At 64.0% G+C, this 57671-nt stretch carries 52 protein-coding genes and 1 pseudogene (2 of these 53 only partly in view); 14 read left to right on the plus strand and 39 right to left on the minus strand.

Going from position 1 to position 57671, the window contains the following annotated elements; all coding sequences use genetic code 11:
• Window positions 1–284, plus strand: partial view of a LysR family transcriptional regulator gene (locus ACR65N_RS06560; protein WP_440456282.1) — the end only. The gene continues 616 nt to the left of window position 1, outside the view; 284 of the gene's 900 nt are visible here — the last part of the coding sequence; its start codon lies off the left edge, out of view; its stop codon occupies window positions 282–284.
• A gap of 58 nt (window positions 285–342) precedes the next feature.
• On the opposite strand, the gene ACR65N_RS06565 is transcribed toward ACR65N_RS06560, so the two are convergent.
• From ACR65N_RS06565 to ACR65N_RS06580, 4 genes are all read right to left on the minus strand, one after another.
• Window positions 343–2343: a protein-L-isoaspartate(D-aspartate) O-methyltransferase gene (locus tag ACR65N_RS06565; RefSeq protein ID WP_440456283.1), complete on the minus strand. Its 2001-nt coding sequence runs from the start codon at window positions 2341–2343 to the stop codon at window positions 343–345.
• 66 nt (window positions 2344–2409) lie between these two features.
• Complete coding sequence (locus ACR65N_RS06570) at window positions 2410–2868, minus strand: MgtC/SapB family protein (RefSeq protein WP_440456284.1); 459 nt, start codon at window positions 2866–2868, stop codon at window positions 2410–2412.
• A gap of 72 nt (window positions 2869–2940) precedes the next feature.
• Window positions 2941–3450, minus strand: a complete 510-nt coding sequence (locus tag ACR65N_RS06575; RefSeq protein WP_440456780.1) for a GNAT family N-acetyltransferase — start codon at window positions 3448–3450, stop codon at window positions 2941–2943.
• Between the two features lie 130 nt (window positions 3451–3580).
• A complete protein-coding gene (locus ACR65N_RS06580) occupies window positions 3581–3973 on the minus strand; it encodes an ester cyclase (protein ID WP_440456285.1) in 393 nt (130 codons plus the stop codon).
• A 240-nt stretch (window positions 3974–4213) separates the two neighbouring features.
• On the opposite strand from ACR65N_RS06580, the gene ACR65N_RS06585 reads away from it, so the two are divergent.
• From ACR65N_RS06585 to ACR65N_RS06595, 3 genes and pseudogenes are all read left to right on the plus strand, one after another.
• Window positions 4214–5236: an SDR family oxidoreductase gene (locus tag ACR65N_RS06585; protein WP_440456286.1), complete on the plus strand. Its 1023-nt coding sequence runs from the start codon at window positions 4214–4216 to the stop codon at window positions 5234–5236.
• A 42-nt stretch (window positions 5237–5278) separates the two neighbouring features.
• A pseudogene (locus ACR65N_RS06590) lies at window positions 5279–5536 on the plus strand (ABC transporter permease); the annotation flags it as partial.
• A 7-nt stretch (window positions 5537–5543) separates the two neighbouring features.
• Entirely contained in the window at window positions 5544–6350 is an 807-nt protein-coding gene (locus tag ACR65N_RS06595) for an HAD-IIA family hydrolase (RefSeq protein WP_440456287.1), read from the plus strand.
• Between the two features lie 34 nt (window positions 6351–6384).
• Here ACR65N_RS06595 and ACR65N_RS06600 read toward each other — a convergent pair whose 3' ends face one another.
• From ACR65N_RS06600 to ACR65N_RS06610, 3 genes are all read right to left on the minus strand, one after another.
• Window positions 6385–8244: a TPM domain-containing protein gene (locus ACR65N_RS06600; RefSeq protein ID WP_440456288.1), complete on the minus strand. Its 1860-nt coding sequence runs from the start codon at window positions 8242–8244 to the stop codon at window positions 6385–6387.
• Window positions 8245–8275: 31 nt separating this feature from the next.
• The gene (locus ACR65N_RS06605) at window positions 8276–9130 is read right to left on the minus strand and encodes a DUF3667 domain-containing protein (protein ID WP_440456289.1); all 855 of its coding nucleotides are present in this window, start codon (window positions 9128–9130) and stop codon (window positions 8276–8278) included.
• A gap of 238 nt (window positions 9131–9368) precedes the next feature.
• Window positions 9369–10268, minus strand: a complete 900-nt coding sequence (locus tag ACR65N_RS06610) for a LysR family transcriptional regulator (protein ID WP_440456290.1) — start codon at window positions 10266–10268, stop codon at window positions 9369–9371.
• Between the two features lie 101 nt (window positions 10269–10369).
• Here ACR65N_RS06610 and ACR65N_RS06615 point away from each other — a divergent pair, with 101 nt between their 5' ends.
• A complete protein-coding gene (locus ACR65N_RS06615) occupies window positions 10370–11575 on the plus strand; it encodes an MFS transporter (RefSeq protein ID WP_440456291.1) in 1206 nt (401 codons plus the stop codon).
• Window positions 11576–11671: 96 nt separating this feature from the next.
• On the opposite strand, the gene ACR65N_RS06620 is transcribed toward ACR65N_RS06615, so the two are convergent.
• Complete coding sequence (locus ACR65N_RS06620) at window positions 11672–12904, minus strand: aminotransferase class III-fold pyridoxal phosphate-dependent enzyme (RefSeq protein ID WP_440456292.1); 1233 nt, start codon at window positions 12902–12904, stop codon at window positions 11672–11674.
• A 335-nt stretch (window positions 12905–13239) separates the two neighbouring features.
• Here ACR65N_RS06620 and ACR65N_RS06625 point away from each other — a divergent pair, with 335 nt between their 5' ends.
• The gene (locus ACR65N_RS06625; RefSeq protein WP_430306683.1) at window positions 13240–13962 is read left to right on the plus strand and encodes a GntR family transcriptional regulator; all 723 of its coding nucleotides are present in this window, start codon (window positions 13240–13242) and stop codon (window positions 13960–13962) included.
• Between the two features lie 23 nt (window positions 13963–13985).
• Here ACR65N_RS06625 and ACR65N_RS06630 read toward each other — a convergent pair whose 3' ends face one another.
• The 13 genes from ACR65N_RS06630 to ACR65N_RS06690 form a co-directional block, all read right to left on the minus strand.
• Entirely contained in the window at window positions 13986–14984 is a 999-nt protein-coding gene (locus ACR65N_RS06630) for a transketolase family protein (RefSeq protein WP_440456293.1), read from the minus strand.
• Window positions 14981–15847, minus strand: coding sequence for a transketolase (locus tag ACR65N_RS06635; RefSeq protein WP_440456294.1), 867 nt, complete (start codon window positions 15845–15847; stop codon window positions 14981–14983). Before ACR65N_RS06635 ends, ACR65N_RS06630 begins: the two co-directional genes overlap by 4 nt.
• A 62-nt stretch (window positions 15848–15909) precedes the next feature.
• The gene (locus ACR65N_RS06640) at window positions 15910–17577 is read right to left on the minus strand and encodes a N,N-dimethylformamidase beta subunit family domain-containing protein (protein WP_440456295.1); all 1668 of its coding nucleotides are present in this window, start codon (window positions 17575–17577) and stop codon (window positions 15910–15912) included.
• 77 nt (window positions 17578–17654) lie between these two features.
• Window positions 17655–19901: a N,N-dimethylformamidase beta subunit family domain-containing protein gene (locus ACR65N_RS06645; protein WP_440456296.1), complete on the minus strand. Its 2247-nt coding sequence runs from the start codon at window positions 19899–19901 to the stop codon at window positions 17655–17657.
• The gene (locus ACR65N_RS06650; RefSeq protein WP_440456297.1) at window positions 19891–20334 is read right to left on the minus strand and encodes a N,N-dimethylformamidase alpha subunit family protein; all 444 of its coding nucleotides are present in this window, start codon (window positions 20332–20334) and stop codon (window positions 19891–19893) included. Before ACR65N_RS06650 ends, ACR65N_RS06645 begins: the two co-directional genes overlap by 11 nt.
• Window positions 20335–20357: 23 nt before the next feature.
• Entirely contained in the window at window positions 20358–21425 is a 1068-nt protein-coding gene (locus ACR65N_RS06655; RefSeq protein ID WP_440456298.1) for an extracellular solute-binding protein, read from the minus strand.
• Window positions 21426–21469: 44 nt separating this feature from the next.
• On the minus strand, window positions 21470–22261 hold the full coding sequence (locus tag ACR65N_RS06660) for an ABC transporter permease (RefSeq protein ID WP_430306695.1): 792 nt from the start codon (window positions 22259–22261) through the stop codon (window positions 21470–21472).
• Window positions 22258–23088, minus strand: coding sequence for an ABC transporter permease (locus tag ACR65N_RS06665; protein WP_440456781.1), 831 nt, complete (start codon window positions 23086–23088; stop codon window positions 22258–22260). The genes ACR65N_RS06660 and ACR65N_RS06665 overlap by 4 nt, the downstream gene beginning before the upstream one ends.
• 44 nt (window positions 23089–23132) lie before the next feature.
• A complete protein-coding gene (locus ACR65N_RS06670; RefSeq protein WP_440456299.1) occupies window positions 23133–24236 on the minus strand; it encodes an ABC transporter ATP-binding protein in 1104 nt (367 codons plus the stop codon).
• 129 nt (window positions 24237–24365) lie between these two features.
• A complete protein-coding gene (locus tag ACR65N_RS06675; RefSeq protein ID WP_440456300.1) occupies window positions 24366–25154 on the minus strand; it encodes a shikimate dehydrogenase family protein in 789 nt (262 codons plus the stop codon).
• Window positions 25155–25173: 19 nt separating this feature from the next.
• Complete coding sequence (locus tag ACR65N_RS06680) at window positions 25174–25821, minus strand: class II aldolase/adducin family protein (RefSeq protein ID WP_440456301.1); 648 nt, start codon at window positions 25819–25821, stop codon at window positions 25174–25176.
• Complete coding sequence (otnK, locus tag ACR65N_RS06685) at window positions 25818–27125, minus strand: 3-oxo-tetronate kinase (protein WP_440456302.1); 1308 nt, start codon at window positions 27123–27125, stop codon at window positions 25818–25820. Before otnK ends, ACR65N_RS06680 begins: the two co-directional genes overlap by 4 nt.
• 60 nt (window positions 27126–27185) lie before the next feature.
• The gene (locus tag ACR65N_RS06690; protein WP_440456303.1) at window positions 27186–28112 is read right to left on the minus strand and encodes a DMT family transporter; all 927 of its coding nucleotides are present in this window, start codon (window positions 28110–28112) and stop codon (window positions 27186–27188) included.
• 311 nt (window positions 28113–28423) lie between these two features.
• On the opposite strand from ACR65N_RS06690, the gene ACR65N_RS06695 reads away from it, so the two are divergent.
• Complete coding sequence (locus tag ACR65N_RS06695; protein WP_440456304.1) at window positions 28424–29239, plus strand: alpha/beta fold hydrolase; 816 nt, start codon at window positions 28424–28426, stop codon at window positions 29237–29239.
• Between the two features lie 31 nt (window positions 29240–29270).
• On the opposite strand, the gene ACR65N_RS06700 is transcribed toward ACR65N_RS06695, so the two are convergent.
• The 4 genes from ACR65N_RS06700 to ACR65N_RS06715 form a co-directional block, all read right to left on the minus strand.
• A complete protein-coding gene (locus tag ACR65N_RS06700) occupies window positions 29271–30248 on the minus strand; it encodes an ABC transporter permease (RefSeq protein WP_440456305.1) in 978 nt (325 codons plus the stop codon).
• A 10-nt stretch (window positions 30249–30258) separates the two neighbouring features.
• The gene (locus tag ACR65N_RS06705; protein WP_440456306.1) at window positions 30259–31254 is read right to left on the minus strand and encodes an ABC transporter permease; all 996 of its coding nucleotides are present in this window, start codon (window positions 31252–31254) and stop codon (window positions 30259–30261) included.
• 7 nt (window positions 31255–31261) lie between these two features.
• A complete protein-coding gene (locus ACR65N_RS06710) occupies window positions 31262–32755 on the minus strand; it encodes a sugar ABC transporter ATP-binding protein (protein ID WP_440456307.1) in 1494 nt (497 codons plus the stop codon).
• A 70-nt stretch (window positions 32756–32825) separates the two neighbouring features.
• A complete protein-coding gene (locus tag ACR65N_RS06715) occupies window positions 32826–33809 on the minus strand; it encodes an ABC transporter substrate-binding protein (protein WP_440456308.1) in 984 nt (327 codons plus the stop codon).
• A gap of 213 nt (window positions 33810–34022) precedes the next feature.
• Between ACR65N_RS06715 and ACR65N_RS06720 the strand changes: the two genes are divergently transcribed.
• Window positions 34023–35042: a LacI family DNA-binding transcriptional regulator gene (locus ACR65N_RS06720; protein ID WP_440456309.1), complete on the plus strand. Its 1020-nt coding sequence runs from the start codon at window positions 34023–34025 to the stop codon at window positions 35040–35042.
• Between the two features lie 59 nt (window positions 35043–35101).
• Here ACR65N_RS06720 and ACR65N_RS06725 read toward each other — a convergent pair whose 3' ends face one another.
• Window positions 35102–35938: a phytanoyl-CoA dioxygenase family protein gene (locus ACR65N_RS06725; RefSeq protein WP_440456310.1), complete on the minus strand. Its 837-nt coding sequence runs from the start codon at window positions 35936–35938 to the stop codon at window positions 35102–35104.
• A gap of 100 nt (window positions 35939–36038) precedes the next feature.
• Between ACR65N_RS06725 and ACR65N_RS06730 the strand changes: the two genes are divergently transcribed.
• Window positions 36039–37100, plus strand: coding sequence for a LacI family DNA-binding transcriptional regulator (locus ACR65N_RS06730; protein ID WP_440456311.1), 1062 nt, complete (start codon window positions 36039–36041; stop codon window positions 37098–37100).
• Window positions 37101–37136: 36 nt separating this feature from the next.
• Here the strand turns inward: ACR65N_RS06730 and ACR65N_RS06735 are convergent, their stop codons facing one another.
• On the minus strand, window positions 37137–37607 hold the full coding sequence (locus ACR65N_RS06735) for a MarR family winged helix-turn-helix transcriptional regulator (protein ID WP_440456312.1): 471 nt from the start codon (window positions 37605–37607) through the stop codon (window positions 37137–37139).
• A gap of 142 nt (window positions 37608–37749) precedes the next feature.
• On the opposite strand from ACR65N_RS06735, the gene ACR65N_RS06740 reads away from it, so the two are divergent.
• Entirely contained in the window at window positions 37750–38544 is a 795-nt protein-coding gene (locus tag ACR65N_RS06740; RefSeq protein WP_440456313.1) for an alpha/beta fold hydrolase, read from the plus strand.
• A gap of 444 nt (window positions 38545–38988) precedes the next feature.
• A complete protein-coding gene (locus ACR65N_RS06745; RefSeq protein WP_440456314.1) occupies window positions 38989–40149 on the plus strand; it encodes a glycosyltransferase family 87 protein in 1161 nt (386 codons plus the stop codon).
• On the opposite strand, the gene ACR65N_RS06750 is transcribed toward ACR65N_RS06745, so the two are convergent.
• The 8 genes from ACR65N_RS06750 to ACR65N_RS06785 form a co-directional block, all read right to left on the minus strand.
• On the minus strand, window positions 40131–41732 hold the full coding sequence (locus tag ACR65N_RS06750; RefSeq protein WP_440456315.1) for a hypothetical protein: 1602 nt from the start codon (window positions 41730–41732) through the stop codon (window positions 40131–40133). The two genes, ACR65N_RS06745 and ACR65N_RS06750, sit on opposite strands and share 19 nt — an antisense overlap.
• On the minus strand, window positions 41702–43246 hold the full coding sequence (locus ACR65N_RS06755) for a hypothetical protein (protein WP_440456316.1): 1545 nt from the start codon (window positions 43244–43246) through the stop codon (window positions 41702–41704). The genes ACR65N_RS06750 and ACR65N_RS06755 overlap by 31 nt, the downstream gene beginning before the upstream one ends.
• Complete coding sequence (locus ACR65N_RS06760; RefSeq protein WP_440456317.1) at window positions 43243–44862, minus strand: hypothetical protein; 1620 nt, start codon at window positions 44860–44862, stop codon at window positions 43243–43245. The genes ACR65N_RS06755 and ACR65N_RS06760 overlap by 4 nt, the downstream gene beginning before the upstream one ends.
• A complete protein-coding gene (locus ACR65N_RS06765) occupies window positions 44859–45608 on the minus strand; it encodes an SDR family oxidoreductase (RefSeq protein WP_440456318.1) in 750 nt (249 codons plus the stop codon). The genes ACR65N_RS06760 and ACR65N_RS06765 overlap by 4 nt, the downstream gene beginning before the upstream one ends.
• Entirely contained in the window at window positions 45605–46930 is a 1326-nt protein-coding gene (locus tag ACR65N_RS06770; protein WP_440456782.1) for an FAD-binding oxidoreductase, read from the minus strand. Before ACR65N_RS06770 ends, ACR65N_RS06765 begins: the two co-directional genes overlap by 4 nt.
• Before the next feature lie 7 nt (window positions 46931–46937).
• Entirely contained in the window at window positions 46938–47336 is a 399-nt protein-coding gene (locus ACR65N_RS06775; RefSeq protein WP_440456319.1) for a GtrA family protein, read from the minus strand.
• A gap of 55 nt (window positions 47337–47391) precedes the next feature.
• Window positions 47392–48939: a UbiA family prenyltransferase gene (locus tag ACR65N_RS06780; protein WP_440456320.1), complete on the minus strand. Its 1548-nt coding sequence runs from the start codon at window positions 48937–48939 to the stop codon at window positions 47392–47394.
• Window positions 48940–49159: 220 nt separating this feature from the next.
• Window positions 49160–49330, minus strand: a complete 171-nt coding sequence (locus tag ACR65N_RS06785) for a flagellar basal body-associated FliL family protein (RefSeq protein ID WP_430306738.1) — start codon at window positions 49328–49330, stop codon at window positions 49160–49162.
• A 219-nt stretch (window positions 49331–49549) separates the two neighbouring features.
• Here ACR65N_RS06785 and ACR65N_RS06790 point away from each other — a divergent pair, with 219 nt between their 5' ends.
• From ACR65N_RS06790 to ACR65N_RS06800, 3 genes are read left to right on the plus strand one after another with little or no spacing between them, the layout of a single operon-like run.
• Window positions 49550–50953, plus strand: coding sequence for a c-type cytochrome (locus tag ACR65N_RS06790; protein ID WP_440456321.1), 1404 nt, complete (start codon window positions 49550–49552; stop codon window positions 50951–50953).
• Window positions 50947–51438 (plus strand): (2Fe-2S)-binding protein, encoded by a 492-nt coding sequence (locus tag ACR65N_RS06795; RefSeq protein ID WP_430306740.1) that lies wholly within the window; start codon window positions 50947–50949, stop codon window positions 51436–51438. Before ACR65N_RS06790 ends, ACR65N_RS06795 begins: the two co-directional genes overlap by 7 nt.
• Window positions 51438–53708 carry a xanthine dehydrogenase family protein molybdopterin-binding subunit gene (locus tag ACR65N_RS06800; protein ID WP_440456322.1) on the plus strand — a complete coding sequence of 757 codons (2271 nt, stop codon included), beginning with the start codon at window positions 51438–51440 and terminating at the stop codon, window positions 53706–53708. Before ACR65N_RS06795 ends, ACR65N_RS06800 begins: the two co-directional genes overlap by 1 nt.
• A 37-nt stretch (window positions 53709–53745) precedes the next feature.
• Here the strand turns inward: ACR65N_RS06800 and ACR65N_RS06805 are convergent, their stop codons facing one another.
• The 4 genes in view from ACR65N_RS06805 to ACR65N_RS06820 are tightly spaced (at most 5 nt apart) and all read right to left on the minus strand, a layout consistent with a single transcriptional unit that may run on beyond the window.
• On the minus strand, window positions 53746–54642 hold the full coding sequence (locus ACR65N_RS06805; protein ID WP_440456323.1) for a carbohydrate kinase family protein: 897 nt from the start codon (window positions 54640–54642) through the stop codon (window positions 53746–53748).
• A complete protein-coding gene (locus tag ACR65N_RS06810; protein ID WP_440456324.1) occupies window positions 54639–55676 on the minus strand; it encodes an ABC transporter ATP-binding protein in 1038 nt (345 codons plus the stop codon). The genes ACR65N_RS06805 and ACR65N_RS06810 overlap by 4 nt, the downstream gene beginning before the upstream one ends.
• Window positions 55676–57190 carry an argininosuccinate lyase gene (gene argH / locus ACR65N_RS06815; protein ID WP_440456325.1) on the minus strand — a complete coding sequence of 505 codons (1515 nt, stop codon included), beginning with the start codon at window positions 57188–57190 and terminating at the stop codon, window positions 55676–55678. The genes ACR65N_RS06810 and argH overlap by 1 nt, the downstream gene beginning before the upstream one ends.
• Window positions 57191–57195: 5 nt before the next feature.
• A protein-coding gene (locus ACR65N_RS06820) for a carbohydrate ABC transporter permease (protein WP_440456326.1) crosses the window boundary here: on the minus strand, window positions 57196–57671 show its 3' portion. 367 nt of this gene lie beyond the right edge of the window; the window shows 476 of its 843 coding nt (coding positions 368–843); its start codon lies beyond the right edge, outside the window — the gene reads right to left on this strand; it ends in the stop codon at window positions 57196–57198.

Here is a 57671-nt window from a genome sequence, read left to right on the forward strand (position 1 = left end):
TCGAACCGATCCTTTGCCTGTCGTCGCTGCTGATGGTGCGCGATGCCGTCCGCGCCGGCGTCGGCGCGGCGCGGTTGCCGGTGTCGCTCGTGGCGCATGATCTAGCCGACGGGCGGCTGGTCCACTGGGGCGACGCGGATGCGCCGGAGATCGCGCTCTGGACCCTCTACCCGTCCCGGCGCTTGCTCAGTGCACGGGTTTCGGCATTCCTGGATCATCTGAAGCAGAGCTTTCCGCATGGGACGCCGGAGGAGCTCGCAGCCTACGTCGCGGCGTCGGGCTGATCGCCGCTGCTCGGTCGATCAGAGACCGAGGATGGATTTCGGCGGACAGGTCTCGCAGTCAGAGGCCGAAGGGATAGGTGTCGGGACCACCCGGCCTGGCATGTTGCGGGCCGAGCGGGGTCACCGCGCTGGTCCGGTCGAACCAGACATAGGCGTCGAATTGCTGCGGCAGCGACGCCTGCGCATAATGGCTCTGCAGTTCGGTCGACGGTCGATAGATGACCCCGATGAAACGTTCGAGCCTTGGCTCCATGAGCCGCTGACGGAGAGCGTCGTGCACGCCACTGCGCAGGTCCAGCAGGAAGCGTTTCGACCCGCTATCGTGGCAGAGCCGCTCGTAGCTGTCGGCGCGCGACGGCCGCACGTCCTTCACCTGCATGTCTCCGTCCCAATCGGTCGCTGCAGCCACCGTTCCCGTGTGCGTGCCGAAGCCGATCAGCGCGACATCGCCATCGAAGCGCTGGCGGCAAAGCTGTCCGATGTTGATCTCCTCGCGCACGGCGCCCATGTCCGTGTGGCGGGCATCGCCGATATGCGAATTGTGCGCCCAGACGATCGCCTTGGAGTTCGGGCCCTGCGCCTTGAGCAGGTTGTCGAGCGTCTCGAACATATGCGTGTCGCGCAGGTTCCAGCTTTCGGCGCCGCCATAATACATGACCCGGTAATAGCGCTCCGCCGAGGCGATCAGGCGCGCGTTCTGGCTGGCATCCAGGTAGGCCTCCCGGTCCTGGCCGGCATACTCCATCTGCCTTTCCAGCAGTTCCCGGCACTGCCGCACGACCTCCGTCTCGCATTTGGAATAGCCGCCTGTCAGCACGGCGCGCCCATAGGTCGAAGGCTCCCGCTGCCAAGGCGTCAGGCATCCATAACGTTCTCGGGCAACGGCTGCCGCCTGCGGATCGACCTCGTCGAGATAGACCAGCACGGCTGCGATCGAGCCGCTCATGCTGTAGAGGTCGAGCCCGTAGAAACCCGCCTGCGCTTCGGCCGACTTGCCGGCGTTGAAGTTGCCCATCCAGTCGATCAGCGCGGCAGCATCGGTGTTCCGCCACATCCAGGTGGGAAAACGCTGAAAGCCTGGCTCTTGCTTGCGCGGCGACGGCAGATGGCGGACGTAGCGATTGACGGCACTGGCGTCCGGCCAGTCGGCTTCCACTGCGACCACGGTGAATCCGTGATGCTCGATCAGGTGCCGGGTGATGGCGGCCCGGGCGCGATAGAATTCCGAGGTCCCGTGGCTGCACTCCCCCAACAGCACGATGCGATGATCGGCGAAGCGGTCGAAGTGCCTGCCGAAACCGGCATCGTCAGGATCCGGCAACGCGTCGGCGGCATCGGCGATCATCTGCGGCAGCGTCCGCCGATCGGTCGGTCCCGCCCGGTGATCGCTCGCAGCCCGGGTGCCGTCTTCGCTCCATCCCCCGGCGCCGACCAACGGCACGAACATCACCGGCTCGAGGTCTTCCTCCTCGAAGTCCTGATCGGCGAGCCGGGTGATCTTCTTCAGCATCTGCCGGTCCTCCTGTTCGCCGACCGGGATGATCAGGCGTCCGCCGATCGCCAGCTGATCCTTGAGCGCCTGCGGCGTGACGGGCGCTCCCGCTGCGACCAGGATGGCGTCGAATTCAGCGCCGGTTTCCGGCCAGCCGCCTGTTCCATCGCCGTGCCGCACCGTGACGTTGTGGCAGCCAAGCGCGTCGAGCCGTCTTCGCGCGGTGTCCGCCAGCAGTGCGTGGCGTTCGATGGTGCTGACCTTGGCGGCTAGGCGGCTGAGCACCGCGGCCGCATAGCCGGAGCCGGTACCGATCTCCAGCACGTGGTCGCCTGCACCGATCTCCACCGCCTCGATCATCCGCGCCACCATGTATGGCTGCGAGATCGTCTGGCCTTCGGCGATGGCGAGCGGCGTGTCCTCGTAAGCGAATTCCTCCGAGCCTGGCTCGACGAAATTCTCGCGCGGCACCTGCCGCATCGCTTCCAGCACGCGCGGATCGCGTATGCCGCGACGCGCGAGCTGCACCTCCACCATCCGATGCCGGGCATATTCGAAGTCAAACATGATGCCTCCCTGCGCGGTGCAGCATCCGGCCACCGGTAACGGACGCAACTGACCGGCGCCAGCCGCTCATCTCTCATCCCCTCCCGACTTGATGCTCCCCGGGATCAGCCGCTCCAGCACACGCACGATCGTGACAATCGCGGCGCCGAAGCCGACACCGAAGATCAGCAGCATGGTCTGTCCGGCACCGGCAGCGATGCCGACGGCAGCGGCCAGCCAGATGTTTGCGGCCGATGTCAGATTGTGAACATTGCCGCGTGACACGAAGATCGCGCCGGCGGCGATGAAGCCGACAGCCTGCGCCAGCCCCTGAATGACCCGCAACGGATCACTGCCCGGCGCATCGTGCAGCGCGAGATCGTGGTGGATCATCATTGCCGAGACGGTGATCAGGGCCGAACTCAGGGCGACGAGCGCATGTGTCCGGATACCTGCCGCAATGCCGCGAAATTCCCGGTCGAGCCCGAGAAGCAGCCCGGCAAAGCTTGCAAGTCCAAGGCGGAAGACGATTTCCTCCAGCGTCATCTGTGGCCCCTACAACAGAACAGAGGAAACCCAACCGTCACGGCCTGTCCGAGTTCCCTTTGTGGACCTGTTCTAAGCTCCGCGGGAGGTCCCGGCGCGGGTCATCTCGATCATTGTCGGGCGGAATCCGGCGGCCGCAAACAGCCGTTGTCCCGCCTCGTTCCGGTAGGCCGTCGACAGCACAACCTGTTCGGCGCCGCGCGCCGTCAGTTCGGCCACAACGGCATCCAGCAGCCTGCGGCCGACGCCCCGGTTTCTCGCGGACGGATCAACGAAGATGTCGTGGACGACGCCGGCCGGCCCGCGCAGCGACATGTAGTCGTAGCCTTCGAGCCCCGCATAGGTGTAGCCGGTGAGGATGCCGTCGACCTCCGCCACGAGGATGATCACGTCCCTCTGGCGAAGCTGGCCGGACAGCCAGTCGGCATAGGCATCGGCCGTGCCGGTCTTTGCGGGGATGAATCGATCGCGGTCCCATTGATGGTGAAGCGCCATCAGTTGCGCGCCGAATCTCCCAAGCGCTGGAATATCCGAGGGCGTCGCGGTTCTGATGGCAGGGCCGGCGGGCGCTGGTTCTTTCATCACGATTGCATCCTGCAAGTGTTGTGGCAGCTTTCGGTCGGTTGTTGGGTGCCTGCCGCAAGAGACGATCGTCGCGGAGACATGATCTTCATGTGCGGCGCATCTGGTCGGGTGCTTGCGGACGTCGCGTTCAATCCGGGCCAGCCAGTTGTGTTTCGATCGCGGCTTTGTCGAGGACCGACCAGACGGCGACGATCTTCAGCCTGGCGAACTCGTAGAAGACGTTTTCGGTAAACTCTACGCGGCGTCCGTTGACGGGCAGTCCAAGGAATTTTCCCTTCGGCGTGCAGTCGAAGGAGAGGCGTGCGGCGAGACGCGGCGGCTCGCAGACGATCAGGTCTGCCTCGAAGCGCAGGTCCGGGATGTCGCGGTAATCCTTCTCGAGCATTTCCCTGTACCCGGAAAGTCCCAGCGGCCGGCCATTGTGACGCGCCTCGTCGTCAACGAACCGGCCAAGCTCGTCCCAGGCCTGGCGATTGAGACAATCGAGATAGGCGCGGTAGACATCGGCAAGTTCGGCCATCGGTAGCAGTCTTTCCCAAGCTGGAGGGGTCGGTCGCCCGTGTCACCGACCGACAGGGTGTGAGATAGCGCTTGGAGCCGGGCCTCCAAGAGCGAGAGCCGCGCGGTCGCCGGCGACGGACCGGGAAAACTGCGGACGGCTTGCGGTGGGACCTCGCGCAACTTTCCAGGTGGCAAGCGGTTAGCGGCGCGCCAGGCTCTGCGTGCCCGGCAGACCCCCGAAGCCCCGACAGGAGTTTGCATGTCCATCGATCTCGCCCATGCCGTCGTCGTCATCACCGGAGCGTCGAGTGGCATTGGCCAGGCGACCGCGGAAGCCTTTGCCCGCCGCGGCAGCCGGCTTGTGCTTGCTGCCCGGAGCCTGGCGGCACTGGAGAAGGTTGCCGAGACCTGCCGGTCGCTGGGCGCGGATGCGATTGCGGTAGAGACCGACGTCACGGATCCGCAGGCGGTGGTCGCGCTTGCCTCGAAAGCCGAAGAGTTCGGCCGGATCGACGTCTGGGTCAGCAATGTCGGCATCGGCGCCGTCGGCCGCTTTCATGAAACGCCGATCGAGGCGCACGAGCAGGTGGTTCGCGCCAACCTGCTCGGCCACATCAATGATGCGCATGCGGTGGTGCCGATCTTCCTGCGCCAGGGACACGGCGTATTCATCAACATGATCTCGCTCGGAGGCTTTGCGGCAGCACCCTTTGCCGCAGCCTACAGCGCCAGCAAGTTCGGCCTTCGCGGCTTTGCCGAGGCCCTGCGTGCCGAGCTTGCCGACAAGCCGAATATCCACATCTGCGACATCTATCCGGCCTTCGTCGATACGCCGGGGTTACGCCACGGGGCGAACTATGTCGGACGGGAAATCACCGCGCCGCCGCCGGTCATCAACGCGCGTCGCGTTGCACGGGCGATCGTCGAGGTGGCGATTTCGCCCAGGCCAAGCACCACCGTCGGCTCGGTCACGGCGATGACGAGGCTTGCCCATCTCGTGGCGCCGAACTTTGCAGCCAGAACTCTCGGCCGCTTCATGGAGGGCTATTTCGAGCGTGCGCCGCGGGTCGAGGTCAGCAGCGGCAACCTCTACGGACCGCCGGCAAGGGCCGGCGGCATTGACGGCGGCCTCCGATCGGAGGCCTCGCACACCTCGAGAAACGTGGTTCTGGCGCTGACCGCCATCGCGGCACTGGCTGCCGGTGCGGCTGTCGCGTCCGGTTCCCATCGCCGGCGCCGGTCTATAGACGCCCTATCGGACTGGCTGTCGCGCCACCGCTGAGGGACGCGCTATCGGTCAGTAGGTGGATGGCGAAACATGAGCATCCTGGTGGTGCAGGTGACACTGAACTTCCCGGAGATCGTGCTGCTGGAAACCTCGTTGTCCTTTCTCGGCCTTGGTGTTCAGCCGCCCGGAACGAGCCTCGGTTTGACGCTGGGCGAGGGGCGCAACTATATAGCTACCGCCTGGTGGATTGGCATTCCGGCAGGCATGGTGATCTTCCTCACCACCCTGTCGATCAGCATCATCGGCGATTGGACGCGTGATCTTCTCGACCCAGCAGCGGCCAAGAGCGAATAGGATACGCATGACACAGTCCTCCGGCAGGAACCTGCCCGACATCCGCGGCATCATCGCCGATCTCGATGGTGTCGTTTTCCGCGGCAACACGCCGATCGAGAGCGCGGTGCAGAGCTTCGCCGCATGGCGCGAGGCCGGCATTCCGTATTGTTTCGTCACCAACAATTCCACCCGCACGACCGAAGAGGTAGCGGCCAAGCTGTCCGCCATGGGCGTCCTGACGGATCCCAGCCAGGTGATCTCCACTGCCACCGGCACCCGCGGCATTTTGCGCAGGACCTGGCCGAAGGGTGGGCGGGCTTACGTGCTCGGTGCTCCCTCCCTGGAGCAGGCCGTTGTGGAGGCGGGCTTCGAGATCGCCGAGGAGCGCGTCGACTGCGTTGTGGCCGGCCTCGACAAGGGGTTCACCTATGCGCGGTTGGACCGGGCGGTGAGCCTTGTCATGGGCGGGGCAAGACTGATCGGGACCAATCCGGATGTGCTTCTGCCGAAGGATGGCGGGTTCGAGCCGGGCGCCGGGTCCATTCTGGCGGCCATCGTCGCCGCGACCCGTGCAGAGCCGCTGATCGTCGGAAAACCGCAGCCTCATCTTATCCAGGACGCCGTCGCCCTGCTGGGGATCGACCATGGGCAGGTGATCATGATCGGCGACCAGTTGGAAACCGATATCGTCGCCGCGCAGCGCGCTGGCGTGTTTGCCGTGCTCGTCGAAACGGGGGTGCCTAATCCGTCGGGCAGCGGCATCACGCCGGACCTGACGGTGTCGACGCTGACCGATCTGCAAGCGATAATGGCGGGCCGCGTCCAAGCGTAGCTCGGCGGCCAGCGTCGGTCACTGGAGTAAGCAACTACTCCAGCAGGTCATAGCTGATCAGGTCGAGCTGCGGTGCCCCGGTTCTGAGGATGGTGTCGCGAGCAATGAACGAATAGCGACGTCCCTGCTCCAGAGGCACGGGCATCAGTTCGGAAAGATCTCGGCTGACGTAGAGAACCACGTCTTGTCCCTCCGGCGTGCGAGCCCGCATGGCAGGGCCGACCTGACGCGCGCGCGGCGCGTTGACCATCAGCGTGCGATCGTTGATGTCCGGCGTGGTATCGATGAGCGTGGCTTCCAGCCGCAGCAGCTTGTTGGCCACCGGATCTTTACTCGCATCATAAGAGCCGGTCGCCTTCGAGCGATCCTGCGAGTTCCTCTGATCGGCGGCACGATAGGCGGCAAAGTCCGGGTAGCGAATAACCCAATCCTGCGTCTTGGCCTGGTTCATGACGCGGTAGGCGGCGCCGGCAATCGTGGAACTGACGCGCTGCGGGTCGCCGCCGCCATCGACGATCTTGATGAAGTCGTCGAGCCGCTTGCGTGGCGAGGGATCGTTTTCGAACAGGACCTTGAGGCCCGGGCCGAACGCAAGCCCTACCTGCTTCTGATTTGGTGCGATGACAAGGACAGCTCCGTTGCCGACGTCCATCTTCCCGACCCGCATCTGACGCATGACGTCGAGCGCAAACTGGTCCGGCGTGCGCCCGCGAAGGTCTTTCGTCACGACGGTGACAACCTCGACATTGGCTGCCGCGGCGAACGCGAAAGCCGTCTGCTGCAGCTTGTCGCGGACGGCCGGGTCGAAGATTCCCACCTCGTCGTAGACAAAGCGGTCGAACTTCGACGACGTGGCGTCCGCCTGGAGCGGCGGCAGCCGATCAATGACGGCCGGGCCGATCGTCTTTGCCGGGCTCTTGGCATTCGGGATCTCGATGTCGCCCGGACCGGGGATGTCCGGCATCGCAGCGTTCGCCACGTGCGGAGCCGCAAGCGTCCGACGTGATCCCGCCACCGTCGCCGCACTTTGCGGATCTGGCTGCGGTTCTGGCTGCGGAGCGGTTTGCGGCGCGGGCGTGCTTCCTGCCACGACTGCGCCTGCTTCGCATTGCTGCTGCTGCTCGCAGGACTGCAACCAACCCGCCTGCAGCGCCTTCAGACGCTTGGCTCGTCCTGGATGGGTCGGTCCGTCAGTCGCGGGGATCAGGGTGGCAATCGCTTTCTCGGCCTGCGGCAGCGTTGCGCCCATCTTGAACAGAACGAAGCCGGAGAACTTGTCCGCCTCCAGTTCCGTCGGTGGCTGACTGCCGCCCGGCATCAGCGTGTGCCCCGAGAGGTGATGGCCGATTTCGTGCGCGAGGATCGACGTGCCGGGCCAGCCGTCCTCTCCTGTCGCTTTCGTCACCTGACGCATGAAATCGCGGCTGTAGGCGATGACGCGCTTCGGGATTCCGTCATTGCCGAGCACGATCATGGCTGCCGCATTGGGAACATCGGTCTCCATGATGGTGAAGTTCTGGGGCAGGCCCGTGAAGCGCATGATCCTGTCGATCGCTGCCTTGCCCTCCACATCTGCGGCGCCATCCATCGCCGCAGCTTTCACCGTCAGCGCCTTGCCGTCGTAGGAGCAGGCCTGCAGCATGGCGCTGAGCTGCGTCGTCAACTCCTCCTCGCTCGGCTGGTCCTGTCCCTTGCTCTCGCTGGCAGGCTTGGCCGGTTCAGCCTGGGCAACCAGGATGCCACGTTCCGACTGTTGGAGCCTGGAGAAGATGGGATCGCAAATCGCCTTGTCTTGAGGCGTTGCCCAGAGGCTGCCGGCACCGGCGGCCTCGGATTGCAGAGGCAGGAGCGACGCAGCGGCGACGCTGGCGCAGAGCAGAACATAACTTTTCATGAAACCTCCCTATCGTTCGTGTCGACCTCGATCAGGATATCTGTGCCAAGACGATACGGATGACCGCCCGCGCATAGAGATAGAACAGTCCTTGCTTGGCGACGAAGAACATCGCAGCGCCAACGGCGGGCCACCACCATTGTTGCCGCCAACTGATGGCGAAAAACTGGCCGAACGCGAGAAACACGATGCCCGCCTCGATCCAGCCCATATAGACAGCGGAGGCGGCGCGATGCGCTGCGACCGCTTGCCGTGAAGAATCGACGAGAAGCGGCGACAGAGACAGGATGCTGGCCACCAGGATGACGAAGTGCGTGTAGGTCGCAAGCACCAGATGCTCGAAGATGTTGAAGCCGCCGCGCGACCAGAACACGATGTTGGAGGCGATCAGGATGGCAAGGATCCCGAGTGAAAACGACCACTTCGAATAGCTGCGGACCAGTTCCACGGCCCGGCTGAGTGTCTCGTCGTCGGTGCCGAGATAATCCGTCTGCGCGATCACGAGGAGCAGCACGACGATCGCCGCCAGCAGGAGCTTCAGCGGATGTGTGTGGCTCTTGCGTTGGCCGAAGACGTATTCTCGCGCCACGATGCCGGGCCGGAACAGGACCTTGAGCGCCGACTTGACGAGGTCTCCTTCGAACCAGCGTATCTTTTCCCAGGCCTCGTCACGCAGATGCCCGGCACCGAGCCGCGCCACTTTCTTTTGACCACACACCTGGCAATAGAGATCGTTCAGCGCTGCCCCGCAGTTGCGGCATAGAGGGAGATCGAAATGGGACTGCCCCATCTCGCACGCGGGACTGCCGGCCGTAGCCGCGCTCTCAGGCCGAGCGACTGGCGAGTCCTTCGGCAACTTCATTGCGTCAATTGGCTGATCGTTCACCACGCTATCCCAAGGTGCAAGAAGGAGATGAAGTTTGCGGCAACGGCAAACGCCCTGCGCAGCAATTTAGGTCCACGCTGCAGCCTGTAAAGTTCGGTGTCGTTGCTCAGCCGACAGAGGGTCGTAGTGGAGAGTCCTGAACCGAGCGGCCGAGGGATTAACCCCGGGCGAGGCCGACCAAGTCTCCCCCGATATCGGTCAGACCGGAAAATCAGGGTTCAGGAATTGAGAATCTCGGTCAGTCTGCGAGCGAGCCAGCCTCGGATGCATCGAGAACGCTGCGAAGTGCCGAGATGAAAACCCTGACCTTGGGCAGCACGAGCCGCGTCGTCGGGTAGACCGCCCAGATGCCAATCACTTCCGGCACGGCATCTTCCAGCACGACCCGCAGCAGCCGACCTGCCTTCACGTCCTCTGCGATATTCCAGTCCGACAGAAGCGCGATGCCGCCACCAGCGAGGCAGGCGGCATGGCAACCGGCAATGCTGCTGGCGGAAAACCGGCCCGAGACGCGTACCGAGGCCTCTTCGTCGCCACGCATGAAGGTCCAGTGCGACACGCCGCTCATCGGCAGGCAGTCGTGGTTGGAAAGTTCCGCGGTGCTGCGCGGCAGACCCCGCGCCAGCGCGTAGGCCGGGGCGGCGACCAGCGAGCGCGGGTTGTCCCTGAGTTTCTGAGCGATGAGGCTGCTGTCGCGCAGCCGGGAGATGCGGATGGCGAGGTCGGTACCGGTGCTGATCAGGTCCGGCATATGGTCGCTCATGTCGAGCGACAGCCCAAGCTCGGGGTTGGCGGCGAGCAGACCGGGCACCATCGGCGCCACGAGTTTCAGCCCGAAGGCAATCGGCACCGAGACGCGCAGCAGACCGGCAGCACCGCGCCCTTCGGAGCGCACGCGGGCGCGTCCCTGCTGTGCGTTCTCAACCAAGGCCTCGGCGAAGGGAAGAAATGCTTCGCCTTCCGGCGTCAGGGCCAGCGACCGCGTGGTGCGATGCAGAAGCCGGACGCCGAGCGTCGCCTCGAGCGAGGTCAACCGCCGCGTCGCCATCATCGGCGAGATCCCCAGCCGTCGCGCTGCCTCCGAGAGGCTTCCGGCAGTGACGGCGTTGACGAAGACAGCGGCATCCTCGGTGTTCATTATAACACTTTCGGTTAGTCAGCATGATCAGCATCGGTAGCTACTGCAGATCCGGACCAGAAACTAGATTGGTCTCACGTTCAACCTGAAAGGCAGAGACGATGAAGACGGCAGATACGCAGACGCGGCCGGTTCCGGGCACAAGCAGGGCAGCGCTGCTGGCGATGGCGGCGGCGAGCGGCATCGCGGTGGCGAATATCTATTACAACCAGCCGATGCTCGGCCTGATCGAGCAGGATTTCCCCGGACAGCCCGCAGCCGCCATGGTACCGACGGCAACCCAGCTCGGCTATGCGCTCGGCCTGTTTCTCCTGTTGCCGCTCGGCGACCTCGTCAATCGCCGCCGCCTGATCATCGGCCAGTTCCTGGTGCTGGCGATCGCGGTCGCGGTGGCGGCAACCGCCTCCTCGGCGGTGATGCTGATCATCTGCTCGCTGTTCGTCGGCGCAAGTGCCACGGTTGCCCAGCAGATTGTTCCGTTCGCTGCATCGCTGGCAACGCCCGACAAGCGCGGATCGACGATCGGCACGGTGATGGCCGGCGTCCTCTCCGGCATCCTGTTCAGCCGCACGCTGTCCGGCTTCGTCGGCGAACACGCCGGCTGGCGCGAGATGTTCTGGCTCGGCGTTCCGCTGGCGCTGCTTGCCGCTGCCATGATGATCTGGGCTCTGCCGAACCATCGTCCGGTGTCGCGCATGCGCTACCACTCGGCCATGATTTCCCTGCGGCATCTGTGGAAGCGTGAGCCCGCGCTGCGTGTGGCGACAGCTGTCCAGGCGGCCCTGTTTGCTTCCTTCACCGTTTTCTGGACGATCCTCGCGCTGTATCTGCAAGGGCCGCAGTTCAACCTTGGTGCCGATGTCGCAGGGCTCTTCGGGATCGTCGGTGCGGTCGGCGTCTTCGCGGCACCCGTTGCCGGCCGGATCGCCGACAGGAAGGGGCCGCATCTTGTAGTCTGGATGGGCGCCGCGCTCACCGTTGCCGCCTGGATCATCTTCGGCACGTCGGCTTCGCTGGTGGCGCTGGTCGTCGGCGTCATCGTGCTCGACTTCGGCATCCAGAGCGCGCTCGTCTCCAATCAGCACATCATCTATGCGCTTGATCCGGAGGCCCGCAGCCGCCTGAATACGATCTTCATGACAGGAATGTTTCTCGGCGGTGCCGCCGGTTCGGCACTCGGCAGCCTCGCCTGGAGCTACGGAGCATGGACCACCGTCAGTGCGCTTGGCGCAGCTCTCGGGGTCGTCGCTCTTGGCATTCGTGCCGCGGATCACCTGGGTCGATCCGCAGCGCACCGCTCTCACTGACAGGAGGCCCTGGTCGAGCCGGCTCACGGCTAATCAAGTTCAGTGAGCTTGGAAGGAAGAGCGCCCTCGGGTGGGCGCTCTTCGTGTTGTGCTCGATCAGACAGCCTGTCCGGCGATCGTGGCGAAGCCGTGCTCGGCGGCTTCCAGAGCGACGGCGATGTCGGCCTGCGTATGGGCGGCGCAGAGGAACATGTTGTGCCGCGGGTGGAAATACACACCCTTCGACAGGGCGGCATTGCAGAAAGCGTAGCCCTTTGCGAAGTCGGCGTCGTCGTCGAACAGCACGGTCGGCATCTGCGCCGGGCCAGACTGGCGGATCGACAGGCCGAACTGACGCGAGCGGGTTTCAAGTCCGTCGCGCAGCATCTGGCCAAGCCGCGCCACTTTTTCCGGAACGTTGTCACGGCGCACCACCTTCAGTGTCGCCAGCCCGGCGGCCATCGACACGGCGCCGGCCCAGAACGAGCCGGTGACGAACACCTGCGAAGCCGCCTTGCGCAGCCAGTCGCTCCCGGTCACGGCCGACAGGGTGTAGCCGTTGGCGATCGCCTTGCTCCAGGCGGAGAGATCAGGGCGAACGCCAAGCGGCTCCCAGCTGCCTGCGCTATGTAGGCGAAAACCGGTGCGGACTTCGTCGAGGATGAGGGCGGCCCCCTTGGCGTCGGCGAGCCGTCGGGCTGCCTTGGCAAAATCCTGGGTCGGCAGTTCCTGGTCGAAGCTCATGTCGTGGCGGTAGGCCGAGACAATGATCGCAGCAATGTCTTCGCCGCCAGCCTTGATCGCGTCTTCAAGCGACTCGATGTCGTTGAACGTGTAGTAGACGAGATGGGCGCGATCTTCCGCCGTCACGCCGACCAGCGACGGAGAGCACCAGGGAACCGCGCCGTGATAGGCGCCCTTGGCGACGAGGATCTTGCGCCTGCCGGTGGCCGCACGGGCGACGGTGACGCAGGTCGTGGTCGCGTCGGTACCGTTTTTCTGGAACATGGTCCAGTCGGCATGGGCGATGGTGTCGACCACCAGTTCCGCCAGTTCGACCATGACTTCGGCAGGCCCGTTCAGGCAGTCGCCCATCCGTCGCTGGCGCTCGGCGGCCTCTTCGACCTCCGGGTGCTGGTGGCCGAGCAGGTTCGGGCCCCAGCTGCACATGAAGTCGACATAGCGGTTGCCGTCGACGTCAAACAGGATGCCGCCTTCGCCACGGCGGAAGAACTGCGGATAGGCATCCGGGAGTTTTGCGGCATGAAGGTGCCCCCACATTCCGCTCGGCACGACCTTTTCGGCCCGCGCCCGCAAAGCAGCATCCTGTACCCTGACCAGATTCGACATGAAGTTTCTCCAGATTCCTGCCAATGATATATCATATATTAATGGGCGGTGCCAAGCCCGCTACGGAACTGCCCGGCTTCACTGCTGCGCAAATTTTGCTCGACGGGTGGAGGGGAAATAGGCGGAGACAGGGCTGTAGATCGGAACGAGCTTTGCGCATGGGATAGCGAAGCTAACCGTGGACGATCACCGCAGGTTGCGGGTATATGACGTGCATGGATCTTTCCGCGGCTGCGCGAATGCCTTAAGACCTTGAGCTCAGGTATATCATATATAAGAGAAGTTCTGGACGTGCGTGTGCTTCCGCGGCCGTCAGGATGTGTCGAGGACAAGCGATGAACGAGATTGATCAGACCTCTGGCGAACGCAGCGTCGGGCCGATCGCCCGCGACAGCCTGACAGGGCTCGTCTACAACAATCTCCGCCAGGCACTGATGGAAGGCCGCTTCTGGCCTGGACATCGCTTCAAGATTCGCGATCTGGCGGCGACGATGAATGTCTCCGAAACGCCGATCCGTGAGGCGCTGATGCAGCTTGTGCGCGCCAGAGCGCTGGAAATGCAGGCCGGCCGGTCGATTGCCGTCTCCCACATGACCGCCAAGCAGTACATCGAACTGCGCACAGTCCGGCTGTTCCTCGAAGGGCTCGCGGCAGAGCACGCCACGACGCGGGTCTCGGAGGCCGACATCGACCGCATGGAAGCCATCCATGCCGACCTGATCGCTGCCGAGCAGCAGCAGCGCTGGTCGGATGCGGTGCGCGCCAACTGGCAGTTCCATCGCGGCCTGTACGAAGGGTCCGAACTGCCGGAGGTGCTGGCGATCCTCGACGATATCTGGATGCGTAATGGGCCGCTTCTGAACTTCCATTATCCCAGCGCGCCGCCGACCTACCCGAACGAGCATCAGCACCTGTCTGTCCTCAAATACCTGCGGCAGCGCCGTGCCGACAAGGTGCGCGAGGCGATCCAGGCGGACATGATGGAGGGCGGGCAGAACCTTGTTCGCCTGCTGGAAACGTCCGGCGGCACCCGTTACATGACGCCGCCGACCGTCTGAAGCCACGGATGCCAACAGGCTCGTCATGACGCCGGCTTTGCCAGCGCCTCGCGCACCGTCGCTGCCATCGCCTCTGCGGACAACCCATATTTCTCGAAGAGATAGGCTGTGCTACCGCCTTCCGCGAACGTGTCGCGGACGCCGACGCGGCGGAATTTCGCCTGGACGTCGTTTTCCATGAGCATCTCAGCGACAGCGCTGCCGAGCCCGCCGATGATCGAGTGATTTTCCGCCGTGACGACGAGGGGCATCTGCCGGGCGAGGTCGACGAGGGCAGGATCCAGCGGCTTGATGGTCGCCATGTCGACGACCGTCAGCTCGACGCCTTCAAGGCTCAGCGCCTCAGCCGCCGACAGTGCGATATCGACCATCATGCCGCAGGCGACAATCATTCCCTGGCGGCCGTCGCGCAGCACCCGCATCTTGCCAATGGTGAAATCGGATGCGCTGTCATCCGTGTTCTCGATCCCGTCGGCCCGCTTCAGCCGCAGATAGACCGGACCGTCGTACCGGGCGATGGCCGCGACAGCCGCGCGCACCTGATCCGGACTGCTCGGCTCGATCACCGTCATGTTCGGCAGCGCGCGCATCAAGGCGATATCGTCAATCGCCTGATGCGAAACGCCGAGGAGGGTCGTCAGCCCCGGGATGACGCCGACGATCTTCACGTTGGCGCGCGGGTAGGCAACCTGCATCGCCAACTGGTCGTAGCAGCGCCGGGTGACGAAGACGCAGAAGCTGTGAACAAAGGGTATCTCGCCGGAGCGGGCAAGGCCGCCGGCAATGCCAACCATGTTGGCTTCGGCGATGCCCACCTGATGAAAACGCTCCGGCAACTGGTTGCGAAACAGGTCCGTCTCGGTCGACAGCGTCAGATCCGCCGTCAGGCAGACGATGCGATCGTCACTGCGGGCCGCGTCTAGCAGCGCTTCGCCATAGTGTTTCCTGGCGTTCGCCGCAGAGGCGCCGCGGGCATTGAAATCCAGCACCTCCAGCGAGGTGCGATCGTCGGGCTGGCTCATGTCCGCTCCTCCGCGTCGCCCAGGGCGGCGAGCGCTTCCGTGGCGATCTCCGCCGGCAGTTTCAGATTGTGGGCGAGGATCCCTTCAAGCGACGGCACGCCTTTGCCGGCAATCGTCGACGCGACGAGGCAGGTCGGCCTGTCCCGATCGCGCGCTTGGTCGAGCGCCGTCAGCAAAGCCGGAATGTCGTGCCCGTCGATATCCTCCGCGGCCCAGCCGAAGCTTGAGAACTTCCCGGCGACCGGAGCCACCGACACCACCTTGTCGATGTGACCCTCAACCTGCATGCTGTTGTAATCGATGATCAGGCAGAGGTTGGAGAGACCGGCGCTGCCGGCATAGAGGACTGCCTCCCACAGTTGGCCCTCCTGCAGCTCGCCATCGCCAAGCACCACGTAGACGCGGCTCTGCGAGCCTCGCCGCCGTGCCGCGAGCGCCATTCCGATGCCGACGGACAGACCCTGCCCGAGCGAGCCGAGCGTCGCTTCGACCGCCGTGCCGACCCGCTCCGAGGCATTGACCTCGAATACCGAGCCATCCTTGCAGTAGGCGCCCACCAGGTCGCGGTCGACGATGCCGCGGGCGGCGAGTGTTGCGTAGAAAATAGCCGTGTTGTGGGCTGTCGAGAGCAGGAAGCGGTCGCGATCGGCCCATTGCGCGTCCGACGGATCGAGCCGCATTTCGGCGAAATAGAGAACGGCGAAAAGGTCGGCGGCGCCCAGCCCCTGCTGGACATAGCCCTGGCCTGTCGGCGCCACCAGATCGATGACGTCGCGTCTCAGCGACCGGGCAATGCGCGCGAGTTCTAACGGATCGCGGACCCGTGCAGCGGGCTGCCGTTCCCGGCTGATGGCACTGTTCATCGGCGCGGCCCTCCCAAGCCGTTGTTCAACTCTGACATTGCTGCGGACCTTCCTGGACCGGCTCAGCCGGCCGTGAACCGATCGAGGATGTTGCGGGTGATGCGCTGCGTGAAGGGATCGCCGCGCTTCAGGCCCATGACCCATTCGCAGGTGGCGGCGGTCAAAACCTCGCCCTTGCCGCGGGTCATGTGCACCATCATGCCGGACCCGTATTTGTATTTGGCGAGCCCCTCCGGCGTCACTTCGCCGGTGACGCATTCGACCAGGCCTTCATGGTCGCTGCCGCGCACATAGTAGCGGAAGCCTTCGCCTTCGGGCTCGTCCTCGGCCAGAACCGCGGGAGACATGGCAAGGATCTCGATCGTGTCTGGCTGGCCCGCGACCTCCACAGGGTAGGGGAGGCCATGGCGGAACGTGTAGTCCAGCCCGTCCACCTCGTAGGCGAAGATGTGCTGCTTGTCGCCGAAGATGTCGGCATAGTGCAGGCCCGTTCCCTGGAACGCCCAATGGGTCGGGCGGTAGACCGTCATGCCCTTCTGGCCGTTCGGCGCAAACCCGCCCCAGGACGCATACATGCCGTGTGCACCGTTGACACCGACCGTTGAGGCACCCGGCCACTTGATGTTGTGGTCTTCCCAGGCGCTGGTCAGCAGATGCGCCTTGTCAGTTCCGGCAACCGGATCCTTCTGGCTCGCCTTGAACTTGTGGCAGATCTGGCGCTTGCCGTCGTCTTCCAGGCGGATCTGCCAGAGGAAGTTGGCGCCGAAGCGGGCGAGGTGGCCGCCGCGCTCGACATAGCGCTCGATCGCCTCGCGCATATCCCAGGTCCAGTATTCGTCATGGCCGATGATGGTGACGCAAGGATAGGCGTCGAGAAGTTCGGGCCGGTAGTGCAGGTCGGTCTGGGTGATCATGTCCAGCTCGAACCCTTCCTTCTCCGCCCACAGCACGAAGTGGCGGTCGAACTGCGCCCAGCCGGCGGCCGCATAGTACTGGCCGAACCCGTTGGCGTAGGCCCACTCTTTCATCGCATAACGCGGCGCGTCACCCATTTCCGGTGCGGGATCGGCGCAGATCCGCGGTGCGCCTGCCGGCAGCCAGACGATGCCACGTGTCCATGGGCGCTCCAGCGACAGGACCGGCGACGGTTGGTCCCGGTTGTCGCCCTCGACGCCGAAATAGTGGTTGGCGCCGCCGAAGTCGTTGTAGGACGTCCAGGTGCCGGTTGGCAGGACCATCAGGATTTTGGCGCGGCGCGTCTTTTCCGTCGGACGTACGACGAAGAAGTGGTGCTGCACGAACTTGATGCCGTTCGGCCTCTCGCAGGTCGAGACGACGCGGTAGAAGCCCGACTTCAGGTCGTCAGGCAATGTCCAGCGATGGCTGACCGGCCATTTGCAGCCATTGCGATACGCGTCCTTTGGCGTGGCGGTAAAGACGCCGTCGATCGCGGCCACCTCATGCACCGTCTCCGGATGCAATCCGTCGCGATAGATCTGCATGCGCCAGGTCCTGGCAGTCGAGGTCGAATGGAAGGTGACCTCGTCACCCGGATCGTAGGAGATCGCATCGGTGTAGGTGTAGACCTCCGGCACGTCGGGGTCTTCGCGCGGCGCCTCGTACCACGGCTGGCTGTTCCAGTGATCATCGGCATACATCGGCCGCACCTTGCGCGGCGCGACATTCATGGTGCCGAGTTCGGGAGATTGGAAGTCGGGTCTGTCTGCCATGCTGGTCTCTTGCGATCTTCGCGGCCGATGCCGCCGGTTCGAAAGCCGCACTGGGAAGTGCGGCCGGGCTTTTCCACCTATGCCTGACTTGGCAGGACGAACGGTTCCGGATCGAGGAACCGCTTCACGACGTTCAGCGTGATGGTGCTGATATTGTTGTCGTAGTTATTGTAGCCCAGCGACATGCCATAGGTGATCGAGCCGGATGCAAAGACTGCTCCGCCGTTGGTCGTCTCGAAGAACACCATGTCGGCGCGCACCAGCGCATTCTGGGTGCCGTCAAGTCCGTCGACCATGGTGCGGAACTCCTCCGGCGTCGGAAGAGCGCCGGCGCCGAGACCCTCCGACGTGGCAAGCAGCAGCGTGTGACGCGGGCTGCCGAGCTCGTAGTCGAGACGGTCGATTTCGCTGCCCACGGCGCCGCCATAGCGGAAGCCGAAATCGCCGAGCTTCTCGTCCCGTCCGACGCCCTCGAAGATGAAGGCGGCGCGTCCGTCTTCGCTATCGGGCATGCGGACATAATAGGTGCAGGTGTCGTTGATCATCGCCGAGAAGCCGGTGCCGACGAGCTTCTGAGGTGCAAAGCCGCTGTGCCGCCACAGCGCGCCGGGTTCGCCGGTGCCGGCCAGATGCACTTCTCCAGGCTCGGATTCCCAGGTGCGGGTGCCGGCCATGCCGCGACGCACTTCGAGGGCTGCAGGCGCTGCCGGATGGAAGCCGCAGCGCCAGTAGAAGGCATTGCCGCCCATCGAGACGTGGCGGCCGCCGGTGTTCTGGTACTCCATGATGCCGTTCATCATGTTGAACGAGTAATATTCCGCATGGGTCGGCGTCATCATTGCCCGGTAGGGCTTCAACGCACGAGCGCCTTCGCGGTCCAGCTCGACATCGGTGATGATGTCGTAGGAAATGCCCTTCTCCTCGAGCCAGTCGAGGATATGGGTGTCGTTGATCAGGTTGAACCAGTAGCCGCGCGGCCGCATGCTGAGCACCGGCCGGAGCCAGGACGAATAGGCGCGACCCGATCCATCGACATGACTGTCGTAAGTGGACTGGCCGATCTGCGGATGCTCCTGCATGTAGACGTCGTCCAGCGGCAGCCAGAGCACGTGCTCCATCAGGGTTTCGAAATGCACCTGGTAGAGACGCAGCGCGCTGTTGGCATAGGCGAGATAGGTGGCGACCGAGAGCACGACCACGAGGTCGGCCCGCTTGGTCTTCCTGCCGGGCGTGACGAAGAACGTCACGTAGCTCTCGCAATCGGGCTCTGGTTCGTCGCCTGCCGGCGTCAGCCGCAGCGCATAAACGCCGGTGCGCCATTCCGCCGGCACTTCGAGCGAGAAGGTCGTCTGCCACTGGCAGTCATAGATGTCGTCGCTGTGGAAATGGATGGCGGCATATTCGCGCGGCGCCAGCCGGAAATCGTGAACCGCGCCGGACCAGAAGAAGCCCGTGACGCCGCGGCGCGGCAACTGGTGCAGCCGGCCGTGGAGGCAGTTGGCCGAGAGATCCTTGATATCGAGCGTGGTGATGCCGTCGCCGAAATCCCAGGAGGCGACGAGGCCAGGGGCGGCAACGCCCGTGCGCGGCTGGTTGTCATAGACCCGCAGCGCTTCGGCTTCGAGCGCCCGCGAAACGACGCGCGGCGCTTCGATCTTGCCGTCAAAATGACCGGTGTAACGTTGGTTCGGGTCCGAGTGATGCGCTGCGACCAGGAAATCCAGGCCGCTGTCGAGCACCGGGAGATCAGCCAGATCGAACGTCTGCGCGTGGGCAAGGGCGGGACGGGTGCCATCGGCCGGAACGATCAGCGACAGCGTCGCGGTCTTCGCGACGAAGTCGAGCGTTGCGGAAATGAACGACCAGACGCGCTGGCGTGCCTTGACGTCGAGAGTCAGGCGGGTGCTGCCGAGGCGCAGCACGGGGTGGCCCTCGGCGTCGAGTTCGAGAGCATAGCCCTCGGCCGAATTTTCGCACCAGTTGCCCAAGATGCCGCGTGCATTGTCGGCGATGCGGGTCGGATAGATGTAGCAGCCGAAGGACCACGCGTCGCCGCTCGGAACAAGCGCGCCGCCATGATCGATCACCGCGCAGGAGCCGGGCCGGATTTCCTGGTCGAGGCAGGTGTGGACGCCATCGATGGCGCTGTCCATCAGGTCGTACTTGAAGCCAGGTCCGTTGACGTCGACGTCCCCGCAACGCAGGCGCATGACTTCGACCCTGACGGCTTCCCGCTTGCTCGACAGCTGGAACTTGACGGTCTCGCCGGCCGGCACGCTGATGCGGTCGGGATAGCCGAGATATTCGTTGGTCTTATAGATCACCTTGATACTCCGGAGGTAGCGTCGCACCGGTCATGGCCTGCCAGCGGATCTTGAAGACATGCCATTCCGCCTCGGCCAGCGAGGTGAAGATGCGGTCGTCGACGAATGGCATCGGATCGCCGCGTCGCTCGGGAATGCGCGACAGGCGCCACGCCTTGCCGGCCTCCAGCACGATCAGCACGAGGCGCCCCTCGGCCTTGCCCCAGCGCATCCTGGCCAGCATCTTGCGAAGCTCGGCGCCATGCACGCCGAGCGGGCTCTTGCGGAATTCCTCCACGAGGTCGAGCCGCTGCGGGTCGATGACATAGCGCAGCGCGTTCGGGTCACTGGTGTGATCCATGGAAATCGTCCTGTCGTTGCATTCGTCGGGTGATGCGTATCCGCCCTGTGGTGCCTCCTCCCCCAAGAGAGGGGAGAAGGCGATGATGCGCATTTCTGCGTGTCCGTCTCAGGCGATTAGCGGGTCAGCCACGCCGTCCAGCGCTGGCGCAGCTCGTCCCGATGAGCGCCGATCCACTCGAAATCAGGCTTCACCAGCTTTTCGTAGTTTTCCGGCGACGTGGCGAACAGCTTGGCTTCTTCCGGCTTCAATTGCTCATAGACGGTCTTGCTGCCGGTCGCGTAGTTGACGTCTCGCATGAACGGCACGTGGGCGTCGGCGTTGGCGTAGAAGAAGTCGAGATAGGCGAGGGCGGCGTTCTTGTCGGGCGCGCCCTTGAGGATCGCCATATAGCCGGTATCGCGGATGGCGCCGTCCCAGGACATGGCAACCGGTGCGCCTTCCTTGACCACTGCCAGCGCGCGGCCGGAGTAGCTCATGGTCATGACGACTTCCTTGTTGCGCATGATCTGCTGCACCTGGTCGCCGGTCTTCCACCAGACCGCGACGTGCGGACGGATTTCGTCGAGCTTCTTGTAGGCGCGGTCGAGATCGAGCGGGAAGAGCTCGGTCTGCTTCACGCCGTCCGCCAGGAGCGCTGCGACGGGAACCCACCAGTCGCGGTCGCCGGTGTCAGGCAGGCCACGCGGGCCGGGGAAGTCCTTGACGTTCCAGAAATCGGCCCAGGTCTTCGGCGCCTTGTCCTTGAATACCTCGGTATTGTAGTTGATCAGCATGCCGCCGGTGGTGCGGGCGACGCCATAGGGCGTGCAGGCATCGGCGACGCCGAACTTCTGCACGCTGGGCAGCTGGCTGCAGTCGATCTTCTCGAGCATGTTGGTGCGCGCAACGAGATCCGGGCCGGTGGCCGTGACGATGTCGAACTCGACATTGCCGGTGCGCGTCATCGCTTCAGCACGTGCCCACTGGTCGGGAACCTCGATGGCGACCGGCACCACTTCGACGTCCTTGGCCTTGGCGAAGGGCTCGTAGAAATACTTGGCGAGCGAGTTGCCCATCAGGCCGCCCGTCGTGGCGATGACCATCTGGTCTTCCAGTTCCTGCGCGACGACGGGCGTCGTACCGGCAATGCCTGCGACGATGGCAATCGCGGCAGTGGTCCATTTCCAGTTCTGTATCGGCATGGTGGTTCTCCTCTTGTTTTTTAAGTCTTGATTGTAGTTCCCAGTCAGGTCTTGGCCCGCGACCTCATGATGAAGGCAATGGCGAGGATCGCGATTGAAAGGACGATCAGCAGCGTGGCGATCGCCGGAATGATGGGTGTCAGGTTCTGCTCGATATCCTCGAACATCCGGCGCGGCAGCGTCTTGTAGCGGACGCCGGACAGGAAGAACGACACGACCGGCTCGTCGAAGGAGATGATGAACGCGAACAGGGCGCCGCTGATCACGTTCGGCAGGATGAGCGGGAGGGTGATCAGCCGGAAAGCGTTGAAGCGGCTCGCGCCGCAGCTCATCGCCGCCGCCTCCAGGTTGGCATCCACCTTGCCGAGCGCCGACGCGGTGGTGAACACCACGAAGGGTAGCGCCAGGATGGTATGCGCCAGCACGAAGCCCGGTACCGTCCCCGACAGGCCGATCGACTGGAAGAAGAGGTAGAGGCCGACCGCCAGCGCGATATGCGGCACGATGATCGGCCCGATCAGCAGGATCTGGAAGAGCGTCGCCAGGCTGCTGCGGCCGCGGACCATCGCATAGGTTGCCGCCGTGCCGATGACCGACGCCGAGATGGCGGTCAGGAAGGCCACCTGGACGCTTAGCCAGGTGGCATTGCGCCACTGGCGGCTGGCGAAATACTCCTCATACCACTTCAGCGTGAAGCCGCGCGGCGGAAATTCGAGGTAATCGCTCGTGCCGAAGGACATCGGAATGACGATGACCAGCGGAATGATGATGAAGGCAAGGACGGCATAGACATATACGCCGAGTGCCAGCGAGCCTTTGTCGACGGGCGGCTTCATGCTTGCGCTCCCATCAGTCTGTCGAACCGCAACGTCTTGCTAAAGATGATCGCCAGCAAGGTGACGAACAGCGTGAGCACACCGACGAGGGCCGAGGCGAACGGCCAGTCGAGGACTTCGCGGATCTGTTGCGAGACGAGCGTCGCGATCATCAGTTCCTGCGGCGACCCGAGAAGCGCCGGCGTGATGAAGAAGCCGAGTGCGGTCAGGAACACCAGCAGCGAGCCACTGGCGATGCCCGGCAGGCTGAGCGGCAGGATCACTTCACGGAAGGTCGCAAAGCGGGAAGCTCCGAGCACCGCTGCGGCACGCAGATAGTCGTTGGGGATGGCGCGCAGGGAGCCGAAGATCGGCAGGATCATGAACGGCAGCAGCACATGGGTCATCGCCACGACGACCGCACCTTGCGTATAGAGAAGCTTCAGCGGCTCGGAGGTGATGCCGACGGCGATCAGGCCGGAATTCACGAGGCCCTCGCGCTGGAAAAGGAACGACCACGCGGCGGTGCGCACAAGCACGCTCGACCACAGGGGAAGGATCACGCAGGCGCCGACCAGGGCCGCCGTCGTGCCGCGGGCACGGCTCATGAAATAGGCGACCGGGAAGCCGAGAAGGACGGCAAGCCCCGTCACCAGCACGGCCGTCCAGATCGTCCGCATCAGCACCCGCGCATAGACGGGGTTGGTAACGACGCGCGCATAGTTGTCGAGCGTCGGGGTCGGCTCCATGAAGCTGATGTAGAGAAGCTGGCCGATCGGATAGATGAACACAAAGGCGATGATGAGGAAGAACGGCGACAGCAGCAGCAGGGTCGCCAGTCCGCTCAGTCGACGGCCGTCGGAATGCCAGAACTGGGATCGGGTGCGGCTGGTCACTTGGCGCCTCCGGCGTAGAGCAGGATGGCTTCCTTCGGCACGCTGAAGGTCGCTGTCGCACCACGCGTCAGTGCCGTGAGATCGGAGGCGCCCGGAAGCCGCGCGCGGATCTCGGTGCCGTCGGGCAGCTTGCCGATGAGCAGCAGCGCGGAGCCCGCATAGACGACATCCGACAGCGTCACCTGCAAGGTGTAGTCGGACCCTGCGGCGCCGAGACCCAGTCGCTCGGGGCGGAAACCGAGGATTGCCTTCTGGCCAGCCTGCACGGTGTCGACCGCTGCCGTTGCCGGGACGTTCCAACGTTCGCCGGATGGCAGCAGAACGGAGGTCGCGTCGCCAGTGCTTTCGACCGTGACGTCGATGAAATTCATCTCGCCGATGAAGCCGGCGGTGAACAGATTGGCTGGCCGCTCGTAGAGCTCGCGCGACGGGCCGATCTGCTGGATCTTGCCGTCCTTCAGCACCGCGACCCGGTCGGCCATCGTCAGGGCTTCGCTCTGGTCGTGGGTGACGAAGATGACGGTGATGCCAAGCTCGGCATGCAGGCGCTTGATCTCGAGCTGCATATCCTCGCGCAGGTTCTTGTCGAGCGCGCTCAGAGGTTCGTCCATCAGCAGCACGCGAGGACGGTAGACGATAGCCCGAGCCAGCGCGATGCGCTGCTGCTGGCCGCCCGACAACTGGCTGGGGAAGCGCCCGCCGTAACCGGCGAGACGGACCGTCGCCAGCGCTTCTTCAGCCTTGGCGTGCCGCTCGGCTTTCGGCATGCCGCGCATCTTCAGGGGGAAGGCCACATTGTCCAAAATGGACATGTGTGGAAACAGCGTATAGTTCTGGAACACCATGCCAAGATTGCGCTGGTTGGCGGGCACATAGGTCAGATCTTCCGAATCGACGACGATGTTTCCGCTTGTCGGAAATTCGAAGCCGGCGACGCTCATGAGGATGGTGGTCTTGCCGGAGCCGCTCGGCCCGAGCAGCGCAAGGAATTCGCCGGCGGCGATGTAGATATCGACGCCGTCGACGGCGAAGACGCTACCGAAGCGCTTTTCCAGACGGCTGATGCGAATGGAGGCGCCTGCCGTCTGTTCTCTGTTCATTGCCATAGTCACTGAAGCCTTGTTCCCACTTTTATTGTTTGGCTTGGCTCAGGGCGAGGACCCTTCAGATTGCAGTCGATCCCGTCCCTATGCGTAAATCTCCGATATCATATTTGATATATCGGAATGCTAGCGCCGAATGAACGCGCCTACAAGAGCCATTTGTGCGTCGAGCATGGCTTTTCCGCCGATTGTGACAGCGCCTCGCGCATGGGCGATCTCCATGAGCCGGGTCACGGGCGGGTTGACGATGATGTCGTAGACCACTGTGGAACTGGGAAGCTGGCTGAGGTCGACAGGAACGGCGTCGCCGGGCTTCATGCCGAGAGACGTGGTGTTGACGATCAGATCGAAGGTGTCCGCAGCGGCGGATCCCGAGACTACGTGCGTTTGGGGGAAAGCTGCCTGGACGGCATCGGCGAGAGCCCTGCCGCGCGCAGCGTCGCGATTGGAGATCCACAATTCGGCGGCACCGGCCTCAGCAATGGCGAGCGCAGTGGCACGACCGGCACCGCCCGCACCGATTTGCAGCACGCGCTTGCCGGCGACTGAATATCCGTGGGCGCTGAGACCGGCGATGAAGCCGGGGGCATCCATGTTGTCGCCAACCAGCCGCCCTTCCTCGCTCCGCCGCACAAAGTTGACGGCACCGATCATCCGCGCCCGGTCGGAGATCTCGTCGAGAAGCGGGATGATCGCCACCTTGTGGGGAATGGTAACGCCGAAGCCGACGACATTGCCCATCAGGCGTATCGCGCCGACGACGTGGCTAAGGTCCTGCGGGCGGACGGCGAGGGGCGAGGTCGCGACATCCTCGCCGATCTCGGTAAAATAGGCGTTTAGCACCCCGCTGGCGCGAACATGGTCCACGGGATCGGCCAGCACGAACATGATCTTCGACTTGCCGGTGATCTCCATGGAGCATTTTCCTCTCTGGTCAGCCGGGCAGCCGGCTGCGGCCGTAGCCCTTGTAGCGTTCGAGAACCCGCGCGATCTCGTCGTCCGGAAGGATGGCCGGCTCACCCGCCTGGCGCGCGAGGATGTACTGGCGGGCGAGCGTCTCAAGCTTCACCGTCAGGTCGAAGGCCTGCTGCAGGGAGGTGGCCGCAACGATCATGCCGTGATTGGCGAGCAGGCAGGCTTTGCGGGACCTGAGGGCGGCGACGGCGCCGTCTGCCAGCGCCTTCGTTCCGAAGGTGGCATAGGGCGCGCATGGCACATCGTTGCCGCCGAAGCTGGCAATCATGTAGTGGAATGCAGGGATGGGCTTGGCGAGGCAGGAGAGCGCCACGCAGCTATCCGCATGGGTATGGATGACGGCCTGCACATGTGGGTAGGCGTGGAGGATCGCCTGATGCATATGCCATTCGCTGGAAGGAATGCCGTCGCCGATCGTATCGCCGTTGCGATCCAGCCGAACCAGTCGGTCGGGCGTCATGTTGCCGCTGTTGCCGCCGGTTGGGGTCACCAGCATGTCGTCGCCGATCCGGCAGCTGACATTGCCGCTCGAGCCGTGATTGAAGCCCTTGTCTTCCAGCTTGGCGACAACGCCGAGCATCGTCTCGCGCAGGTCCATCTCGTTCATGCAAATGTCTCCGGGTTCTGCATCGAGGCGAGCGCCCGGGTGAACAGGTCGACTGGCCCGAGTTTTCCGGATTTAAGGCAGAGCGCGACCGGATCGTCCTCGTCCGTCGTCGCAGTGCCGATGCCCGGGCCGCCATAGGGTCCGACATTCAGGCCGCGGATGCCAAGCCGCTCGACGACCGAGCCGGAGGTCTCGCCGCCGGCAACGACGAACCGCCGCACGCCGGCCTGATGGAAAGCGACGGCCAAGTCGCCGACGATCTGCTCCGCCAGCGCCGATGCACCTTCCCGGCCGTAGCTCGCCTGGGCTTGAGCCACGGCTTCCGGCGCCGCGGAGGTAGACAGGCCGACAGGGCCGGCCTCAAGTTTGGGCAGCGCCCACTGAAGGGCCGCTGCGACTGCCGCCTCGGCGCTGTCGATTCCCGTCAGGTTGATGCGCAGGACAGGGTGTGATCGCTCGAAGTCCCCAAGTTGTTCGAGCGTCCGTTCGGCGCAGCTGCCGGATAGCACGACGCCCTTGCCGGACACCGGCCGCAGGCTGCGCGTATGCGGCTCGCCCTGCAGGAGGCCTTTGGCCCGCCATAGCGCCGGATAATGCTGGACGATGGTCGCATTGCCGGTCATCACCGCCCAATCGCAGGTCAGGTCGGCAATGGCATCGAGGTCGCGGTCGTAGATCGCGTCGGTGATGAAATGGCGAATGCCCTGCGCTGCCTGTTCGGCAACGGCCTGCTCCAGCGATGCTCCGCCCTCGCTGACGGCGGGGTGGGCGAGCAAGCCGACGGGCATCTTCGTCTGCCGCTGCAACACGCGAACGAGGTCCGGATCGGTCATCGGTGTCAGCGGATCGTGACGCTTCGGCGATTCCGAAATGAGCTGGCTGCCGAGGAACAGGTGTCCGTTGTAGACGGTGCGCTTCAGCGCCGGAGAGGACGGGCAGAAGGCGGTGTAGGGAGCATCGGTCACCGCCAACAGCATGTCGGCTACGGGGCCGATATTGCCTTCATCCGTCGAGTCGAAGGTGGCGCAATATTTGAAGAAGATCTGCCGGGTGCCGCGAGCCAGCAATGCGCGCACCGCCCGCTCGGTCTTGTCGACGGCCATGGCTGCCGGAACGACGCGGGTCTTTTGGGCGACGACTATCGCATCGACATCGCCGAGGCTCGCAACAGCGTCGGGATCCGTGACGAAGGCGCAATTGACGCCCTGGGCGACCAGCATCGCCGCTGTCTCCATCCCACCTGTCAGATCGTCGGCAACGACCCCAAATATCGGCTTCATCATCATGTTGAGTGCGTCTGTCACTATTGAGCCTCGCTAGCTCATACATGATATATCAAATATTCTGGAAGGAAAGGCTGGGATCTATTTTTCCGCTTGATCGCCGGCTGCGGTGGCGTCGGTGAGGTCGACAGTGGCCGCGTGCGCCGCAGCGTTGGGCTTGCCGCGCAACTGTTCCCGCACGACCGTCAGCAGCCCTGCGGATGCTATGATGAAGATGCCGACAAGCGCAATGGCATCGGGAAATTCGTTGAAGATCAGGGCACCGAACACGACAGCCCATGCAAGCTGCGAGTAGTGCATGGGTGCGATCTGGTTGGCATTGCCGTATCGCGTCGCCAGTACGAAGGCCCACTGCCCGAGCCCGTAACAGATGCCGGCGAGCGCAAGCAGAGCACATTCTTTCCAGGATGGCACGCTGACGCCGCGCACCAGCATGGCGACCGCGTTGAGGCCGAGGAGGTAGAGGATAAGTGTGCCGAGAACGCTGGTGGTTTTCACCTTGCCGCCGACCCGTCGCAGGATGATCACGGCAGTTCCGGTCCCGAGACCGGTGAAGATCGCCGCGAGATGACCCGCTTCGAAGGGCTGATTGCCGGGCTTGACGACGAGAAGCACGCCAAGGAAGCCGACGACAACGGCCGACCAGCGCCAGATGCCGACATGTTCCTTCAGCACCAGCGCCGACATGATCGTGACGAACAAGGGGGCCAGGAATACCAGCGCATAGGCCTGCGCCAGCGGAATCGTTGTAAAGGCATAGACGCCGCAGAGGCTGGCGACCACCCCGCAGATGGCGCGGCCATGCACCGCCAACGGATGGTCGGTCCGCCAGAAATCGCGCCATCGCTGGTCGGGATGGCGGGTCGCCAGCAGCGCCAGGCCAGCGAAGACGTTGACGATGAAGGCGGTCTCGAAGATCGACAGATGTCCGCCGGCCGCCTTGACGCTGGCGTCCGTGACGGAAAACGCGGCGTAGGCCAGCACGGCGAGGATGTAGACATTGGTCAAGACGTTACAACCTTCTGGATGCAAAGATACACGTTTCCGTTATATCATATTTCACGATTGGAAGAGGAGAATTAGGGGCTGCTTCTGTTTGACGCGAAGACTGCGTCCGGCTCGGAGGGCCGGTGCCCGCTCACCAGCACCGTTGGCGACGTGACCCTCGCTTCCGTTGCCGTTGCAACATGATCGGGCGTCTCTGAAACTGTCCGCTCGTACCGCGCCTCCATTGTCACGACCGCACTGGCTTGCCGCGAACCTGTTCCCTCATTCGTCTGCGAGCCGGATGCACCAGTGCCTCGGAAGCGGGATCAGACATGCCAAGCAGTTGCCAATACATCGACACGTCGCACGGCATGATTGCCGTCGAAATCAGCGAAGGCGGGGGACCTGACGTCGTTTTCATACACGGCAACTCCTCCTGCCGAGAGGTGTTCAACAAACAGGTCACCTCGCCACTGTTTGCCGACTACCGGCTGATCCGCTGCGATCTGCCCGGCCACGGTCAATCGAGCGATGCGCCGGACAAGCTTCGGACCTACACCCGCCCGGGATTGGCCGATGCGGTTCTGGAGCTTCTCCATACAATGAAGGTGAGGGAGGCAGTCGTCGTCGGCTGGTCGCTCGGCGGGCACGTGGCAATCGAGATGCTGTCCCGGTCGCAGATCATCACCGGCGTTTGCCTGATCGGCGCTCCGCCGACGGGCGTCGTCATGGCGGAAGGGTTCTGCGGCAGACCGCTGGGCGGGCTCGGCGGAAAGGGCGAACTGACACCGGAGGAGGTCGACCGGTTTATCGCGGGTGTCATCGGAGACACGGCCGAACCGTTCCTGCGCCAAGCGGTGGCACGGACGGACCGTGATTTCCGCTCGATGCTGTTTGCGGGCGCAGCCAGGGGAACAGGCGTCAATCAGAGAGACGTGGTCACGGCGACATCGGTGCCGCTTGCGATGATCAACGGCGCTGACGACCAGATCGTCAACCTCGACTACATCGATGACGTGCCGTTTTCCAGCCTCTGGCAAGGCCGGTGCTTCCGGGTCGCCAATGCCGGGCACGCACCGTTCTGGCAAACGCCGGACAGGTTCAACGCGATCCTGTCGCTGTTCCTCGCGGACGTCGCGCCACTCTGATGCTTTGTTCGGCTGCGGTCGCGCCGGGCCATTACTGGGTCTGCGCGCTCCGGCCGCTGATCTTTGCCTGCAGCACGATGACCACCAGCAGGAACAGCCCGCGGATGACCGACTGCCAGTAGGCGGAGAGCGAGATCCAGCCGAGGCCGTTCTCGAAGTTGAGGATGTTGAAGACCATCCCCAGCAGCAGGACACCGGCAAGCGTCGCGCCGACCGATCCGGCGCCGCCGGTCAGCAGCGTGCCGCCAACGACGACAGAGGCGATGGCGAAAAGCTCCCAGCCGACGCCCTCCGTCGGCTGGCCCGCGCCGAACTGCGCGGCAAGGATGGTTCCGGCAAGCCCGGCGAGCAATCCGGAGACAGCGTAGACGGAGAAGATGGTCCGCTTCACCTTGAGGCCCATCAGCGAGGCTGTGTATTCGCCGTCGCCGACAGCCAGCACGTGCCGGCCGGCCGGCAAGCGCTCAAGGAAGATCCAGCCGATGACGAAGGCCGCAAGCGCAATCCAGGCCGGGATCGGGAAGCCGAGGAAATCGTCCTGGCCGATCATCGTGAAGCCCGTTTCGTAGGACACGTCGACCGATTGGTTGTCGGCAAGCAAGAGCGCCATGCCGTAGGAAGCAAGCATCGCCGCGAGCGTCGCGATGAACGGCTGGATGCGCATCTGAGTGATCATGAAGCCGTTGAGCAGGCCGAACACCAGTCCGGCAGCCAGCCCCGCGCCCATGCCGGCCGCCCAGCCATAGGGCGAGGCGAAGGCGGAAACGACGCTTGCCAGCGCCGCGACGCCGCCGACCGACAGGTCGATCCCGCCGGTCATGATGACGAAGGCCATGCCGAGCCCGATCAGCGCAAACATCGAATTGTAGCGCAGGAAGCTCAGGATATTGAACGGCGACAGGAAGTTTTCGTAGCGCAGCGCGCCGAACAGGATCAGTGCCAGCAGCGCGACGATGACGCCGAGGCGCGCGAGGTCGCCGGAGGATTTTGGTCGAAACAGGGAAAGCATCGGTTAAGTCCTAGCTGCGGTCGGCCCGCTGTTGGATATAGACCGCAATCACGATCAGGCCGGCCTTGACGACGAGCGCCGCTGCGTCCGGCACGCCATTGGCAAGCAGCGTGTAGCGGACCAACTGGATCACCAGGGCGCCGAGAACCGTTCCGACGATGTTCGCCCGTCCGCCGGACAGCAGCGTGCCGCCGACCGCGACCGCGGCGATCGCGTCGAGTTCCATGCCCAGCCCGACGAGGTTGGCGTCACTCGCCGAATTGCGGGCGACGACCACCAATCCCGCAAGACCGGCCAGAGCGCCGGAGATCACATAGACGAGGATCTTGATCCGCTTCACCGGAATGCCGGCAAGCCGTGCGGCCTGCTCGTTGCCGCCGACCGCGAGCACCTGCCGGCCGAATACCGTGAAGCGGATCAAGGCATAGGCAAGCACGGCAACGACGATCATCAGCGCAACCTGGGTCGGGATGCCGGCGACCTTGCCCATGGCGATGAACTGGAAGGTCGGGTTCTTGAAGACCTGAAGATTGCCGTTGGTGAGCACCTGGGCGATGCCGCGCCCGGCGATAAAAAGAACCAGGGTCGCCACAATTGGCTGAACGGCATAGCGCGTTACCAGCAGCCCGTTGAAGGCACCGAACGCCATGGTGACGATGATCGGCACGACGAAGGCGAGCGCCACCAGCAGCCCGGGACTGTCGATTGGCAGCAGCATGCCGAGGAAGATCATCGGGGCGATGGCGCCCGAAATCGCCATCAGCGATCCGACCGAGAGATCGATGCCGCCAGTGGCGATCACCAGCGTCATGCCAGTCGCAACGATGACGATCGCCGCCACCTGGGTGAGGTTGACGTTGAGCGTCTGCCAGGAGACAAAATTCGGCGTCATGACGACGTTGAAGACAATCAGCGCCAGCAGCGCAAACAGCGTCCCGTAGCGGCTCGCCAAGTGCAGCAGCGAAGGCCTGGAGGCTGCCGGTTTGGAGGATGTGGTGTCGGTCATTGTCACGTCAGTCCACCTGATGGGCCATAGCGGCCAGCAGCGCCTTCTCGGACAGCTCCTGGCGGGGAAGGACGGCGACCGACTGGCCGTCGCTGAGGACGGTGATCCTGTCGGCTGCAGCCAGCAGTTCCTCAAGTTCCGAGGAGATCATCAGGATGCTGAGACCGTCGTCGGCGAGCGATCGCAGCAGCTTGAGGATCTCGGACTTGGCACCGACGTCGATGCCGCGCGTCGGTTCGTCGACGATCAGGACCTTCGGATCAGTGCAGAGCCAGCGGGCCAGAAGAACCTTCTGCTGATTGCCGCCGGAAAGCTCCTTGATCGGCTGGTCCGGCGACGCGCACTTGATCCGCAACTGATCGATGAACCGCAGGACGATCTCGTTCTGCCGATCGCGGTCGACGATGCCGGCCTTGCGCAGTTTCGGCAGCAGCGCCAGCGTCATGTTCTCGCGGATGCTCATGTCGGGGATGATGCCGTCCACCTTGCGGTCTTCCGACACCAGGCCAATACCGTCGGCGATCGCCTCCACCGGTTCGCCATAGCTGCGTTCGCGCCCGGCAAACTGCATGCTGCCGTGCTCCAGCCGGTCGACGCCGAAGATGATGCGTGCCGTTTCCGTGCGACCCGAACCGAGGAGACCTGCAAGGCCGGAGATTTCGCCCTCGCGTACGGTGAGGTCGACGCCGCGGACCCGCACGCCGGAGCCCGCCTGCTTCAGTTCCAGCCGCACTGGCCTCTCCACAGCGTGATCGGCGCTGCTTGCGACCGCTTCGAAGGCGGCCAGTTCGCGGCCGAGCATATTCCTGACCAGGTCCATCTTGGCCATGTCGCGCATCGGGCTGACGGCGACGGTCTGGCCGTCGCGCATGATCGTCACCCGGTCGCAGATGGCGTAAAGCTCGTCGAGGCGATGGCCGATGAAGATGACCGCAACACCGTTCTTTTTCAGGGTGCGGATGGTCTCGAACAGGATCCCCACCTCCCGTTCGTCGAGCGACGAGGTCGGTTCGTCCATGATCAGCAGCCTGGCGTTCTGCGTCACCGCCCGGGCGATGGCGACCATCTGCCGGGTTGCGGCATTGAAATGCGCCACGGGACGTTCGGCGTCGATGTCCAGGTTGAAGGTTTTCAGGACCCGCCGCGCGCCGTCGCGCATGGCGCCGTGATCGAGGAAACCGAAGCGGCGCGGCTCACGTGCAAGGTAGATGTTCTCGGCAACGGAGCGCTGCGGCGCCAGGTTGATCTCCTGGTAGATCGTGGCGATCCCTGCGGCCTGGCTTTCGGCGGGCGTCGAAAACGGGACATCGCGGCCGGCAAACTGGATCGTGCCTTCGTCGAGCCGGTAGGCGCCGGTCAGGATCTTGATCAGCGTCGACTTGCCCGCGCCGTTCTGACCGACCAGGGCCATGATCTCGCCTTCGGCCACATCAAGCGATACGCCGCGCAAGGCTGCCACGCCGCCGAAGGACTTGGAGATGGACTGCATGGATAGCAGCATGGGGATCCTCGCATTGCATGAAGCGCCCCGGCCGTCTCGGCGGCCGGGGACGTCGTTGTTCTGCGTGAGGTCAGTAGGCGTTGGCGAGTTCGGCCTTGGCATTCGAAGAGTCGTAGAACTTGTCTTCGTTGATCACCCACGGCTCGATCTTTTCGCCCTTGGCATAACGTGCCATGGTCTCGAAGGCTTTGGGTCCGAAGCGCGGGTTGCACTCCACCACAGCTGCGATCTTGCCTTCGGCAACCAGGCCGACTGCTTCCTTGCCACCGTCAATCGACAGGATGAGGACATCCTTGCCCGGCACCTTGCCGGCGGCCTCGACCGCCGAGATCGCGCCGATCGCCATCTCGTCGTTGTGCGCGTAGATGACGTTTGCGTCCGGATGGGCCTGCAGCAGGGCTTCGGCAACCTGACGTCCCTTGTCGCGAGCGAAATCGCCGGACTGCGAGGCGACGATGGAGAAGCCTTCCGCCTTCTTGATGGCCTCGTCAAAACCCTTCTTGCGATCGTTGGCAGGCGACGAACCGGTGGTTCCCTCAAGCTCGATGATCTTGGTCTTGCCGTTGGCGTTCTTGACGAGCCATTCGGCCGCCCGCTCGCCTTCCTTGATGAAGTCGGAGCCGATGAAGGTCAGGTAATCCTTGCCGGCCTTGGCGAGCTTCGGATCGACGCTGCGGTCGAGCAGGATGACCGGGATGCCGTTCTTCTTGGCGGCCATGACGGCCGGGATCAGCGGCTTTTCTTCGCGCGGCGCAAGGAAGATGACGTCGACGCCCTGGGCGATCATCGAGTTGACGTCGGCAACCTGCTTGGCGGCAGAGCCGGCAGCGTCGGTGTAGACCAGCTGGTAGCCGAGCTTGGCGGCTTCCGCCTTCATGCTCTCGGTCTGGGCGATGCGCCAGGGATTGTTGGATTCGGTCTGTGCGAAGCCGACCTTGTAGGTGGTCTTCTGCTCCAGTGGCGGAACCTGTGCCGCGGCGATGCCGGCGGTCAGCGTCAGCGCCCCAAGCGCGCTTGCGGCAAGCATCAGTGTGCGGCGTGAGAATGCGGGCATCTCAGTGTCTCCTCCCGGTTATCCCGACCTCCTCAGATCGGTGCCAACTCAAACGTTGACGCTGGCAATTTGTTGCTAATGATATTAACAGTCAAGCTCAAAATTATTAGCATGTGCGTGATGACGGTCAGCACAAGGGGGATTCGGGCAGTGGATAGCGGGAACGGCGGAAAGCGGGTTCGGGGTCGCCGGGATGGGCAGAGCCGACCGACGATGACCGATGTCGCCCGCGTTGCGGGCGTGTCGCAGTCGAGCGTCTCGCTGGTGCTGAACCAGATGACCGGCGCCCGCATTTCGGCCGAGACCCAGCAGAAGGTGCGCGAGGCGGCCCACAGCATCGGCTACCGCCTGCCGGGCGAACGTCACGAACCGCTCCGCGATCCGGTAACGGAAAAGACGAAGATCGCCTTCATCGTCGACGAGATCTCGACGAGCCCGCATCCGGTGGTCAGTCTCGACGGCGCCCGCGACCATGCATTCGAGCAGGGGATCCTGGTCTCCGCGCATGCCACCCGTTCGAACAAGGATCTCGAGGATGCGATCCTGCGCTCCGTGGCAGCGGATCCGGCGGTCGTCGGGGTGATCTACGCGACAATCTTCACCCGCGGCGTCAAGCTGCCCGAACTGCTGAAGGGCATCCCGACCGTTCTGCTCAACTGTACGACCGACGGGCGGCAGCACATGGCGATCGTGCCGGGCGAGGTGTCGGGCGGATTTGCGGCGACGGCGCATCTGACCGGCCTCGGCCACCGGCGGATCGCCTTCATCAACGGTGAGCCATGGATGGATGCCGCGATCGATCGGCTGAAAGGCTACAAGCAGGCGCTGGCGACGGCCGACATCGCCTTCGACGAGACGCTGGTGCGCAACGGCGATTGGTTGCCTTCGCTTGGCTATGAGGCGGCGCTCGACCTGATGTCCCTGCCGGAGCGGCCGACGGCGATCCTCTGCGGCAACGACCTTATGGCTATCGGCGCGCTCGAGGCGGCGTCGGAGCGGGGCCTGCGGGTGCCAGAGGACATCTCGATCATGGGCTACGACGATCAGGAACTGGCGCGCTACACGCATCCGCCGCTGACGACCATCGTGCTGCCGAACTACGAGATGGGCCAGAAGGCGGCGGAAATGCTGATCGACATGGTGCTGCATGGCAAGCCGGTGCGGCCGATGACCCTGAAGATCGACGGCCCCGTCGTCATCCGCAGCACGACGGGCGCCCCGGCAGCTGTTTGAACGACAAAGCCGCAGCCCGGGCGTCACCCAGGCTGCGGCTGATTTTAGGTGTCGGTGCCTCAGGTCGGGTCGGCACCCATGACAAGGCCTTCGATGTCGTGCTTCTGGGTGATCGGCACCAGTTCGTCGACGACGCGGCACACGAGGTGCTTCTTGGCGATATCCGGCAGCGCGTCGTACCAGTCCTTTGTCACCATCATGTCGTGCAGTTCGGCATGGCCGGCACCGGGAGCGTCGACGCCCAGGACCATGACCGGACGGGCGATCGGCGAAAGATGTTCGGTGCCGCGATGGACGGTGAGGGCAGAGCGGCAGGAGATGTCGCCGCGCTTGGGGAATTTGCGCGTGGCTCGCTCGTTGAAGCGTCCCCACAGCGACTTGTCCGGGAACATCTCGTGCTTCCATTCGCGGCCGTCGTCATACTGCGTGCCCGGCGCGACCTCGAAGGGTCCCATGTCCTCGGTCACGTCGACGCCGGTCAGGTTGAAGGCAAGCGAGGTGATCTTGCGATCGCGATAGGTATCGACCGGCGATGGGAAGTCGCGGTGCCAGGGCTGGTACTTCGCGCCCTGGAAGGGCACGTCCAGGCCAATCTCGACGATCTCGTAATCCGGTCCAAGCGCGTTGGTGCAGATGTCGACCAGCCACGGGTGGGTGATGAGGTCGACGAAGCCGCGGAAGTTCTGCGGATGAATTTCCACGTACCAGCGACGCGGTCCGCGGCCGACGGCGCCGCCGGGTCTCTGGATGGCCGACCAGAAGGCGGTCATCATGTCTTCGCGCATTTCGTCGGCCCATTCAGGCTTGAAGGCACCCTTCAGTCCGATGATCCCGTCATCGGCGAGCGTCTTCATGTGCTGGGCCAGGTCGTAATCGAATTTTGGATGTGCGTTCATCGGATGTCCTCCTCGACATGAACAAGGATATCGCGACTAATAATTATTAGTCAATGGCGTAATTAATTTAGTTCCGCTAATGATGGCGCAGGAGGTCCGGATGGACGCAAGTGCAAAGAGCCGCAGGGCATCGAAGCGGGTGACGATGATGGATGTCGCCAAGGCTGCCGGCTGTTCGCAGGCGACGGTATCTGTCGTGCTCAACAACACGAAGGACATCAAGATCTCCGCCGAATTGCGGGCGCGCGTGGTCGAGGCTGCCCGGTCGCTGGGTTACGGCATGGGCGGTATCGTCCGGCGGGCGGCGATGCCGGAATTGCGAGGCGGTTGCGTCGGTTTCATCGTTGACCAGATCTCGACGACCCCGGAGGCCGTCAACGCAATCGAAGGTGCGCGCCAGGAATCCTGGGAAGACGAGGTCACCATTCTCGTGGCCCAGACCCAGGGACGGGCCGAGCATGAGGAGAGGGCGCTCGAGCGGCTGCTGCGTGCCGGCGCGCAGGGCATCGTCTATATGTCGATTTTCACCCGACGGGTGGCGCCCGGCCCAGCTTTCGACAACTTGCCGGTGCCGATGGTGCTGCTCAACTGCTACACCAGCGACCACCGCTTTCCATCCGTCGTGCCGGACGAGATCAACGGCGGGCGCATGGCGACAAAGGCGATGATCGAGCTTGGCCACCGGCGGATCGGAATGGTGACCGGTGAAAGCTTCATGGAAGCGGCACAGGACCGGCTGATCGGCTATCGCCGGGCGCTCAAGGAAGCGGGGTTGCCCTACGACGACCAGTTGATCGCCGAAGGCAGCTGGACGCCGACATCCGGATACGAGGCGACGCAGAAACTGCTGGCGCTGCAAGACCGCCCGACGGCAATCTTCTGCCAGAACGACAAGATGGCAATGGGCTGCTTCAACGCCATCCGCGACGCAGGGCTGCAGGTCCCGCAGGACATTTCCGTCATCGGCTACGATGATGACGAGCTTGGCCGCCACCTGCGGCCGCAACTCACCACGGTTGATCTGCCGCATCGGGCAATGGGCGCCTGGGCCATCCGCCAGCTAGAAGAGCAGTCGACGGGCGGAACGAAGCCGCCCGCCGTGCACAAGGTGTCGTGCACTCTGATCGAGAGAGCGTCGGCTGGAGCTCTGTCCATCTCCTGAGCATCAGGGCACGCGCCGGCCTCGACTTCACGCGGTTCAGGAAATCGACGTCCAGCCGCCGATCTGCGCGTAGATCGCGTCGCGCAGGTTGCGCGTGTCCCGGTTGAGCTTGGCAAGATCCTGAGGGGTCTGGGTCGAGGCAGCGAGCAGCGCCTCGCCAAGACAGCCTGCTTCGGATTGCATCGAGCGACCTTTGTCGCTCAAGGCGACGATCACCTGACGCTCGTTTTCCGGATTGCGGGTCCGACGCACCAGGCCGGCAGCCTCCAGTCGTTTCAGAAGTGGCGTCAGCGTGCTCGATTCCAGCGCCAGCTTCTCGGCAATCCCTCCGACCGTCTGCTCGTCCTCGCGCCACAGGACGTTGAGAACAAGATATTGCGGGTAGGTCAGTCCCAGCCCATCGAGCAGCGGTTTGTAGACGCGCTGTATCGCAATGCCCGCCGAGTAGATGGCGTAACAGAGCTGGTCGTCCAGCGGTGGTGGGTTTCCGGCGGGCTTTCTGGTCACTGCGATACTCCTTTCACATCCATATAAGACAACCTGCCGCTAAAATAAATATCGCGATAAGAAATATGTTGACAAGCGATCACCGGCACTGCTAGAAGACATATATCGCGATAACAGTTATCGCTAAATAGGAGAAAGCATCATGACCACGATCAGCACCGCCACCATCGTTGCCGCCGCTTTTGCCGCAGCGATCACTGTCGTCAATCCCGCCCATTCCGCCGATACGCTGCCTCAGCAGCAGGCCGTCAAGAACGTCGTTCTCGTACACGGAGCATTTGCCGACGGCTCCGGATGGCGCGGCGTCTACGACCTGCTGACGGCGCGCGGCTACCGTGTCAGCATCGTCCAGAACCCCCTCACGTCGCTCGCCGACGATGTCGCCGCAACCAAGCGCGTGCTCGATCGTCAGACCGGCCAGACCATCCTCGTCGGCCACTCCTGGGGCGGCACGATCATCACCGAAGCCGGCGTTCATCCGGACGTGGCGGGCCTTGTCTACGTCTCGGCACTGGCGCCGGATGCCGGCGAAACCACCGCCGACCAGTACAAGGGCTTCACCGGTTCGCCCGAATTCGTTATCGAAACCTCGGCGGACGGCTTCGGCTTCCTCGACCTGCAGAAGTTCAAGGCCGGCTTTGCTGCCGACACGAGCGATGCGGATGCGGCCTTCCTTCGCGACTCGCAGGTGCCGGTCAATATGTCGTCCTTCGCGACGAAGCTTGAGAACGCAGCCTGGAGGTCGAAGCCGAGCTGGGCTGTTATCGCCACGGAAGACAAGGCTTTCGACGGCCGCATGCTGCACAAGATGGCGGATCGGATGGGCGCCAGGATCACCGAGGTCAAGGCCAGCCACGCATTGTTCATGACCCAGCCGAAGGTGATCGCCGACGTTATCGACAACGCGGCGCGCAGCGCGGGTGAAGCCAAGCGTTGAGGATATCGGAATCGCATCGGCAGGCAGGCAGTCGGTTCCCGGACCGGCTGCCTGCCTGTGTGTGGCCATCGGCTGGCACCGCCGACGGTTGCGGCGGTCCGATAACGGGTGCGGCAGCGTACCAGGCAGGAACGCTACCTGTGTGACGAGGTTTTGCTGATCATCAGGGCGAGATGGGCACGGGATCGTGCGCGCGACGCCTTTGTGAACGCTGCCGCGGAGGCCGGTTTGATCCACTAGCGCGTGGATCCCGCGACAAGAGGTCTGTCTATATTGCCACCGTCCGGGAACCTGACCGGCTCTCGGCAGTTTGCCACGCTGGTCGGGGCTTGAGGTACACGGTTTGCGGTGACAGGTTGAGGGATAGCTCATCCGTCCACCGAAGCCGCGGGCAGGTCATGTTGCAAGTCTGCGGCCGCATGACATGCCAGCCCGGAGGCCTCATTGGACGCCGCTCTCAGACGACACGCCCGCTCCCTGCAACTCGTTGCAGCGCTCCTGCTCGCCCTCTTCTCTGTCTGGGCGATCAAGGTGGAACTGCCAAGGGTCATTCCGGATCACGGGCTGTGGGATTTCGGCGCCTTCGTCGCGTCCGGCCGGGCCGCTGCATCCGGGCTCGACCCCTACGGTATCTACCCGCCGCTCACGCCGCATGTGGTCTTCCCGGGATTTGAATCGTGGAACCCCAATCTCAACCCGCCCATCTCAGCGCTGCTGTTCCAGGCTTTCGATGCGGCCGATCCGGCGGTCTCATTCCGCATCTGGCGGTGGATCTCGATCGGCTGCTACGCCGCCGCCGTTCTGCTTCTGCTTCACCGTTATGCACGCGGGCTGCAGGCGGTGCTGCTGGGGATCTGGGCGGCTGGTCTCGCCGGTTTCTGGGATACGCTCTATCTCGGCCAGATCTACACGCCTCTGGTGCTCTTCGCGGTCATCGCCTGGCTGCAGCTTGAACGGGGCAACGGCGTTCTGGCCGGGATCATGATCGGTCTGCTGGTGTCGATGAAGCCGAATTTCCTGGTCTGGCCGGTCCTGCTGTTTCTCTCGGGTTACCGTCTGCCGAGCCTCGTCACTGTGGCAACCGCTGCCGTCATCGCCTTGATACCGCTTGCCGTCTTCGGTCCGCAGATCTACCTCGACTGGCTGCGGCTGGTCGCCTCCGACGGCGACCGCGCCGTGTTTCTCACCAACGCCTCGTTTTCCGGCCTTGCTGCCCGCGCTGGCCTGCCGGTCCTCGGATCAGTGGCTGGCGGGCTCTTGCTGCTCGGCCTTGCGATCTGGGCATTCCGGCGGCGGCCGACAATCATCGAGGTTGGAAGCTTCGGTCTCCTGGCGGCGCTCCTTGCGTCGCCGCTGGGCTGGATCCAGTACACGCTGTTCCTGCTGCCGATCCTGCTGCATTATCGAAGCCAGCCCTGGGCTTTCGTTGCTGCCCTGCTGCTGACCATACCGGTGCCTTTCGTGCTGTCCCAGTTCGGTGCGTCCACCGTGGCGCAACTGACCACCGGCTCGGTTCACGGATGGGCGTTGGTCCTGATGCTGGTGGGCCTGATTGTCCAGTGCTGGACCGGATTGGGCGAACAGCCTCAAGGTAGCCGTCGGTAGATCCGCCAGTCTGCCGTCTCCGTCTCCAGCCGGTAGTGACTGTCGATGTAGCTGCGGTAGATCTCCCGCATGCCGCCGGTCGTCCACGGCTCTATCGGCACCTTCGGATCGAGGATGAGCTCGACGTCGGCAAAGATGACCGCTGCGTCCGGATGGTGCTCCGGGTTCAGTGTCCGGCCCCAATGGTACCAGGGACTGTCACCGCGTGGGGGGGCAAGGTTCAGGCCCGCCGAAAACGGGTTGACGAAATCCAGCACGGCCACATGACCGACATCCGGTCCGAGTGTCGCGAGCGCTGCCTTCCCTTCGGCAAGCGTCTCATTGTAGCGGCGGAAGTACCCGAACTGCCCCTCGCTCCACATCGGAACCAGCCGGATCGCCGAAAACTGCGGCAGCGGCACGGCGTCGCCTTTCCCGGATGCCGCGAGAAATGCATGCATCGCAAGTGTGGTGGCGTGGCTGGCGGAGGGCGGTAACAGCAGCAGCACCAGCAGCAGAGGCAGGCCCACGCCAACGGGCGCAGCGGTGGCTGTGGCTGAGTGTCGCTGACGCAGCAAAGTCTCGGTGATGACCGCGGCACCGGCTCCGAGCGTCAGGATGCCGACGATTTGGAAATTCTGCTCGATGATTAGCAGGCCTGTCGCCGCGCAGAACCCGGCAAACAACAGGTCGCGGAACCGTCGTGTCGCGATGATGAAGAGGACCGAGAAGAGGCCGAAGACGGCGATGTCGGCGAGGTTCTTCAAGGCGACATTGGCCAGCACCTCGACAGATGGAAGCCCGCCGCTCACCTCACCCGCAAGCCGCAGGTCGGCCAGATGCGAAAGGCTGCCGCGCCAGAAGAACTCGACGCACAGCGCGCAGATGGCGATCGTCGCCAATGCCAGTGCCACCCAGCGTCGCTGATGGTGGTCGGACAGAAGAAAGACCAGGAAAGCTATCTCCACCAGCGCATAGGTGATCTTGGTGTAGAGCATCAGCAGCACCAGGACCGTCGCGCAGGCGGCATCTATCATGTCGTTGCTGCGGGAACGACTGGAGCGGCGCGGCAGATAGAAGACCAGCATCAGCCCGAGTGCGGCCCAGCCCATGCGGTTATAGAACATCGCAAAAGACAGCTCGCCAATCCATTCGCCGGGATTGGCCGGCACCGCCGCAATCAGCAGCAGGAACAGCGCCAGCGGCAGCCCGACGATCCAACCCATCCGGCTGGCAATCACCTCGCCGGCGACGACCGCGAGCAGCAGGACGACAAGCGCCATGCCGACCGGCATCGCCGCTCCCATGCTGCCGGTCAGCCCGTATCCGGCGGCGGGAATGTAGAAGGCGAGAGGACCGAGCGAGGTCAGGAAGTCGACGTTCGGCACCTGACCGGACCAGATGCGGTGCGCACCGTCGAGGAAGATGAAGAGGTCATTGACGTATTTGGTGGTGACGGTTGCACCCGGAAGGGCAAGCAGCGCCGCAAGGCAGAGACCGATGCAGCCGATGACCGCGCGCAGGCCGAACCGCGCACGGCTGCCCGTTACGGTATCTCCATGTCCGGCCGCGCTCACGGCTGGCGGCGTTGATAGACTGTCCACGCGCTGGTTTCCTGCAGCAGTTCGAATCTCTGAAGAATATAGGGGCCATAAAGTTTCCGCAGCGGCGCACCATTGATCCCGCTTTGCGGGATCATGACGATTTCCACGTCGGCGAACAGCGCCTCGGGCGGCAGGTGGCTGGTCTCGCTGACATTGCGTCCCCAGTGCAGCCAGGCGCTATCGCCGGACGGCGGGGCGATGCCGAGGCCAGCCGAGAACGGATTGACGAAATCGAGCGCCAGCACCCGCTCCGGAGCAGCCGGCAGGCGCAACAGCAGATCGCCGCCGCTTTCGATATCGTCGATATAGCGCTGCATGAAATCAGGCTGGCCGCCGTCCGGATCGATGTTTCGCACATCCGCAAAGCGCGGCAGGCCGAGGGGCTTTCCTGAATTGCCGAGAGCATAGGCCGTGTGCAACAGCAGCGCTCCGGCGTGATGGACAATCGGCGGAACGAAGAAGAACGCCAGGATGAGTGGCAGGCCTCTATGAAGGGCAGGTGGCGCGGCTGCGACCGCATCCGATCGGAGCCGGCTAATGCGCTCGACGGCGACCGCCGCTCCCGCGTAGAGCGTGATGATGCCCCAGCCATGGGCGTTCTGGTTGAGGATCATCAGGCCGGCTGCGAGGCAAAAGCCGTAGAACAGCAGATCCGTCAGACTGCGGGTTCTCGCAAGCGCGACACCGGTGATGATCAGAAACACGGTCACGTCGGCCAGGTTGTTGAGAAGGCTGCGAACGAGGCTCGGAAAGTCCTTGCCGCCGCTGACCTTCGCTGCAGCTGCCAAGTCCTGCAGATGCGCCAGCGAGCCATGCCAGACTGCCTCGATCAGCAGACATGCGGCAGCGGTCACGGCAAACGCGATCCACACCCAGCGCGCCTGCCGGCGGTCGAACAGCATGAAGACCAGGAACCCGGCGCCGACCAGACCGTAGGTTACCTTGGTGTAGATCTGGATGAGCAGAAGGAAGCTTGCCGCGAGGCCGTCGACCAGCGGGGAGTGACCGGCACCGTCACGGGTCTTCTCATACGGAGGGAGAACCATCACCAGCAGGAGAGCCAGTGCCGCCCAGCCGATGCGGTTGTAGAACATCGCAAACGACAGAAGGCCGATGGGGCTGCCAAGGTTGATCGGTGCCGCGAGGATGAGGATCAGGAATACCCCAAGCGTCACGGCCAGCAGCGGGTTGAGCCTGGAGGTGAGGATGCGGATCATCGCCGGAGCGAAGGCAAGAACCAGCAGAGCCATGCCGAGCGGCATTGCGGCTCCGAAATTGCCCGTCAGCCAGTAGCCGAGCGCCGGGACGTAGAACACCAGCGGTCCGAGCGCCGTGTGGAAATCGCGGTTCGGCACCTGCCCGAACGAAACCCGATGCGCGCCGTCGAGGAAGATCAGCACGTCGTTGATGAAGGCGGCGGTCACCGTGCGGCCGCTCAGACCCAGCATGGCGGCGCAGACGACGGTCACCAGGAGGATGGCCGCCGTCGGGTTGAGGAGGAGGCGTCTGCTCATCCGGGGGCGAGCCCCGGAGCCGGCGGAGCATCGGCGGACGGTCTGCGTTGGAAGAGAATCCAGTCCTTGGCTTCGCCGACCGCCGAAAAGTTGTCGCGAAGGAAGGACAGTGTCCGCTGCTGCAGGCCTTCGCCGCTCTCGCCCGTTTTGCGCAACAGCACCGTGTCGATGGCGGCGAGGCGTTCGGCGGGTTCCATGGGTGGCTGCTCGCTCATAAGCGTGCTCCAACGCAGGTCTGGCGCACCCTGCGGCGGCGCCAGGTCGAGCGCGGTGGAGGCGATGTTTGCCTCCCCAAGTACGAGATAGCGTCCTAGTGGCTGCTTCGATTGCCGCAGCAGTTCCACCGCCTGCGTCTGAAGGCCAACATACCACGTCTGCCCGCGGAAGCTGTCGGTCGTCCAGAGATCTGCCAGACGAACGCGATCAATGCGCGGCAGCGAGACGGCTTCGCCCGCCCGGGTCGTGGCCACCGCTGCATGCAGCATCAGGGCCATTGCGCAGTGCAAGCTCGTCGGCAGCACGAACGCCATGAAGAACAGTTTCACGCCGCTGGCATTGACCATCTGCCCCTGGTTGATCGCCGGCTGCTCGTCCATCCGCCGCAGCAGAAGTTCGGCCGCCACGACGGCCGCCGCATGCATGCTGATGATGCCCCAGGGCTGATTGCTGTTGTGGCTGAGGATGATCAGGCCGCCAATGGCGCACAGCAGGAAGAACGACAGGTCGCGCGGGCTCCGCCGCATCCACAGCGTCAGGCCGGCCAGAATGCCGAGGAGGAGAAAATCGGTAAGATGCGTCATGCCGCGCTGGAAGAAGGACCAGAGGCTCCCGGCGAGCAGGCCGTTCTCCGTCAGCAGACGCCAGCTTTCGCGATGATAGGCGGAGGCGACCCCGGATCCCAAGTGAAGAGCAACGACGACGGCGATGATCACCATCAATGCTGGCGCGGCCACTCGCCACTGGCGCCGATCCGTCAGCAGCAGCACCAGAAGAGCCACGGCAACGATGCCATAGGGCACACGCGTATAGAGGAGTGCAAGGGTGAGCAGGACGGCGGACATCACGTCCAGCGCCTCTGTGCGCGGACGGTCAGCTGTCGGTCGCAAATACAGCACGACCAGCAGCGCCAAGGCCACCCATCCGATGCGGATGTCGAACTTTGCGAAGGAGAGGGCGGTCACGCCGTCGCCGAGGCTCATTGGCGCGGCAAGGATCAGCAGCAGGAAGCCGGCGAAGCTGACCGCCAGGAACGGACGAAGGCGCGTGGCTAGGACGTGTGATGCGATCGCAGCCGTCAGGAGGACGAAGCCGGCCATCGACAGCGGCATGGCGAGGCCGAAGCTTCCGGTCCACCGGTAAACGAGCGCGGGCACGAAGGCAGTCAGCGGCCCGAGCATTGCGGGAAAATCGACGCCCGGTTGCTGGCCGGATGCGATGCGGTGGATCTGGTCGAAGATGAGGAACAGTTCGTCGAGGGACTTGGTCGCGACTGTCACGCCTGGCAAGGCGAGGAGCGCGGCACAGAGCCCGCCGAACAGCAGCACCGAAGCGGCAGGCGACAGCGACAGCCTTTTGGTGCGGCCAGAGGTTCCGCTGCCGGCCGTCGTCGATGTCACAGCTTGAGCCTCTTGAAGATCGGTTCGGGGATCGCACGGATGATCATCATCACCGGCCACCAGATGCGCCGCACATAGATCACGTCCCGACCCTTCCTGTCTTCGGCGGCGGCAAGAATGGCATTTCCGACTTCCGCCGGCTCGGCGGTCAGCAGCGGCGGCAGCTTCATGCCCGCCGTCATCCGGGTTCGCACAAAGCCCGGCTTTACCGTGACAACCCGCACGCCGGTGGGCGCAAGACGGTTGCGCAGGCCGGACAGGAAGGCGGAAAAGCCGGCCTTCGCCGCGCCATAGATGTAGTTGGACCCGCGTCCCCGGTCACCGGCGACGGAACTGATCCCGACGATCGTGCCCGTCCCGCGGGCGGCGAAGCGTTCCGCCAGCACACCGAGCAGCAGAGCCGGCCCCTCGAAATTGGTCCGCATGACGATCGTCGCGTGGTCGAGTTCGCGTTCCGCCCGCGTCTGGTCGCCGAGCTCGCCCACGACGCAGACGACCGTATCCGGCAGAGACGGAAGTCCGTCGACGAAGGTCTCGATGCGGGTGCTGTCGAGAATGTCGAGCTGGTGGACCCTGACCTCGCTGCCGCTGCGCGTGCGGATATCTGCCGCTTCTCTCTCGATGGCGTCAGGCCGGCGCCCGGTCAGTTGTACGTTCCAGCCGGCCATTGCGTAGGCGAGCGCGGTTGCCCGCCCGATATCGGAGGTCGCGCCGATCAGAAGCAGGGTCTTGCCGGTTTTCATCATATGCCAAGCCTTGTGGAGAGCCGCGAATTGAAACGTATGTCAGCCCCGATCGATTGCCGCAGTTCCCGGAATGCCGCGAGATGCGGATAGCCGGCCTCGAACGTGCGGCGCGATTGTCGCGCGTCCTTCGCGAGATAGAGCCGTCCCCCGGCTTCGACAACCATCTTGTCGATCTCGCCGAGCAAAGGGAAGACGTCGGGCGTGGCCGGAAGATCGAGGGCGAGCGTGTAGCCGGGGAAGGGGAAGGACATCAGGCCGGAGCCGGAGCCGAGCTTCTTCAGGACCGCAAGGAAAGAGCCGCGGCCGGAGCTGGCGAAACGCTCGATGATCTCGCCGAGCACCGCGAGCGCATTGTCATCCGGTACGACACACTGGTGCTGCAGGAAGCCGCGGCTTCCGTACAGGCGGTTCCAGTCGCCGATGCCATCGAGCGGGAAGAAGTACGGGTTCCAGTGAACGAGCGCAGGCTTGCCGGCCTTGCGGGCGCCCGCTGTAAAATAGGCCTGATTGAACGCCGAGACGCTCATCCGGTTGAGCGCGAAGGCGGGGAAATCGATCGGCAGCGCGAGTTTCGCCGGCTTGAGGGACGGGTAGAGTGTATCGGCTGCCTTCTCGGCCTCCACCTCCTGCCGCGTCGCGTGCTCGCCGGTGAAAATCAGCGAGCGGCCGAGCGTTGCGCCGCGTGCCAGGCAGTCGATCCAGGCGACCGAATAGGTCATCGCGTCACTGGCGGTCAAGGCTGTCAGCGCCTCGGCGAGCGTGTTGGCGACGATGGTGTTCTGCCGGATCCAGCCGCTCTCGATGGGCTTCAGGGCGAAGGTTGCCTCGACGATGACACCCGTCAGTCCCATGCCGCCGATGGTCGCCTCGAACAGCGCGGCGTTTTCGCTCCGGCTGCAGGTCAGGGTCTCGCCGCGCGCCGTCACCAGCTTCAGTTCGGTGACGCAGGCGCCGAAGCCGCCATCCCGATGGTGGTTCTTGCCGTGCACGTCCGACGCGATCATTCCGCCGACGGTGACGAATTTGGTGCCCGGAACGACCGGCGGAAAATAGCCTCGCGGAATGAAGGCGTGCAGGATATCTGCAAGCAGGGCTCCGCCTTCCACCGTCAGAAGACCGGTTGAAACGTCGAAAGCCTTCATCCGGCTGAGGCCCCGGCACATCAGCGTCGCCTGTTCACCAAGCGAGGCGTCGCCATAGGATCGGCCGTTGCCGCGCGCGATCAGCCCCTCCGCCGAGGTCACCATCTGCGGTAAGGTTTCCGGCCCGCCGCCCTCCAGCACCTCGCTGTAGTAGCGCGGATAACGTCCCCAGCCTTCCAGCATCATCTCACGCTCCTTCGGAGCGGAAGACGAAGCGGCGGTCGAGCGTATATTTCGACACGTAGCCAATCGCCAGGCCAAGCGCACCGCCGGCATATTTGGCGAAGTCGGTTTCCCAGATCGTCCAGAAGGCGATCTCGAAACTCCAGAAGATGATCGTCGTCAGGACGCTGAACATGCCGTAGAGCGCCACCTTGCGAGCCTCGCCAGCATGCGAGGTATAGCCGTCATAGAAGATCCACTTCTTGTCCAGCACATACTTTACCGCAAATCCGGCGATCGTCCCGCCAAGGATCGACAGGATCAGCGGTGCGATCGGCGCCGTCCTGACGACGGCCTCCTGCACCGCGAAGTTCACCAGCGTGGAGAACACGGCAAAGATAACGTAGCGAAAAAACAGGCTCATCCGGTCGTCGGGCCCTTTGCAAAGGAATGCAGACAGAGGTGCATGCGGACGCAGTCTACATCGCGCCGATGACGAATGCACCGACCACGCCAAGCGTTGCAAGGCTCGTCCTGTCTTTCAATGCAAAGACGACCGGGTCGTCATGCATCTGGCCGCGGTGGGCCAGCATCAGCACCCGCGCGATCCAGTAGGCGAGGATCGGCCCGATCAGCCACAGGATGCCGGGACGGCTGTAGAGTTCCTGGACGCTTTCGCTCGCTACATAGAGGCCGAACAGGGTCAGCGCGTTGAGACCCGCTGCAGCGGCGAGTGCGCCGACCATGGCGAAATCGGCATTGCGATAGTCGCGGCTCTTGGAATCCGGCAGGTTGGCATCGCGGCGCCCCTTCAGCTCGACGTAGCGCTTGACCAGCGCCAGCGACAGGAACCAGCTCATCATGAAGGCAAGCAGCCATGGCGACACCCAGACCGACAGCGCCACCGCACCGCCAACGACGCGCATGGTATAGAGACCGGCGAGCGCCACCACGTCGAGGATCATCATCCGCTTCAGGTAGAACGAGTAGGCCGTGGTCAGTGCAAAGTAACCGGCAAGCGCTGCCAGGAAGCCGAGCGAGATCGATGCGGCAAGCGCCAGTGACAGCAGGAACAGCACAGGCATCGCCATCAGCGCCCAGGACAGCGGAATATCGCCCCGCGCCAGCGGGCGCCGGCACTTGGTACGGTGGGCGCGATCGTCCTGCAGATCGACCAGGTCGTTCAGAAGATAGACGCTGGAGGCGCACAGTGAAAAGGCAATCGCTGCGAGCAGCGTTTGGATCACGCTTGGCCAGTCGAAGAGATGGCCGGTCAGCAACGGAACGAAAACCAAGCCATTCTTGGCGTACTGGTGAACGCGCAGCATCCGAGCCCACGTCCCCCAGGTCGGCTTCTCGTGCGACAGATACTCGACGTCCTGGCACTGCTGGTTCAACTGTCGAGCGACGCCAGACGGTGTGCGGATCGCATAGGCCTTGGCAGCCCGCTTCCAGACGGGAAGGTCGGCGGCATCGTTGCCGATATAGTCGAAGCCTCGCTCGCCGAACGCGTCGACGAGCCTGCCGGCCTTGATCTCGCCGGCGCAATTGGTCATCTCATCGGTGGCGAACCAGCCGTCGAACAGCCCGAGATGATCGGCCACAGCCGAGACCAGCCGCTCATGGCTTGCCGACGCCAGATAGACAGGCCGGCCCTCCGCGACCGCGCCCCGGATCACGCTCAGAACCTCGGGATCGTACGGAAGGATCGACGGATCGAAATCTGCCGGCTCCGAAAGGCGGTGCTTGAGGCTTGCCTTGCTTTTGGACAAGGCACGGAACATGTCGAACAGGGACTGCGGGCGCCGGCTGAGCTCGGAAAAAGCGGTCTCGATCAGAAGGTCGGAGCGGACAAGCGTCCCGTCGAGATCGACGACCAAAGGCCGCTCGCCCGGGTTTGCAGAGACAGCTTGAACCCGACCGTTGGCGGCTTCGTCGTCGCGTACATGCACGCGCCGCGCTTCAATGCGCGGATGGCGGCGCAGCGGCGCTCGTGCTCGGATGACTTCCTGCTGTATTTCGCTCACTCTGCACCCTTCGATCCCCAATCGGGACACCCTTTGCGGCAAGCCAAACTGTACGCCTTCCGTTAAGTTCCAAGATTTTGGAACGCTTTTTTGCAGTTGCTCAGTAAGCGGCCAGCGCTCTGCCGCTGCCAGATCGCCATGAGGGCGCGGCATCGGTCAAATCCATGGTGGAGGTTCTGCCAGCCAACCGACCGGCAAAACCCTCCTGTGTTCTATCGGCTCAGGGTGCCGTTCCGCCAGCCGGCGGCGCCGCAGGCGTGGTGCCTTGCGTCGGAGCGGCAGTGCCAGGTGCGTTGGCATCGGTTCCAGGGTTGCTGCCGGGCATCAGGAACATCACCGCGAGGATGATCACGATGACAGCGATGACGGCGTACAGAATATTGCGATTCACTTGGGGTCCTCCTGCTGCCTCGTCGATGAGGCCGTGCGCCTAACTCCAGTCGGGCGAAAAAGTTCGAATGAATAATACGGTGGTTGGGATTTTTTCGAGTTGCGCCTCGCAGTAAGTCATCGCTAACATATGCATTCGCCTGTGGCTGCGGGAGGTGCTGTCGGGGGTGGAACTAGTCGGCGCGAACAGCGTTTGATGCCGCGCAAGGGGAGTAACTTCATGACATTGATGCGGTACCTGGCTGGCGCAGTCGGCATTCTGGCGATCGTCTTCCTCTGTTGTCTCGCCTATGCGTGGCGCAGCGAGATCGCTCCGATCGAGCCGCCGGCTGTGGCATCGTTCGATGCGACGCTTGTCCAGAAGGGCGCAGCGCTCGCAGCCGTCGGCAACTGCAACGTCTGTCATACGAAGCAGGGCGGGGAAGTCTTTGCGGGCGGCCTGGAGCTGCCGACGCCGTTTGGCACCATCTACTCGACCAACATCACACCTGATCCAGACACTGGCATTGGCCGTTGGTCCGAAGAAGCCTTCGCGCGTTCGATGCGCGAGGGCGTGGACCGGGAAGGTCGCCACCTCTACCCGGCGTTTCCCTATGATCATTTCACCAAGGTGACGGACGACGACAACCGCGCCCTCTACGCCTATCTGATGACCCGCAAGCCGGTAAAAGCGGAGGCACCAGCCAACGAGTTGCCGTTCCCGCTCAATGTCCGCATGGTGCTGGCGGGCTGGAAACTGCTGTTCTTCAAGCCCGGCGCCTACCAAACCGACGAGACGCAGACCGCCGAATGGAACCGCGGTGCTTACCTTGCCGAGGGCCTCGGTCACTGTGGCGCCTGCCACACGCCGCGCAATCTGCTCGGAGCAGAGAAGCGGGACGAGCCTTATGCCGGCGGCGAGGCGGAAGGCTGGGTCGCCTATGCGCTGAATGCTGCCTCTCCGGCACCTGTTCCATGGACTGTCGAGACGCTGACGGCATACCTGACCACCGGCTATGAAGAGCATCACGGCGTGGCGCGTGGGCCCATGGCGCCCGTCACCGCCAACATGAAGTCTGCGGCGGAGGGCGACGCCAGGGCTATCGCCACCTATATCGCATCGGTGATGGGCGAGCCGAGCCCCGAGCGAACGAGCCGTGGCGAACGCGCCATGCAGCAGCCGACCCAGCATCCGCCTGGCGTCGAGGTTCAGGCTGCCGGTGGGCAGACGCTGCCCGGCCAATTCGATGCGAATGATCCGGGCGCCGCCATCTACGCGACCGCCTGTGCCAGCTGCCACGACGCAGGGCGCCCGGTGCCTTATGGCGGCCTGCCGCTCCGGCTTAGCTCGGCGACCTACGAGCCGACCCCGATGAACCCGATCAACGTGATCCTCTACGGTCTGCCGGCACCGGAAGGCGAACGCGGGCCGATCATGCCCGGCTTTGCCGGGACGCTCACGGATACCCAAGTGGCGCAACTGCTCGGCTATATCCGCAAGACCTTCAGCGACCAGCCGGAGTGGAAGGATACCGAGGCTCTGGTTGCCAAGATTCGTGCCGGCGAGCACGATACGCAGCTTGGATCGCTCGGCAGCGGATCCAGCGCGCCAGCCAATCCAACCAAGCGAGAAACGTCATGGTAGCCCTCACCGTCAACGGACAATCTCACCAGGTCGACGTCGAGCCGGACACCCCGCTGCTTTACGTGCTGCGCGACGAGTTGAAGCTGAATGCGGCGAAGTATGGCTGCGGCCTGGGGCAGTGCGGTGCCTGCACGGTGCTCGTCGACGGCGAGCCGGTATTCTCCTGCGTCACGCCCATCTTGCTGATGGAAGGCCGCACGGTGACGACGGTCGAGGGGCTGGGAACCATCGAGGCGCCGGGACCGATGCAGCAGGCGTTCATCGAAGAACAGGCGGCGCAGTGTGGCTACTGCATCCCGGGCATGATGATGCGGGCGCAGGCGCTGCTGCAGCACAATCCGGCGGCAACGGATGAAGATATTCGTGCCCACATGGAGCCCAATCTCTGTCGGTGCGGCACGCATATCCGGATCATGGCCGCCATCAAGCGGGCAGGAAAACTCATGCAGACGGCATCCGCCGGCTCAGCGACGAGGACAGGCTGATGGAACGCGTGCCGAGCTTGAATCTTACCCGACGGTCGGTTCTCACCGGCACCGGCGCTCTCGTCATGGCGTTCACGCTGCGCCCGGCTCAGGCCCAGACGATTATGGCGCCGGGCGACGAGACACAGAATTTCCAGGCGCAGCCCCAGCCGGCCCCGGATCTGCCTGGCAGCCTGAAGACCAATCCAAACCTGGAATCCTGGCTGCGGATCGAGCCGACCGGGCGCGCGACCATCTTCACCGGCAAGGCCGAGCTGGGGCAGGGCATCAAGACGGCCTTGCTGCAGATCGCCGCTGAGGAGCTGAAGATCCCGTTCGAGAGCCTGTCGCTGATCGGGCCGGACACCAGCCTGTCTCCGAACGAGGGCTACACCGCCGGCAGCCATTCCGTTCAGGATAGCGGCACGGCCATTCGCCATGCGGCGGCCCAGGCGCGTGAGATCCTGCTTGGCGAGGCGGCAAGACGGCTGTCGCTGCCGGTCGAGCAGTTGCGCGCCGGCGATGGCGCGATCACCGGCCCCGGCGGACAAAGACTAAGCTATGGCGAACTTGTTTCGGAGCATCTGATCGAGGGTCGCGCGCAGCCGAACTCGAAGCTGACGGCCCCGGCCGACTTCATCGAGATGGGCAAGCCGCGGCACCGGATCGACATCCCTGCCAAGGTGACGGGCGGCGAGGCCTACATCCAGGACATGCGTCCGGACGGCATGCTTCACGGCCGGATCGTCCGCCCGCCGAGCCCGGGTGCCCGCCTGCAGTCGGTGGATATGCGCGTTGCTGAAGCGATGCCCGGCGTCGTCAAGGTGACGCGCGACGGTAACTTCCTCGGCGTGATCGCCGAGAAGGAATGGCAGGCGATAAAGGCAATGCGGGCGCTTTCCGCCACGGCTCGCTGGCAGGAGCAGGCATCGCTTCCGGACGTCGCGAAGCTGCCGGAGGTGCTGATGGCGATGCCGGCGGAAGACGGCGTCGTTGTCGATCAACGCGTCCCGGTATCGGTTGCCGAGACCGTCGAGGCGACGTTCACGCGTCCCTACCAGATCCACGGCTCTATCGGCCCGTCCTGCGGCCTTGCCAAGCTGGAAGGCGGGGTGACGACAGTCTGGACACACACGCAGGGTGTCTACCCGGATCAGAAGGCGATCGCGGAGATGCTCGCCGTGCCCACCGAACAGGTTCGTTGCATCCACGTCGAAGGATCCGGATGCTACGGGCATAATGCCGCCGACGACGCAGCCGCGGATGCTGCATTGCTGGCGCAGGCGGTGCCCGGCCGTCCGGTGAAGGTCCAGTGGATGCGCGAGCAGGAACACGCCTGGGAGCCCTTCTCGCCCGGCATGGTGACGAAGGTGCGCGCTGGTGTAGACGCGGGCGGTAACATCGTCGACTGGAACTACGAGCTTTGGAGCAACAGCCATAACTCGCGGCCCGGGTCTGCCGGCGCGCTTCTTCCTGCACAGCATATGGGCAAGGCATTTCCCGCCGACGTCGCAAAGCTGCAGATTACCCCGGAAGGCAATGGCGACCGCAATTCCAACCCGCTCTATGCCTTCCCCAGCCGCCATGTGATCTGGCATTTCCTGGCGCAGGCACCGATCCGGGTGTCGGCACTGCGTGGTCTCGGCGCCTACTTCAACGTCTTCTCGATCGAGAACTTCATGGACGATCTGGCGGCAAAGGCCGGCGCGGACCCTGTGGAATACAGACTGCGCCATCTCCAGGATCCTCGCGCCAGAGACGTGGTGACGCGTGCCGCCGAAAGCTTTGGCTGGAAGGCCGGCCAGAAGGCCGAGCAGAACCACGGTTTCGGCTTCGCCTTCGCGCGCTACAAGAACCTTGCCGCCTATTGTGCCGTGGCCATGGAGGTGAAGGTCGAGCCGGAGACCGGACGCGTGCGTCTGATCCGTGCATCCTCCGCCGTCGACGCCGGCGAGGTGGTCAATCCGGATGGCGTCATCAACCAGGTCCAGGGTGGTATCATCCAGGCGGCCAGCTGGACGCTCTACGAAGCCGTGACCTTCGATCAGACGCGCATCACCAGCGTTGACTGGTCGACCTACCCGATCCTGCGCTTCGATGCGCTTCCGCAATCCGTCGATGTCGACATCATCCCGCGTCCGGGGACGCCGTTCCTCGGCGCCGGCGAATGCGGCCAGGGCCCCGGCGGTGCCGCGGTTGCCAACGCGATCACCAACGCTGTCGGCCGGCGCATCTACGATCTGCCGCTGACGCGTGAGCGAGTCCGGGCTGCTGCCAATTCTTTCGGTTGAACAGATGAGGAGCTGATGGCGAGCCCGGCGCTTGCCATCAGCGGATGGAAAGCGCCGTCGCTCCACCCGCCGTCTGAACTGCGAGGCCGCCGGCGCGAATGCCGGAGGCGAGACATGTCTGCATGTCCCGCTGATCCAGCCAGGCGTCGAGGAACCCGGCGTTGAACGCGTCCCCCGCGCCCGTAGTATCAACGACAGTGACATCTTGCGCAGGCGCGTGAAGGACATCCCCGCCCGCCGCCGCCCACGCACCGGTTCCGCCGCCCTTCAGTGCGACGTGCGGGAAACTCGCCTGCAGCATGCTGAGAGCCGCCTGCGGATTGGGTAGCCCGGTGATTGCCTCGGCTTCCTCCAGGTTCGGCAGGAACAGGTCAACGCCGGCGCAGGCTTCAAGGAAACCCGGTCCGTAGATCAGCGCCGCATCCCAGCTCGGATCCAGCGAGACGGTCAGGCCATTCGCCTTGGCGCGCGTGACGAGGTCTGGCATTTCGTGCAGTGTGGCGTATTCGGCGATGTGGAGGTGCAGCGCTTCATCCCAGCCGAGAGCCGCGTCGAGCGTCGCGGGCTTGGCAGGACCGGCCCGACGGGTGAGAAATGCTCGATCCTGGCCAACGACGGTCGCAACCGTTACCTGCGGCCCGGCGTCGGCGGCATGCTCGAGGAACTGCAGGTCGACACCGCTAGCATGCATCTGGTCCCCGATGCCCCGCGACAGCGGATCCGTTCCCAGCCGCGCCACGAGTGCCGCCTTGCGCCCGACATGTGTAACATGCGCGGCGGCAATGTAGGCGCCACCCCCGGCGGCAATCTCCATCCCCTCGGCAAACAGCTCGCGCCCCAGCACCGGCATCTCGTCGACACCGGTGAAGATGAGGTCGCAATAGATCCGCCCGATGCAAAGCACCGCGGACCGCTTGGCATGGCTTGAACTCATGATCGGCCCAGGAAGGTCTCTTTGTGGGCGTCGAAGAGATACAGGCTGCCGGAGGACGCGCCGCAGGTCAGCTGGCTTCCGACTTCCGGCATGAACTTGTCGCGCGCCGTCGCAATCACCGGGGTACCGTCGACATCCAGATGAACAAGCGTCTCCGGGCCGAGAGGCTCCACCGCCGTGACCGTCCCGGTGAGCTGGATCCCGTCGGAGGGCGCCTGCGGGTTGGCGACCAGATCATGCGGCCGGATGCCGATCAGGATCTCGCCGCCGCTTGCAGCTTCGACGCCGGTTCCGGTACGCTTCCCGCCGATCAGGTTCATCGACGGGCTGCCGATGAACCGGGCGGTGAACACGTCGATCGGGCTTTCGTAGAGTTCGGACGGCGTGCCGACCTGCAGGATGTGCCCGTCCTTCATCACGACGATCCGGTCTGCCATGGTCATGGCCTCCACCTGGTCGTGCGTGACGTAGACGGTCGTCGTCTTCAGGCGCTGGTGCAGGCGCTTGATCTCGATGCGCATCTGCGCGCGCAGCTGGGCGTCGAGGTTCGACAGCGGCTCATCGAACAGGAAGGCGGATGGATCGCGCACCATCGCGCGGCCTATGGCGACGCGCTGGCGCTGGCCGCCCGAAAGCGCTGCCGGCCGGCGGTCGAGGAAGGCTTCGAGCCCGAGGATCTTGCCGGCCTCCTCGATCCGCTTGTCCTTCTCCTGCTTGCTGAGCTTGGAGGTGTAGAGGCCAAAGCCGATGTTCTGCCGCACAGTCATGTGCGGGTAGATCGCATAGTTCTGGAACACCATGGCGATGTTGCGCTGCTTCGGGTCGCGCTCGTTGACGACATCAGGGCCGATCTTGAGGGTCCCGGCGGAAATCTCTTCCAGTCCCGCAATCATGCGCAGCGTTGTCGACTTGCCGCAGCCGGACGGTCCGACGAAGACAACGAATTCGCCGTCGGCGATCGACAGGTCGATGCCCTTGACCGCCTCGACCTTGCCGTAGCGCTTGACCAGTTTTTCAAGTTCTATCGTCGCCATCAAGCGGCTCCCGTCAGCGCGTTGAATTTCTGCTGGAGTTCTGCGTCCGCTGCCGCCTGTTTCGCTGCGGCCTCAGCCGCATCGACTTCGAAGGCCGAAAGCTTTTCTCGATAGGCCGCAAGCGCCTCTTGCATCGGCTCGCTCGCCGGCCCGCCGAAGCGACCGCGAACCGCAACGAAGTGCTCCGGCGAGACGATCTCCCTGAACTTCTCGAGATCGACGGAAGGCCTGCGGCCTGTCGAATGCTGGAAGGCATCGAGAAATGGCTGATATCCATCGTTCGGCAGGTCGCCCTTCGCCGCGACGACGCTCTTTGCCGTTGCGGCGGCAATTTCATGTGCCTCGCGGAAGGACAGGCCTTCGATGCGCACCAGCGAGTCGGCAAGCTCCGTAATGGTGATGCAGGAGCGTCGGATGTTCTGGTCGACCCGCTCCGGATCGATGCTGATCTGAGAAATCAGCGCCGCCAGCAGATCGAGCACGCGCGAAGCCGAGGCGAAGGCTTCGTAGCCCATGCCTTGCGTCTCGCCTTCGCTGTCGTTCATGTCGGTGAACGGCGTGTTGTGCATGACGTCGATTACGGTGCGGGCGCGTCCGAATGTCTGGCTGGCCAGATGCCGCAGGTGCTCGATCGGCACGGGATTGCGCTTCTGCGGCATGATCGAGGAGATCTGCACCAGTGCGTTCGGCACGTAGATCTGGCCGACCTCAAAGCTCGTCCAGAACTGGAAATCCTGGATGAGGCGCCCGAGATGCAGGAACATCAGCTCGATGGCCGAATAGGTCGAGGTCGTGTAGTCGACGGCCGCGATGCAGGAATAGGAGTTGCGCTGGGCGGCTGAGAAGCCGAGCAGGTGCGCCACCCGGGCACGGTCGATCGGAAAGCCGGAGGTGGTGATCGCGGCCGCACCCATGGACGAGAGATCGACGATTCTGCGAGCTTCGGCAAACCGTTCGATGTCGCGGATCAGCACTTCGATCGCGGCCGACAGATAGTGGCCAAAGGTGCTCGGCTGGGCCGGCTGGCCGTGTGTATAGGCAACGATCAGCGTCGCCCTGTTGCGCTCGGCGGCGTCGATCATGGCGGCGAGAAGCGCCCGCGCCTTGACCATCAGCGCGTCGATACGCTCCTTCAGGCCGAGCTTGAACAGCGTGTGGTCGATATCGTTACGCGAGCGCGCGGTGTGCAGGCGGCCGGCGGTATCGACGCCGATGCGGGCCTTCAGCTCCTTCTCGATCAGAAAGAAGAAATCTTCCACCTCGCCGGTGTAGACCAGCGTCGACGGATCGATCTCGCTGTCGATTGCAACGAGTGCGCCGGCGATCTTGGCCGCCACGTCGCGGTCGAGAATTCCGGTTTCCACCAGCATCACCAGATGCGCGCGGTCGATCCTGCGGAAGGCCTCGACGTGGTGGCCCTTGGCGCCATCGAAGAGCGGCCGCAGAACGGTGTCCTTGTAGACCGGATCCGGGAACCGGCTGGTGTCGGAAAGGCGCGGGTTCATATCCGCCATAGTGATTATCCTTTCAGGCCTGCGAGCATCACGCCGCGCACGATGTAGCGCTGCAGGACGAGGAACACGAGAAGCGTGGGCAGGGTGGCGATCGCCGCACCGGTCATGATCATTTCCCACTGGATGGATTGCTCGACGGCAAAGCTCGAGAGCCCCACCGGCAGCGTGTAGAGTTCCTTGCTGGTGGTGACGATCAGCGGCCAGAAAAACGCCGTCCAGTTGCCGAGGAAGGTGAAGATGGCGAGCGCCGAGAGCGCCGGGGTGACGAGCGGCATCGCCACCTTCCACCAGATCTGGAATTCGTTCAGACCATCGACACGGGCTGCCTCGATGAAGTCGTTCGGCACGGTCTCGAAGAACTGCTTCATCAGGAAGGTCCCGAAGGCGGTCATCATGCCGGGGAACATGATGCCCCAGTAGCTGTCCAGCCAGCCGAGCTGGCTCGACATCAGGTACCAGGGGATGACCAGCATCTCGGTCG

This window comes from Rhizobium sp. SAFR-030, from assembly GCF_059415005.1.

Coding starts and splice junctions, on each gene's coding strand:
- ACR65N_RS06565 (WP_440456283.1), bottom strand. CDS start 2,343: ATGTTTGACTTCGAATATGCCCGGCATCGGATGGTGGAGGTGCAGCTC.
- ACR65N_RS06570 (WP_440456284.1), bottom strand. CDS start 2,868: ATGACGCTGGAGGAAATCGTCTTCCGCCTTGGACTTGCAAGCTTTGCC.
- ACR65N_RS06575 (WP_440456780.1), bottom strand. CDS start 3,450: ATGAAAGAACCAGCGCCCGCCGGCCCTGCCATCAGAACCGCGACGCCC.
- ACR65N_RS06580 (WP_440456285.1), bottom strand. CDS start 3,973: ATGGCCGAACTTGCCGATGTCTACCGCGCCTATCTCGATTGTCTCAAT.
- ACR65N_RS06585 (WP_440456286.1), top strand. CDS start 4,214: ATGTCCATCGATCTCGCCCATGCCGTCGTCGTCATCACCGGAGCGTCG.
- ACR65N_RS06595 (WP_440456287.1), top strand. CDS start 5,544: ATGACACAGTCCTCCGGCAGGAACCTGCCCGACATCCGCGGCATCATC.
- ACR65N_RS06600 (WP_440456288.1), bottom strand. CDS start 8,244: ATGAAAAGTTATGTTCTGCTCTGCGCCAGCGTCGCCGCTGCGTCGCTC.
- ACR65N_RS06610 (WP_440456290.1), bottom strand. CDS start 10,268: ATGAACACCGAGGATGCCGCTGTCTTCGTCAACGCCGTCACTGCCGGA.
- ACR65N_RS06615 (WP_440456291.1), top strand. CDS start 10,370: ATGAAGACGGCAGATACGCAGACGCGGCCGGTTCCGGGCACAAGCAGG.
- ACR65N_RS06620 (WP_440456292.1), bottom strand. CDS start 12,904: ATGTCGAATCTGGTCAGGGTACAGGATGCTGCTTTGCGGGCGCGGGCC.
- ACR65N_RS06625 (WP_430306683.1), top strand. CDS start 13,240: ATGAACGAGATTGATCAGACCTCTGGCGAACGCAGCGTCGGGCCGATC.
- ACR65N_RS06630 (WP_440456293.1), bottom strand. CDS start 14,984: ATGAGCCAGCCCGACGATCGCACCTCGCTGGAGGTGCTGGATTTCAAT.
- ACR65N_RS06635 (WP_440456294.1), bottom strand. CDS start 15,847: ATGAACAGTGCCATCAGCCGGGAACGGCAGCCCGCTGCACGGGTCCGC.
- ACR65N_RS06640 (WP_440456295.1), bottom strand. CDS start 17,577: ATGGCAGACAGACCCGACTTCCAATCTCCCGAACTCGGCACCATGAAT.
- ACR65N_RS06650 (WP_440456297.1), bottom strand. CDS start 20,334: ATGCGCATCATCGCCTTCTCCCCTCTCTTGGGGGAGGAGGCACCACAG.
- ACR65N_RS06655 (WP_440456298.1), bottom strand. CDS start 21,425: ATGCCGATACAGAACTGGAAATGGACCACTGCCGCGATTGCCATCGTC.
- ACR65N_RS06660 (WP_430306695.1), bottom strand. CDS start 22,261: ATGAAGCCGCCCGTCGACAAAGGCTCGCTGGCACTCGGCGTATATGTC.
- ACR65N_RS06670 (WP_440456299.1), bottom strand. CDS start 24,236: ATGAACAGAGAACAGACGGCAGGCGCCTCCATTCGCATCAGCCGTCTG.
- ACR65N_RS06675 (WP_440456300.1), bottom strand. CDS start 25,154: ATGGAGATCACCGGCAAGTCGAAGATCATGTTCGTGCTGGCCGATCCC.
- ACR65N_RS06680 (WP_440456301.1), bottom strand. CDS start 25,821: ATGAACGAGATGGACCTGCGCGAGACGATGCTCGGCGTTGTCGCCAAG.
- ACR65N_RS06695 (WP_440456304.1), top strand. CDS start 28,424: ATGCCAAGCAGTTGCCAATACATCGACACGTCGCACGGCATGATTGCC.
- ACR65N_RS06700 (WP_440456305.1), bottom strand. CDS start 30,248: ATGCTTTCCCTGTTTCGACCAAAATCCTCCGGCGACCTCGCGCGCCTC.
- ACR65N_RS06705 (WP_440456306.1), bottom strand. CDS start 31,254: ATGACCGACACCACATCCTCCAAACCGGCAGCCTCCAGGCCTTCGCTG.
- ACR65N_RS06710 (WP_440456307.1), bottom strand. CDS start 32,755: ATGCTGCTATCCATGCAGTCCATCTCCAAGTCCTTCGGCGGCGTGGCA.
- ACR65N_RS06715 (WP_440456308.1), bottom strand. CDS start 33,809: ATGCCCGCATTCTCACGCCGCACACTGATGCTTGCCGCAAGCGCGCTT.
- ACR65N_RS06720 (WP_440456309.1), top strand. CDS start 34,023: ATGACCGATGTCGCCCGCGTTGCGGGCGTGTCGCAGTCGAGCGTCTCG.
- ACR65N_RS06725 (WP_440456310.1), bottom strand. CDS start 35,938: ATGAACGCACATCCAAAATTCGATTACGACCTGGCCCAGCACATGAAG.
- ACR65N_RS06730 (WP_440456311.1), top strand. CDS start 36,039: ATGGACGCAAGTGCAAAGAGCCGCAGGGCATCGAAGCGGGTGACGATG.
- ACR65N_RS06740 (WP_440456313.1), top strand. CDS start 37,750: ATGACCACGATCAGCACCGCCACCATCGTTGCCGCCGCTTTTGCCGCA.
- ACR65N_RS06755 (WP_440456316.1), bottom strand. CDS start 43,246: ATGAGCAGACGCCTCCTCCTCAACCCGACGGCGGCCATCCTCCTGGTG.
- ACR65N_RS06765 (WP_440456318.1), bottom strand. CDS start 45,608: ATGATGAAAACCGGCAAGACCCTGCTTCTGATCGGCGCGACCTCCGAT.
- ACR65N_RS06775 (WP_440456319.1), bottom strand. CDS start 47,336: ATGAGCCTGTTTTTTCGCTACGTTATCTTTGCCGTGTTCTCCACGCTG.
- ACR65N_RS06790 (WP_440456321.1), top strand. CDS start 49,550: ATGACATTGATGCGGTACCTGGCTGGCGCAGTCGGCATTCTGGCGATC.
- ACR65N_RS06795 (WP_430306740.1), top strand. CDS start 50,947: ATGGTAGCCCTCACCGTCAACGGACAATCTCACCAGGTCGACGTCGAG.
- ACR65N_RS06800 (WP_440456322.1), top strand. CDS start 51,438: ATGGAACGCGTGCCGAGCTTGAATCTTACCCGACGGTCGGTTCTCACC.
- ACR65N_RS06805 (WP_440456323.1), bottom strand. CDS start 54,642: ATGAGTTCAAGCCATGCCAAGCGGTCCGCGGTGCTTTGCATCGGGCGG.
- ACR65N_RS06810 (WP_440456324.1), bottom strand. CDS start 55,676: ATGGCGACGATAGAACTTGAAAAACTGGTCAAGCGCTACGGCAAGGTC.
- argH (WP_440456325.1), bottom strand. CDS start 57,190: ATGGCGGATATGAACCCGCGCCTTTCCGACACCAGCCGGTTCCCGGAT.